The sequence below is a fragment of the Micromonospora sp. NPDC093244 genome (assembly GCF_040683695.1).
GTDB lineage: Bacteria > Actinomycetota > Actinomycetes > Mycobacteriales > Micromonosporaceae > Micromonospora.
In genome coordinates, this window is the sequence record NZ_JBFBEO010000010.1 from 52,986 (window position 1) to 93,558 (window position 40,573).

General features: G+C 72.1%; 34 protein-coding genes, 1 pseudogene and 2 riboswitches (1 of these 37 running past the window's edge). Of the genes and pseudogenes, 18 read left to right on the forward strand and 17 right to left on the reverse strand.

All coding sequences use genetic code 11. The features are described from left to right. The 3 genes in view from AB0N27_RS28975 to AB0N27_RS28985 are tightly spaced (at most 14 nt apart) and all read left to right on the forward strand, a layout consistent with a single transcriptional unit that may run on beyond the window. A protein-coding gene (locus AB0N27_RS28975) for an STAS domain-containing protein (protein ID WP_364376616.1) crosses the window boundary here: on the forward strand, window positions 1–335 show its 3' portion. 103 nt of this gene lie to the left of the window's left edge; 335 of the gene's 438 nt are visible here — the last part of the coding sequence; its start codon lies beyond the left edge, outside the window; it ends in the stop codon at window positions 333–335. Continuing rightward, on the forward strand, window positions 332–622 hold the full coding sequence (locus AB0N27_RS28980) for a GlsB/YeaQ/YmgE family stress response membrane protein (protein WP_364376619.1): 291 nt from the start codon (window positions 332–334) through the stop codon (window positions 620–622). Before AB0N27_RS28975 ends, AB0N27_RS28980 begins: the two co-directional genes overlap by 4 nt. A 14-nt stretch (window positions 623–636) precedes the next feature. Then, window positions 637–1,230: an STAS domain-containing protein gene (locus tag AB0N27_RS28985; protein ID WP_364376622.1), complete on the forward strand. Its 594-nt coding sequence runs from the start codon at window positions 637–639 to the stop codon at window positions 1,228–1,230. Window positions 1,231–1,238: 8 nt separating this feature from the next. On the opposite strand, the pseudogene AB0N27_RS28990 reads toward AB0N27_RS28985, so the two are convergent. From AB0N27_RS28990 to AB0N27_RS29020, 7 genes and pseudogenes are all read right to left on the reverse strand, one after another. Then, window positions 1,239–2,009, reverse strand: a pseudogene (locus AB0N27_RS28990) (sulfite exporter TauE/SafE family protein); the annotation flags it as partial. Further along, window positions 2,006–2,602: a rhodanese-like domain-containing protein gene (locus AB0N27_RS28995; protein ID WP_364376625.1), complete on the reverse strand. Its 597-nt coding sequence runs from the start codon at window positions 2,600–2,602 to the stop codon at window positions 2,006–2,008. The pseudogene AB0N27_RS28990 and the gene AB0N27_RS28995, both read right to left, overlap by 4 nt. 15 nt (window positions 2,603–2,617) lie before the next feature. Further along, window positions 2,618–4,018, reverse strand: a complete 1,401-nt coding sequence (locus tag AB0N27_RS29000) for an MBL fold metallo-hydrolase (RefSeq protein ID WP_364376628.1) — start codon at window positions 4,016–4,018, stop codon at window positions 2,618–2,620. A 146-nt stretch (window positions 4,019–4,164) separates the two neighbouring features. Beyond that, a complete protein-coding gene (locus AB0N27_RS29005; protein WP_354819092.1) occupies window positions 4,165–4,434 on the reverse strand; it encodes a metal-sensitive transcriptional regulator in 270 nt (89 codons plus the stop codon). A gap of 83 nt (window positions 4,435–4,517) precedes the next feature. Then, window positions 4,518–5,978 (reverse strand): hypothetical protein, encoded by a 1,461-nt coding sequence (locus AB0N27_RS29010; RefSeq protein ID WP_364376632.1) that lies wholly within the window; start codon window positions 5,976–5,978, stop codon window positions 4,518–4,520. Then, window positions 5,975–7,825, reverse strand: a complete 1,851-nt coding sequence (locus AB0N27_RS29015; RefSeq protein ID WP_364376635.1) for a dynamin family protein — start codon at window positions 7,823–7,825, stop codon at window positions 5,975–5,977. Before AB0N27_RS29015 ends, AB0N27_RS29010 begins: the two co-directional genes overlap by 4 nt. Window positions 7,826–7,940: 115 nt before the next feature. Beyond that, window positions 7,941–8,837 (reverse strand): IniB N-terminal domain-containing protein, encoded by an 897-nt coding sequence (locus tag AB0N27_RS29020; protein WP_364376638.1) that lies wholly within the window; start codon window positions 8,835–8,837, stop codon window positions 7,941–7,943. Window positions 8,838–9,126: 289 nt separating this feature from the next. Here AB0N27_RS29020 and AB0N27_RS29025 point away from each other — a divergent pair, with 289 nt between their 5' ends. From AB0N27_RS29025 to AB0N27_RS29050, 6 genes are read left to right on the forward strand one after another with little or no spacing between them, the layout of a single operon-like run. Further along, the gene (locus tag AB0N27_RS29025) at window positions 9,127–10,395 is read left to right on the forward strand and encodes an Hsp70 family protein (RefSeq protein WP_364376641.1); all 1,269 of its coding nucleotides are present in this window, start codon (window positions 9,127–9,129) and stop codon (window positions 10,393–10,395) included. Window positions 10,396–10,400: 5 nt separating this feature from the next. Next, window positions 10,401–12,977, forward strand: a complete 2,577-nt coding sequence (locus AB0N27_RS29030; RefSeq protein WP_364376644.1) for a LuxR C-terminal-related transcriptional regulator — start codon at window positions 10,401–10,403, stop codon at window positions 12,975–12,977. Then, entirely contained in the window at window positions 12,974–14,887 is a 1,914-nt protein-coding gene (locus tag AB0N27_RS29035) for a nitrate- and nitrite sensing domain-containing protein (RefSeq protein WP_364376647.1), read from the forward strand. Before AB0N27_RS29030 ends, AB0N27_RS29035 begins: the two co-directional genes overlap by 4 nt. Continuing rightward, window positions 14,884–15,333, forward strand: a complete 450-nt coding sequence (locus AB0N27_RS29040; RefSeq protein WP_364376650.1) for a roadblock/LC7 domain-containing protein — start codon at window positions 14,884–14,886, stop codon at window positions 15,331–15,333. The genes AB0N27_RS29035 and AB0N27_RS29040 overlap by 4 nt, the downstream gene beginning before the upstream one ends. Continuing rightward, complete coding sequence (locus AB0N27_RS29045) at window positions 15,311–15,691, forward strand: DUF742 domain-containing protein (protein ID WP_364376653.1); 381 nt, start codon at window positions 15,311–15,313, stop codon at window positions 15,689–15,691. Before AB0N27_RS29040 ends, AB0N27_RS29045 begins: the two co-directional genes overlap by 23 nt. Window positions 15,692–15,748: 57 nt before the next feature. Then, window positions 15,749–16,480 carry a cellulose binding domain-containing protein gene (locus tag AB0N27_RS29050; RefSeq protein WP_364376656.1) on the forward strand — a complete coding sequence of 244 codons (732 nt, stop codon included), beginning with the start codon at window positions 15,749–15,751 and terminating at the stop codon, window positions 16,478–16,480. A gap of 59 nt (window positions 16,481–16,539) precedes the next feature. Here AB0N27_RS29050 and AB0N27_RS29055 read toward each other — a convergent pair whose 3' ends face one another. Then, window positions 16,540–17,010, reverse strand: a complete 471-nt coding sequence (locus AB0N27_RS29055; protein WP_364376659.1) for a nuclear transport factor 2 family protein — start codon at window positions 17,008–17,010, stop codon at window positions 16,540–16,542. A 126-nt stretch (window positions 17,011–17,136) separates the two neighbouring features. Here AB0N27_RS29055 and AB0N27_RS29060 point away from each other — a divergent pair, with 126 nt between their 5' ends. Together AB0N27_RS29060 and AB0N27_RS29065 are read left to right on the forward strand one after the other, a co-directional pair. Then, window positions 17,137–17,763, forward strand: coding sequence for a TetR/AcrR family transcriptional regulator (locus tag AB0N27_RS29060; RefSeq protein WP_364376662.1), 627 nt, complete (start codon window positions 17,137–17,139; stop codon window positions 17,761–17,763). A gap of 54 nt (window positions 17,764–17,817) precedes the next feature. Further along, the gene (locus AB0N27_RS29065) at window positions 17,818–18,039 is read left to right on the forward strand and encodes a hypothetical protein (protein WP_364376665.1); all 222 of its coding nucleotides are present in this window, start codon (window positions 17,818–17,820) and stop codon (window positions 18,037–18,039) included. Window positions 18,040–18,112: 73 nt separating this feature from the next. Here AB0N27_RS29065 and AB0N27_RS29070 read toward each other — a convergent pair whose 3' ends face one another. The 3 genes from AB0N27_RS29070 to AB0N27_RS29080 form a co-directional block, all read right to left on the reverse strand. Continuing rightward, window positions 18,113–19,108 carry a ribonucleotide-diphosphate reductase subunit beta gene (locus AB0N27_RS29070; RefSeq protein ID WP_364376716.1) on the reverse strand — a complete coding sequence of 332 codons (996 nt, stop codon included), beginning with the start codon at window positions 19,106–19,108 and terminating at the stop codon, window positions 18,113–18,115. Between the two features lie 53 nt (window positions 19,109–19,161). Beyond that, window positions 19,162–21,507 (reverse strand): ribonucleoside-diphosphate reductase subunit alpha, encoded by a 2,346-nt coding sequence (locus tag AB0N27_RS29075; RefSeq protein WP_364376718.1) that lies wholly within the window; start codon window positions 21,505–21,507, stop codon window positions 19,162–19,164. 190 nt (window positions 21,508–21,697) lie between these two features. Next, window positions 21,698–21,914: riboswitch (cobalamin riboswitch) on the reverse strand. Between the two features lie 75 nt (window positions 21,915–21,989). Then, the gene (locus AB0N27_RS29080) at window positions 21,990–23,216 is read right to left on the reverse strand and encodes an MFS transporter (RefSeq protein WP_364376668.1); all 1,227 of its coding nucleotides are present in this window, start codon (window positions 23,214–23,216) and stop codon (window positions 21,990–21,992) included. A 41-nt stretch (window positions 23,217–23,257) separates the two neighbouring features. Here AB0N27_RS29080 and AB0N27_RS29085 point away from each other — a divergent pair, with 41 nt between their 5' ends. From AB0N27_RS29085 to AB0N27_RS29095, 3 genes are all read left to right on the forward strand, one after another. After that, window positions 23,258–24,358, forward strand: coding sequence for an ROK family protein (locus tag AB0N27_RS29085; protein ID WP_364376671.1), 1,101 nt, complete (start codon window positions 23,258–23,260; stop codon window positions 24,356–24,358). A 147-nt stretch (window positions 24,359–24,505) separates the two neighbouring features. Then, on the forward strand, window positions 24,506–25,900 hold the full coding sequence (locus AB0N27_RS29090; RefSeq protein ID WP_364376674.1) for an enolase C-terminal domain-like protein: 1,395 nt from the start codon (window positions 24,506–24,508) through the stop codon (window positions 25,898–25,900). Between the two features lie 13 nt (window positions 25,901–25,913). Next, window positions 25,914–26,636: a FadR/GntR family transcriptional regulator gene (locus tag AB0N27_RS29095; RefSeq protein ID WP_364376677.1), complete on the forward strand. Its 723-nt coding sequence runs from the start codon at window positions 25,914–25,916 to the stop codon at window positions 26,634–26,636. 10 nt (window positions 26,637–26,646) lie between these two features. On the opposite strand, the gene AB0N27_RS29100 is transcribed toward AB0N27_RS29095, so the two are convergent. The 5 genes from AB0N27_RS29100 to AB0N27_RS29120 form a co-directional block, all read right to left on the reverse strand. Next, on the reverse strand, window positions 26,647–27,609 hold the full coding sequence (locus AB0N27_RS29100; protein ID WP_364376680.1) for an aldo/keto reductase: 963 nt from the start codon (window positions 27,607–27,609) through the stop codon (window positions 26,647–26,649). A 34-nt stretch (window positions 27,610–27,643) separates the two neighbouring features. Continuing rightward, window positions 27,644–28,456 (reverse strand): ATP-binding cassette domain-containing protein, encoded by an 813-nt coding sequence (locus AB0N27_RS29105; protein ID WP_364376683.1) that lies wholly within the window; start codon window positions 28,454–28,456, stop codon window positions 27,644–27,646. Beyond that, a complete protein-coding gene (locus AB0N27_RS29110; protein ID WP_364376686.1) occupies window positions 28,456–29,508 on the reverse strand; it encodes an ABC transporter substrate-binding protein in 1,053 nt (350 codons plus the stop codon). The genes AB0N27_RS29105 and AB0N27_RS29110 overlap by 1 nt, the downstream gene beginning before the upstream one ends. Window positions 29,509–29,548: 40 nt before the next feature. Then, window positions 29,549–30,556 carry an ABC transporter permease gene (locus AB0N27_RS29115; protein WP_364376689.1) on the reverse strand — a complete coding sequence of 336 codons (1,008 nt, stop codon included), beginning with the start codon at window positions 30,554–30,556 and terminating at the stop codon, window positions 29,549–29,551. 419 nt (window positions 30,557–30,975) lie between these two features. Next, entirely contained in the window at window positions 30,976–31,854 is an 879-nt protein-coding gene (locus AB0N27_RS29120; RefSeq protein ID WP_364376692.1) for an amidohydrolase family protein, read from the reverse strand. A gap of 230 nt (window positions 31,855–32,084) precedes the next feature. Then, window positions 32,085–32,239: riboswitch (cobalamin riboswitch) on the forward strand. Window positions 32,240–32,273: 34 nt separating this feature from the next. On the opposite strand from AB0N27_RS29120, the gene AB0N27_RS29125 reads away from it, so the two are divergent. Genes AB0N27_RS29125 through AB0N27_RS29135 form a run of 3 tightly spaced genes read left to right on the forward strand, consistent with a single transcriptional unit; the run spans window position 32,274 to window position 33,819 of the window. After that, on the forward strand, window positions 32,274–32,477 hold the full coding sequence (locus AB0N27_RS29125; protein WP_364376695.1) for a CbtB-domain containing protein: 204 nt from the start codon (window positions 32,274–32,276) through the stop codon (window positions 32,475–32,477). Further along, on the forward strand, window positions 32,468–33,235 hold the full coding sequence (locus AB0N27_RS29130) for a CbtA family protein (protein WP_364376698.1): 768 nt from the start codon (window positions 32,468–32,470) through the stop codon (window positions 33,233–33,235). Before AB0N27_RS29125 ends, AB0N27_RS29130 begins: the two co-directional genes overlap by 10 nt. Further along, complete coding sequence (locus AB0N27_RS29135; RefSeq protein WP_364376701.1) at window positions 33,232–33,819, forward strand: histidine phosphatase family protein; 588 nt, start codon at window positions 33,232–33,234, stop codon at window positions 33,817–33,819. The genes AB0N27_RS29130 and AB0N27_RS29135 overlap by 4 nt, the downstream gene beginning before the upstream one ends. Before the next feature lie 140 nt (window positions 33,820–33,959). Here the strand turns inward: AB0N27_RS29135 and AB0N27_RS29140 are convergent, their stop codons facing one another. Next, on the reverse strand, window positions 33,960–39,566 hold the full coding sequence (locus AB0N27_RS29140) for a GH92 family glycosyl hydrolase (protein WP_364376704.1): 5,607 nt from the start codon (window positions 39,564–39,566) through the stop codon (window positions 33,960–33,962). A gap of 251 nt (window positions 39,567–39,817) precedes the next feature. Between AB0N27_RS29140 and AB0N27_RS29145 the strand changes: the two genes are divergently transcribed. Beyond that, on the forward strand, window positions 39,818–40,414 hold the full coding sequence (locus tag AB0N27_RS29145) for a hypothetical protein (protein WP_364376707.1): 597 nt from the start codon (window positions 39,818–39,820) through the stop codon (window positions 40,412–40,414). The last annotated feature ends 159 nt before the right edge of the window (window positions 40,415–40,573 follow it).

A 40,573-nucleotide genomic window follows, 5' to 3' on the forward strand; every position in this document is an offset into this window, starting at 1 on the left:
ACAGGCTGCTGGCCCTGCGCCCCGGGCAGGTCGTGGTCGACCTGTCCGCGTGCCGGCACATCGACGCCGCCGCCGTCGGGCTGCTCCTCGACCTGCACCGGCGGTTGAGCCGCGTCGACGCCGTCCTCACCCTCGCCAACCCCAACCCGCGCATCCGGCGCATCCTGCAGATCACCCACCTGGACCGGGTCCTGTCGATCGTCACCGACCGCCCGCAGCCCCGGCCGGCGGCGCGCGCGTCGACCCGGGCCCGGCCGAGAGGCGCGTACGGCCGGGCGACCGTGACCGTCCGCGCGCGCCCTCCGGCGGACACCGTCGACCGGGGCGAGCCGTGACCGTCGGCGCTCTGCTCAGCGCGCTGGCCGTCGGCCTCGCCGTGGGTGCGCTCGGCCGGCTGGTGATTCCGGACCGGCAACCCGTTCCGCGATGGGTCACCGCCGCCGTCGGCGTCGTGGCCGCGCTGCTCGGCAGCCTCACCGTCCGGCTCGCGGGTGACGCCGGCCGTCTCAGCTTCGGCGAGGCGCTCGTCCAGGTCTGCGCCGCCGGCGTCGCAGTGGTGCTCGTCGTGGTGACGTCGGGCCGGCACCGATCCACCACACCGCCCGTCCGGACCCGAAGGTAGGAAGGACCAGCAGGATGACAGTCGTCCCGGACGACCACCTGATGACACTGATCTGCGACACGTGCGGCGACAGCGTCACCGCCACCGCGTGTGTGCTGCCGGACGCCGAGGTCGTCTGGACGCTCGTGTCGGAGCAGGGCTGGAGTGGCTCGGCGTTCGCCACCGGACCGCACCGGTGCCCCCACTGCAGCCTGCTCCCGCCGGCCGGTGGCGGGTACGCGCCCTGCGACGATCACGGCCCGGGTGGGATCCTCGGCATCGACCACCTCGACGACGTCACTGTCGTCGCCGCCACCGGGGATCTCGACCTGGACACCTGTGACACCCTCCGTGCCGCCCTACGGCACGCGGCGGAGATGGGCGGGCACGTGGTCGTCGATCTGAGTCAGGTCCACGTCATCGACTCGACGGGTCTCGGTCTGCTCGTCCGCGCCCACCGCGACGCCCGCGACCGTGGTGTAACGCTCTGCCTCGCCGCGCCGTCCCGCTTCATCCGGACCGTCCTGCACACCATGCGCCTGGACGGCCTGTTTCCGGTCTTCGACAGCCGCGACGACGCCGTCGCCCACGTCAACCGCCGGGAGACCGGCGCGCTCGCGCGATCCTGAGCGTCCTACGCCGCCAGGGCGGTCACCTGCTGGCCCAGGACGAGAACGCCCACCGCCAGGACGAACCAGCCGAAAGCCGGACGCAGGCGACGCTCCGGGACGCGGCGGGAGAGCCGGCTCCCCACCAGGCTGCCGGCGACCGCGGCGGCGGTGATTGCGGCGGTGAGCGTCCAGTCGACCGCCACGGCGGCGAGGTGACCGGCGAACCCGGCCAGGCTCTGCATCGCGATGACCGCCAGGGAGGTGCCGACCGCCACGGCCATCGGCAGACCGCCGAGCAGAGTCAGCGCGGGCACGACGAGGAACCCGCCGCCCGCGCCGACGAGACCGGCGACGACCCCGACCGCCGCGCCGACGGCAACTGCCCGCGACGGCGCCAGCCCTCGTCCGGCGCCGTCGCCGGGCTCGCCGTCACCGGCGGGGCGACCACGGATCATGCCGACGGCGGTGGCGAGCATCATCAGCGCGAACAGGACCACCAGCACCGCGCCCGGAACGACCGCCGCGAGGCGCCCACCACCGTACGCGCCGGCCATCCCCGCCAGGCCGAGGAGCAGGACGGTACGCCAACGGACCCGCCGGGCCCACGCGTACGGCACCAGGGCCACCGCGCTCGTGACGCCGACGACGAACAGCGAGGTGGCGATGGCCTCGTCGACCGGCAGGCCGGTGACGTAGATCAGCAGCGGCACGGCGAGGATGGATCCGCCGCCGCCGAGCAGGCCCAGACTGACGCCGATGACCACTGCCAGCGCGAGGGTCAGGACCAGGGAGGTCACGACCTGCTCGCGGCCGGACTCCGGTCGCGCAGGTGATCGACGACGGTGTCCAGGTCGCAGCGCGCACCCCTGTTGTAGGGCAGCTTGCTCAGCAGCATGCCCATCGCGCAGGTGTTACTGATCGCGGCGAAGGTCAGGCCGGCGCCGACGAACGCGGCCACCCACTTGGCGCCCGGCAGCACCACCGAGGCGAGGACGCTGAGCAGCACGATGGAGCCGGCGACGAGGCGTACCTGACGTTCCAGGTCCCAGCGGGCCCGACCCAGGTTGACGGGCGCGTTCGTGGCCTGCCAGGCGAGGATGCCGCCGGTGAGGACCTTCAGGTTCGGCAGACCGGCCTGGGCGAGCGCCTGTCCGGCCTGAGCGGCCCGGGCCCCGGAGCGGCAGACCAGCACCACGTCCTCGTCGAGGTGCCGGCGCAGCTCGTCACGGTGCTCCCGGAGCAGGTCGAGGGGGACGTTGTAGGAGCCGGGGATGTGCGCGGACTCGAACTCCGCAGGCGTACGCACGTCAAGCACCCGGGGCGCATCGCCCGAGTCGAGAAGGTCGCGCAGGGCGGTCGCGTCAAGGCTGTTCGGGTGGGACGGGTTCATGTCTCCTCGTTCGGTTCAGGAATTCGTGGTCATGGCGACGCCGGCCTGCTCGGCCCGGCCGAACATGTCGTCGATCAGGACGACGTCGCGTCCGGCGTTGGCCAGCAGGGACGCGGCGGCCGCGGCCCGGTATCCGGAGCCGCAGTGCACCCAGACCGTCCCGGCGGGCACCTCGGCCAGGCGTCCGGGCAGGTCGGGCAGCGGGATGTGGACGGCGTCGGCCACATGGCCCGCCCTCCACTCGTTCGTCATCCGCACGTCGAGGACGACCTGCGGGTCGGGCAGCCCGGCCGGGGTGTTCCCGGTCTGGGCGGCGGCCAGCGCGTCGAAGTCGGCGACTGTCAGCTCACGCAGGTCGTCCCGGCTGGTGGCCCACTCGTCCGGTGCGCCTGTGGCGCGTGCGGCGGGCCTGTCGATGCCGATCCGGACGAGCTCGCGCTGGGCGTCGGCGACCTGCTCGGGTGTCTCGGCGAGCAGGGTGACCGGGACTCCCCAGTCGATCAGCCAGCCGAGCCAGGTCGACATCGGTCCGTCGAGGCCCAGGCTGACGGTTCCGGCGAGGTGCGACGCGGCGTACGCCCTGCGGTGCCGCAGGTCGACCACCCACTCCCCCGCGTCGATCCGCTGCCGCAGCTCGGCGGCGTCGGCGCGCGCCACGGGGCTGAGGTCGACAGGTGCCGGGCCGGCCGCGTTGGCGACGCCCATGTGGGCGTAGTACGCCGGGTAGGCGTCGAGCCCGGCGAGGGTGTCGGTGACGAATTCGTCGGCGGCAAGCCGCAGCACCGGGTTGGCCTGCTTCTCCCGACCGATGGTCGACTCGGGGGCATCGGCCTGGCTGGCGGAGCAGAAGCTTCCGAAGCCGTGGGTGGGCCAGACCTGCGCGCCGTCGGGCAGCAGGTCGGCCAGGCGCCGGGCGGATGCGTACTGGTGGTGGGCGAGGGTGTGGGCGTGCTGCTGGCCCAGCAGGTCGGTGCGGCCGGTGGTGCCGAACAGCAGCGACCCTCCGGTGAACACGCCGACCGGTGACCACCCGCCGCCGGTGGCGTCGTCGAGGACGTACGACAGGTGGTGGAAGGTGTGTCCGGGTGTGGAGGCGACGCGGATCCGCAGCGTCTTGGACACGGTGACGACGTCCCCGTCGGCCACCGGCCGGCGGTCGAAGGCCACCTCGTCGTCGGCGCACACCAGGTACTCGGCGCCGGTGAGCCGGGCGAGGTCCAGCCCGCCGGAGACGTAGTCGTTGTGCAGGTGCGTCTCGAGCACGTGCGTGACGCGTACCCCGAGCCTGCCGGCCAGCGCCAGCACCCGGTCGACGTCGCGCTGCGGGTCGACGACCACTGCCCGCTGGCCGTCGGTGGCCAGGTAGCTGCGGTCACCGAGTGACGAGGTCGCGATGACGGACACCTGGACTGTCATGTGCGTACTCCTTCTTCAGGCTCGAATACCCCCGGGGGTATAGGGAAGGCAGACGTCTCCGGGTGCACGACGCCTACCCGCCCACACCGGGATCACGCGGCGCGGGCAGGCGGTCACCCGCCAGAGGGCTCCTCGGACCCGGCCTCTCAGGCCAGGGCGAGGAACAGCTTCTCCAGCTCCTCTTCGGTCATCTCGGGCTGATCGCCCCGATCGCGCGCGTTGGCGCAGTGCCGCATCCCCGAAGCGATGATCTTGTAGCCGGCCCTGTCGATGGCCTTCGACACGGCGGCGAGCTGGGTCAGCGCCTCCCGGCAGTCCTGACCCTCCTCCATCATCTCGATCACCGCGTTCAGCTGCCCACGGGCCCGCTTGAGCCGGGTCAGCGCCTCGCCTGTCATCTCGGGTCGAAGCTTCACGCTCGCCACCTCCTGCGCCGAACGATACCCCAGGGGGTATAAAGGAGGCCACCCGCAGTGACGGGTTCCACCGTCAGCGCACCTCAGCGCCCACCGGCGGCCAGCTCCGCGAGCATCCCCTCGCAGCTACGCACGACCACCTCCGCACCACGGCGCTGGGCCAGCGGCAGCGCCGGGTCCTCCGCCCGGTCCCGCCACCGCCACTGCGCGTCGGCGGCCACCTCCCAGAGCCGCTGCACGGTCGCCTCGTGCTCGACACCGAGACGGGCGGCGAGCCCCACCCCGTCGCCACCGATCAGCCGCTGCGCCTCCGCGGCCAACTCGGCGTCGAACCCGAGCCGGGTGTGCCGCAGCGCCACCAGCAGGCGCAACTCCCGGAACTCGTGGGCGCCGGCGAGGATCTGCTCGATCGTGGCGACCAGCTCGGCGGAGCCCCGGACCGGCTCGGCCCGGAGCAGGGCCTCCACGGCGGCCAGTGCCGACCGCGCCTTGAGCGTGTCGCGGCGGTCGATGAAGCAGCGGGTCACCGCCTCGCGCAGCTCGGTGAGGCCGCTGCGGCGGATGAGTTCGGCGGAGAGCTTCACCCGCGTGTCGAACCCGGAACGGACCAGGGTGGTCGCCAACCGGATCCCGAAGAGACCGAAACGGTCCAGCAGGGCCGTCCGCAGGTCCGGGTCCACGCGTACCGGCAGGTCGCCACGGAGAAAGCGGTCGGCGGAGAGCAGGTGGGTGTCCAACTCCGCGCGGGGGACCCCGGCCAGCGTCGCGAGGGCCGCGAAGTCCGACTCGCCGAGCATCCGGCCGGCCAGTCCGATCGACCCGCTGCACGCCACCACGTTCACGGCCAGCGCGCCCACCCGGGGATCGCGGTAGTGCCGTCGCGCCAACTGGCGGGCGGTGAGCAGCCCGTCGATCCGGCCACCGCCGGTCTCGTCCGCCCGGGACAACACCATGATCACGTTCACCGGGGCGGCCTGGCCGACGGCGCTCTCCCGGCCGGACTCCAGCACCCGCAGATCACTGTCGCGACCGTCGCGGGTCAGGAACAGCACCGCGTCCGCGTCGCGCAGCACCCGGTCCATCACCGACACGTGGCCCCGCTCACCGGCGCCGCTCAGGGCCGGGGTGTCGATCAACGTGATCTGCCGCAGCGCCCGCGTCGGCCACCGCACCACGACGTCACGCACCTCCCCCGCGCCCCAGCCCAGATCCACACGCATCCCGGTCGCCGACTTGACCACTGTCAACTCCTGCGGGGGCTGACCGGCCGGGTACGCGGTGGCGCGCGGCGCGGGGGCGTCCTCGTACCAGGTGAAGGCGCCGTCGGCTCCCTCGACAGGCGCGACCTCCTCACCCATCAGCGCGTTCAGCACCGTCGACTTGCCCGAACGCCAGGGGCCGGCGACCGCGATCCGCAGCGGCTCCTCCAGCCGGGCCACCTGGTGCCGCAACTGCCCGACGGCCCGCGGATTGGCCCGGTAGAGGTCGAGCGCCTGGTGCAGCAACCCCCACGCCGCCTCGTCCAGGCGTACGCCGACGGTCACGCCCGAGGCTCCAACAGCCCCGGGGTGGCACGGGCGCCGCTGAGCTGCTGGGCCTGCTCGTAGACGGCTGCCAACCGGGTCATCCTCAACCGGATCTCGCGCTGGCGCTGCTCACGCTGGGCCGCGTCGGTGTCGGCCTCCTGCTTGGCGCTGCGGAACGACTGCACGATTGCCTCCTGAAGCTCCTCGGTGAGCCCCGTGAAGTGATCCCGCAGCATCCGCTGCACCTGGCGTACGGCGTCGCGGCAGTCCCTGATGACGCGGACGAAGACGTCGTCCACGTGCCGCTGGATGGCCGTCTTCACCGTCGCCTGCCGACGACGCAGCAACTGCTTGCTCTCGTCGCGGATGCTCTTGCCGCCGAACAGCGCGCCGATCCCCACCGAGACCGGGTTGATCATCGGCATTCCGGCAAGCGTCGTCGCCAGACCGAACATCAGCATCCCGCCGTACGAGCCCTTCATACCGGTGAACAGTTTCTGCCCCGTGGTGAACCGGTCGATCTTGGGCCGCTCCAGCTCCGGCAGCCGCTCGCCGATGTCGTCGGGCATCGTCATCGACCACGGCGGCAGCACGTCGTAGCCGTACCTGGCGAAGTTGGCGGCCACCCGACGGGCGATCCAGTCGCAGCGCTGGATCAGCCACTCGTGGTTCGCCTCCGCCGCCTCCACCAGGCTGCGCTCCAGCCAGTCCTGGAAGGTGTCCCAGGCGACCAGCGGATCGGCCGTGTCGAACGCGTCGTCCACCCCGCGCAGGATCTGCCGGGTCCGGTCGCGCAGGTCGTACTCGATGTCGGACAGCAGGTCCGCGACCTCGTCGTTCAGGGTGTTCTGCCAGCGGGTGGAGCAGCGGCGCAGCTCGTCGACCTCACGCTGCGCCGCGTGCAGGCGGGAGATCGGCCCGGACTGCTCCTCGGCCTCCCGGGTCGCCAGCTCGGCGCGCAGCGGCGCCGCCAACTGCTCCACCACCGTCCGGGCCACCGCCTGCACCGCGCCACGGGCCAACTGGTCGGCCTTGCCGGACATGTCCCGGCGCAGCCGCGCGATGAGCATGGGGAAGCCGGACTCGGCGTTGAGATCCCGGTCGTCGGCGGTGGCCGCGCGCAGCCGCAGCGTCGCCGAGACCGGGATCACCGGCGCGGGGATGCCGGCGTCGGCCAGGTGCTGGCGGTTGCGCTCGGCCACCGCTCGCCAGTCCGCGACAAGATCCGTCTTGCTCTGCACCACCACCACGTTCGGGTGCGAGCGCATGACGTGCAGCAGCATGTCCAGTTCGGTGACCGATAGCTCCCGGGTCGAGTCGGAGACCAGCAGCACCGTGTCCGCGCGACCGGGCGAGGCGACCGGGCCCGCTCCGCCTACGGCGGCGACCTCGTCGGCGCCCGGAGTGTCCACGAGCACCAGTCCCGCGCCGAGCAGCGCGCGGGGCACCCCGATCTCGACGTACGCCGGACCGCCTCCGGACCGGCGCCCGACGGTGCCTGCCACACCCGCCGCGACCTGGTCGAGCGCCACCGGGGTCCGCTCGACGGCGATGACGGCGGCGCCACCGGCGCCTCGACCCGGGGGTGGCCCCTGGGCCACCGCGGCGTACGCGGCCTCGGCGTGCTGCACGACTGTCGGCAGGACTGTGGTACGCCCGTCGCCGACCGGGCAGGCGGGCGCGTTGATGATCGCGTTGATCAGCTGGCTCTTGCCCTGGTTGGGCTCGCCGATGACCAGGACGCGCAGTTTCGGGTCCAGCAGTTGGGCACGCTTCTGCCGCACCGTTTCGAGCAGGTCGTCTCGCCCGTGCGCGCTGCACGTACGGGCGATCTCGTCCAGAACGTCCAACCAGATCCCCGCCATCACCGCACCAAGTGTGCGGATTTCGGCTCAATTATCAAGAGGGACCGGTTGGGGAACTGGAGAAGGCCGGACCGCCCGAGACGGTCCGGCCTCCCGCTCCAGGTGGAACACCCCGTCAGAGCAGGCCCCCGGTGATGCCCAGCAGACCGTGGTCCGACGAGGCGGGCCCCCCGTCGTGCGTGTCGCCGAGCACACCGTCGGTGACACCGCCGGTCACGTCACCGACAGTGCCGGTGACGCCGGGGAGCAGACCCTCCACCTGGTGCGTCACACCGCCCACAGTGGACGGAACATCAAGGGGCGGGAGAACGCCGCCGACGGCGCCGCCGCCGTCGCCCAGGCCCAGCCCGCCGAGGGTGTCGCCGACACCCAGCGAGCCGACCACACCACCGAGGTGACCCTGGGTGCCGGACAGAACGCCGCCGGTCAGGTCGCCGCCGAGCAGGCCGTGGTCGCCGGTGTCCAGCAGACCGCCGGTGTTGCCGACGGTGCCCGTGACATCGCCGAGGACCGGGTCGACGATGCCGTCGACCGGCTGCACCACGTCGGCGTCGAGGGTGTGCGCCACGTCGTTCACGCCGGTCAGGTCGGTGTCCAGACCGCTCGGGCCGACGCCCAGGCCGATCCCCGGCAGCACCGTGACCCCGGCCGCGACGGTGCTCGGGTCGACAGCGATGGCGCCCAGCACGCCCGCCTTGACGTCCAGGCCGCTGGGCGAGCTGGTGATGCTGATCTGCTGCGCCACGCTCTGCAACTGACCGACCACGTCGGTGGTGTCGGTCACCAGCGGGTCCAGGCCGAGCTGACCGGTGACCGGAGCGAGCGGCGCGAGGCCCTGACCCGGCGCGTAGTCGACCACGAGTGGGACGACGTCCTGCACGTCGGCGGCGGTGATGTCGCTGAGCCCCGCGGCGTGCAGCGCGCCCTCCGGGTCGAGGTCGAACGCCGACCGCGCGTCGGGGTTGGTCAGCAGGTCGAGCACGAAGTCGTGGAGGGTCTGTTGCGAGTCCATGTGCCGGTTCTCCTCGGATGTGGCGTCAGCGACCGTCTTGCGTCGACAGGAACGCTACGACCGGGGGCACCTCCGGACATCGGGGCTCGGCCCGCATCCGATCCCCCTGAACTAGGGGCTCCACCGCTTCGTACGTTAGGGGGACAGGGGGAAACCGTCCCGGCCAGATTAGGGTCCCGACCAGGGAGCGATCTCTGGTACGAACGTAGGAGCCCACGGGGGTTCGCCGGGGGTGGTCGTCGGCGCGAGCGCCCACCGACCGGCCACCTCACGGGGAGAGAAGAGACGGATGCGGTACGTCCTGGGGATCGACATCGGAAGCACCAACACGGCCGCCGCCGTCGCACGGCGTAACGGCACGACCTGGACGCGCCCGGAACCCGTCGGGCTCGGCGCCGACTCGCCTCTCGTACCGTCGGTGCTGTACCTGTCGGAGGACGGCTCGCTGCGCGTCGGGGAACCGCCGACCGACGACGGCAGCCGCACCACCAGGGACTTCGTCCGCCGGATCGGCGACGACGTGCCCCTGCTGCTCGGCGGCGAGGCGTGCGCGCCGCAGACGCTCACCGCGGAGCTGGCCGGGTGGGTGGTGGATCGGGTCCACGCCCTGGAGGGGGCACCGGCCGAGGCGATCGTTCTCAGTCACCCGGCCGGTTGGCGCCCGTACCGGCGGGATCTGCTGCACCGAGCGTTGTCCGACCTGGGCCTGCGTCACGTCACGCTGCTGCCCCGCACGGTGACGGTGGCGGAGAGCCACGCGGCCCGCGGTTTCGGAGGTACGACGGCAGCGGTCTACGCGCTGGGCGGCAACAGCTTCGAGGCGGCGCTGGTGCGGCGTACCCCGCGCGGCACGTACGAGGGTTTCGGCACCCCGCAGGGTCTCGACCCGATCGGCGGCGCCGACTTCGACGAGGCACTTGCCACGCACGTGCGTACGGTGCTGGCCCGGGAGTTGGCGGCCGGCGCGCGCCGGGGCACCCAGGCCGCCCTGCGCGGCCTGCGGGCGGAGTGCGCGCGGGTCAAGCGCGAGCTGACCGTCGACCTGACGGCCGACGTGGTGGTGAGCCTGCCGGGCGGCCCGGCACGGATTCCGGTGACCCGGGCGCAGTTCGAGGAGATGATCCGCCCGACGGTGCAGGCCACCGTCGACCTCCTGCTGCGGACGGTGCACGGCGCCGACCGGACGCCCGCGCAGCTCGACGCCGTCCTGCTGGCCGGCGGCTCCGCCCGCATCCCGCTCGTCGCCGAGCTGGTCGGGGCGGCTCTCGCGGTGCCCGTGGAGGTGCAGCCCGATTCGCAGTTGACCGCCGCGACCGGCGCGGCGATGGCCGCCTGCCAGGTCGTGTCGCCGCGCCGGCCCGCACCGGCCGGCGGACCGGCTCCGGTACGCGAGCAGGCGGGCCCGGCCCGGGCCACCCTCCCGGTGCCGCGCCGCCCGCACCACGACACTCCCGTCCCGGCCGACCCACCTCCCCGTCCGCCGGTCCGGATCCTCCCACTGGACCTGCCGAAGGCGTCCCGTCTGGCGTTGACCCTCAGCCGGGGACGCGAAGGATGACCACAATGATCATGAATGACGTCGCCGAGTCCCGACTGCTGCTGGGCAGGGGGGCGGATTCCCTTCTGGACCTGGTCGGGCGAGACCCCCGGGGTCCGCTCGTCGTCGGGGTGAGCGGGCCGGGCGGGCACGGCAAGACCGCCCTGCTCGCCCAGGTGGCCCGCACGCGGCGGCAGGCCGGGTTCGCTGTCCGCACCGGCGCCCCCGAACCGGGCGAGACCGTCGACCCGGACGCGCTGGTGCTCGTCGACGACGCGCACCTGCTCGACGACGCGCGCCTGGGCGCGCTGCTGCGCCTGGTGGCCGGCCGCCGCCACCGGCTCGTGGTGGCGTACCGCCCGTGGCCCCGGTCGACGGCTCTCACCGACCTGGCGGACGTCCTTCGACGGGACGGGCAGGCGGTGCTGCTCGGCCCGTTCACCCGGGAGCTGACCGCGGCCTACCTCGCCGCCGTGCCCGAGCTGGGTGGACGCGGCGACCTGGCCGACTTCGTGCACACGCAGACCGCCGGGGTGCCCCGGGACGTGGAGCGGATGGCCCGTGGTCTGGCCGGCGCGGACGCCTCGGCCGCCACCCCGGTGGAGGCACCCCGGTCGATCCTGCTGGAGTTCGGGCCGGATCTGGAGGCGCAGCCCACCGCCGTGCGGCGTCTGCTGCTCGCGGTCGCGGCGGGCGTTCCGCTGCCGGTGAGCATGCTCGGCGCGCTGCTCGACAAGGAACCGGAGGCCGTGGACGAGCTGATCGCCGCGACCCGGGCGGCGGGGTTGATCGGCGCCGACGGCCGGCTCGCGCCGATCGTCCGGCGGGTCGTCACGGCGCTCAGCCCGGCCACCGACCGCACCGCCGTGTGGCGCCGGCTCACCGAGTTGCAACTGGCCCGTGGAGGCGCGGTCCTGCCGCTGGTCCGTTCCCTGCGGGCGGTGGGCGCGCTCGCCGACTGCCCGGCCACGACCCTGACGGCCGCCGCCACGGAGGCGCTCGCCGACGAGCCGGCGTTCGCCGCCGACCTGTTCGCGGCGGCCACGGCCGCCGGCGCGCCGGCGAGCGCCAGGCAGGCGCTCGCCACGGCCCTCGCCGGCGACCTCGACGACGCGCTGCGACTGGCGGACCGGCTGCTGGCCACCGCCCCGCCGGCCGAACGCGCCGAGGCGGCAGTGGTGGCCGCGACCGCCCTGGCGCACCGGGGGCACGTCGGTCGCAGCGTGGAGCTGTACCGGTGGTCGGGCAGCGCCTCGTCGGTCGCGTTCGCCACCGTCGGCGGGCTGGCCGGCGGTGACCTGGCCGCCGCCCGCGAGGCGCCGGCGGGCGACCCGGCCGGCGAGCCGCCCACATTGCGGGCCAGCGCGGCCCGGCTGATGGCCGACGGGGTACGCGAGAGCGTCACCGGCCCGCCGACCGCCGCCCTCTCCGCCTTCGTGCAGGCCGCGGCCCTGCTGGAGCCGGACGGCCGGGCGGCGCTCCTGCCGGACAGCCCGGCGGCGCTGGCCGCCCTGACCGCCGTGCACTGCGGTGAGCTGGAGATCGCCGAACGGGTGCTGCACCGGGCGCTGGCGGCCGGTGTGGGCGGCCCGTTGATGACCCGCCGGCACCGCCTGTTGCAGGCCTGGATCCTGATGGTTCGGGGTCAGACGGCCGCCGCCGCGGACCGTCTCGCCGCCACCACGGCCGACGGGCACCCGCTGGAGTCCCGCGATCTGCTCTTCGCCGCCGCGCTGCGGATGGGCATCGCCAGGCGCAACAGCGACCTCGGAGCGCTCAAGGGCGGCTGGGGGCAGGCCCTGGAGGCGGTGGTGCGGCACCCCGTGGACCTGTTCACGTTGCTGCCCCTGGGTGAACTCGCCATCGCGGGCGCCCGCCTCGGCGACCTGGCCCGCCTGGAGCCGTACCTGCGCGAGGGCCGATCCCTGCTCAACAGGCTGGGCGATCCACCACTGTGGAGCGTCCCGCTGCACTGGAGCGGCCTGCACGCGGCGATCCTGGCCGACGAGCCGGCGGTCGCCGACGACCGGGTCGCCGCGCTGCTCGCCGCCGCCGGCCACAGCCGGTACGCCGCGGTCGTCGCCGCGGCGGCGGAGAGCTGGGTGGAGGTGCTGCGGGGCGCGGTCGACCCGGTGCGGGTGGAGGCCGCCGCCCGCGGGCTGCACGACACAGGCCTGTGGTGGGACGGCGCCCGGCTGGCCGGGCAGGCCGCGATCCGTACCGCCGACCGCAGGGCCATGACCACGCTGCTCGAATGCGCGCGGGCGTTGCAGGCCCGCCCGGCCGGCGTCGACGGCGGGCAGCGGCCGGCTACCGGCGAGGACGCCGCGCAGGTCGCCGACGCCATCGCAGGCCCCACCCAGCCGGGGCTCAGCGACCGCGAGTACGAGGTGGCCGAGCTGGTCCTGGCCGGGCTGACCTACCGGGAGATCGGCGACCGGCTCTTCATCTCGGCCAAGACCGTCGAGCACCACGTGGCCCGGATGCGCAGCAGGCTCAACTGCGCCAACCGCGCCGAACTGCTCGCGCTGCTGCGGACCGTCGTCGCCGACCGGGCCAGCACCACCGCCGGACAGCCGTGGCCACGGCGGTCGACCCGATGACCCGACCAGGGATCCGGGCCAGACTCGTCGCGCTGGCGGCCGTGCTGCTCACGCTGTGGTCGTACGCGGCCTACCTGACCGGTCAGGACGCGGTCGACCTGCTGCGGGTCCGGGCACTCGCCGAGACGCTGGGCCAGCCCATCGACCGGCTGGTCCTGGGTCTGCAGACCGAGCGCCGGTTGACCGTCGAGACGATCGCCGCGCCCGGGTCTGCGGATCCCGCGCTGGCGGCGGCACGTGGGGGGACCGACCGGGCGGCGGCCGAGGTTCGCGCCTTCGCCGAGGGCAACGACCTTCGACTGCTCACCGCAGGCGCCGTACGGGATCGGGCCGACCAGCTCATCCGGCGACTGACCAGCCTGGGCACCATGCGTTCCCAGGTGGACGCCGGCCGGCTCGACCGCTCCGGGGCCGTCGACGGGTACGACCAGCTCGTCGACGCCGCATTCGCCGTGTACGGCCCGGAGTGGGGCGCGTACGAGAGCGACCTGGCCGCCGACACCCGTACGGTGATCGCGCTGGCGCGGGCCCGTGAACTGCTCGCCCGCGAGGACACGCTTGTCAGCGCCGCGTTGGCCGGCGCCCGGTTCGACCGCGACGAGCGACGTGGACTTGTCGCGCTTGTGAACAACCAGCGGTACGCGCTCGGCGAGGCGGTCGCTGCTCTGCCGGCGCAGCAGCAGCGGCTGGCGGTCGGGCCGCCCTTCACCGACCTGCTAGCCCTGGAGGAGGGGCTGTCGCGGACGGACACCGCCACCGTCGTGGACGGGATCACCAGGGCGGGCTGGCGGGAGACGGCCGACGGCGTCCTCGTCGCCCTGCACGAGCTGGTGACCGCGTCGGCCCGGGGCAGTGTGGAGCGGGCCACGCCTGGTGCGGCGGTGCTCGTCGCCCGTACCGGCGCGGTGCTGGGCCTCGGGCTCATCGCGGTACTCGCGATCCTGCTGAGCTGGGCCGGCCTGCTGCGGCGACTGACCGAAGGGCTGGCCCGCTCCCCCGCCGACGCGGCGGCGCCACCTCCGGCGCCGATCGACCACGCGCCGGCCCCCGAGGCGCCGGCCCGCGACGGTGCGGCTGCCCGGGAACTGGTGCTGCGGTTGACCCGCCGCAACCAGGCGCTGCTGCGTGACCAGCTCAACCTGCTGGACACCCTGCAGCGGCGGGAACGGTCCGCCGAGGAGACCGACGAACTGTTCCAGCTCGACCATCTCACCACCCGGGTCCGCCGCAACGTGGAGACGGTGATCGCCCTGGCCGGCGCGACGCCGGCCCGTCGCTGGCGGCGGCCGGTGCCGCTGCTCGACGTCGCGCGGGGCGCGGTCGCCGAGGTGGCCGACTACCACCGGGTCCTCATCGCGCCGCACTGGCCGTGGTCCCTCTCCGGCCCGGCCGTCACCGACGTCGTGCACCTGCTCGCCGAACTGGTCGAGAACGCCCTGTCCCAGTCGCCGCAGGACACCACGGTCCGGGTCGCCGGTGAGCAGTGGCCGCAGGGCTGCGCCGTCCTGGTGGTCGACGACGGGCCAGGCCTCGACGCGGACGCGCTGGCCGGCGCGAACCACCTGCTCGGCAACCCGCCGTCGGGCGACCCACCCACCGGTCCGGCGGGCCTGTACACGGCCGCCGTGCTGGCCGCCCGCTGCGGCGCGCACGTGTCGCTGCGGCGCAGCCAGCGCGGCGGTACGGCAGCGGTGGTCCTCCTGCCCAACGGTCTGGTCACGGTCAGCGCCACCGACGACGGGCCGGTGCCGCGGCATCCCGGCGCCGGGCACCCGCGCGGCGGGTTGGACATGGACGGGGACCTGCCGATGCGGATCCGTCAACCCGGGCCGATCGGGCCCAACCCCGGCAGCGCCGGCCCCGACACCGTCGAGTTGCCGGTCGCGAGAGCAACAAGGAGACATCGATGACGCACGCAGTGGCGACCGGGGACAGCCTGACCGGTGCCCTGGACCGGCTGGTCGACCGGGTCCACGGCGCGGAGTTCGCCGTGGTGCTCTCCCCGGACGGTCTACCCCTGGGCGGTTCCCGCCACGTGGGCGCGAAGCTGGCCGAGCAGATCTCCGGCGTCGTCGCCGGCCTGCTGGCGCTGGGACTGGCCGCCACCCGCACCTGCGACGCGGGTGGGCTGCGTCAGATCGTGGTGCAGATGTCGCGGGCGTTCCTGTTCGTCGCCACCATCCGCAACGGGACCATCCTGACGGTGCGGATCGCCGGGGACGACGCCGAGGTCGGCGACATGGCGTACGAGGTGGCGCTCTTCGTCGGGCAGGCCGAACGGCACCTGCCGGTCAGCCTGGAACCGGCCTCCTCGGTACGGAGCGGGGACGCTGGTGTTCACCAACGACTCCGCTGACGAGGCGTGGTACGACGACGACGCCGGGCCGGTGGCGCGGCCTTACACCATGACCGGTGGGCGTACGGCGCCCGAGCGCGGCCAGTTCGACCTCATCTCGCTTGTCGTCGCCAGGCGGGCGGCCACCCCGCGGACACCGCTCTTCCCCGAACAGGCGAGGATCGTGGAGTTGTGTCACCATCCAGTGTCGGTTGCCGAGGTCGGCGCCGAACTGGACCTGCCGTTGGGCACCGTCCGGGTGCTCCTCGGTGACCTGCTCGCGGCCGGCCTGATCGAGACGCACGAACCGCCGACGCTGTCGGAGCTGCCGTCCGCGGAGCTGCTCGAGTCGATACTCGTCGGGCTCCGCGCTCTGTGAGCGACCGGACGGACCGCGGGCCGCGCGCCCGGTGACGATGTGAGGGGGAGAAAGGCAGTGCCGGCACCACCGCCGCAGCCACGTCGTACCGTGGCGATCGTTCTGCTGGACCGGGTCGTGGCGGTCGCCTCGGCCACACGGCGGGTGCTCACCGGTCGGAGCGACGTCTCGCGGGCCACCTGGGTCGCGTTGGTCTCGGCGATCGGGGTGCTGGTCGCGACGACGGTGTCCGTTGTCGTGGTGCTGCGTACGCCGGAGAAGCTGGCGCCGGTGACCCTCAACCCGCCGCCGTCGGTCGACCAGGTCGGGACGCCCTCGGCAGGTACGCCCCGGGCGCACGCCATCCCGGCGGCCACCACCGCGCCCGCGTCGCCGTCGGGCAGCCCGGCCGCGCCGCCCTCCGCAGGCCCGCCCACCGGCGGGCCGACGCCGTCGGCCGGAACGACGGCGCCGACGCCCGCCGCCCTGGGCGCGGAGTTCGCCATCGCGGACACCGCGCTGCTCAGTTACGGCGCCAGCGTGACGATCAGCAATCCCGGCCGGGTGCCGGTGCCGCAGTGGACGCTCGCCGTCACCCTGCCCCGCGAGTCACTGCGGGTCAGTCAGGTCGAGGGCGCGCGGGCCGTGCAGGACGGTGCGGTGTGGACGTTCGTGCCCGACGGCAGCGCCGGGCAGGTCCCCGCCGGCGCGTCGGTGCGTGTGACGTTCCGGGTGAACGGCGCCACGGTCGGCGCCTCCCCCACGGCCTGCACCATCGACGGGACGGCGTGCGCCGGCATGCCGGACTGAGCGCGTTCGCCACCTGACGTTCTCTACCGGCAGCTCGGCTTGCGGCATCCGCCGAGCAGCTACGCCCCTGTGGCGGCTGCCTTGGCGGCCTCGACCGCCGATGTGAAGTCGGGGCCGGCACCGATTTGGGCGAGCATCACGTTCGTCGCGTTGTAACAGTTGAACCTCTCGATTTTTCCATCCCGGAGATACCAGAGGTCCGCCGCCGGCATGTCGATACGGTTACCGGTCGGACGGATGTCGCCGACCGGAGTCGGGAACGCACCGAGATGTGTTGCCTGAATTCGTAGTTCGACCGCGACAACATCACCGAGCGCACGCATCTCGATCAGCTCCCGGTGGATGTCGGGGAAAATGCTGGCGAAGCCCGTGAGTGCCTGCGGAATCTCGTCCCCGCGGAACGTCAGCGAATTGGGCACGTCGTTGAACGTTCCGTCCTCGGTGAACAGGGCGCGAAAGCCAGGTCCGTCGAGGACGCTTCCCTCCGCCAGCCGGTACGCCTCGCGAACAACCTCTTCGTTGGTCTGCACTGCCACTCTCCTCGGTGCTCGGTGCTCGGTGTTGCTACAGGAAACTCCGACGCGGTCCCACTGATGCGCGCTCGCCACACGCTAACAAGTTTTTGACCGTATGGTCAATAATGTAAGCTCGCCCACGTGCCTCGTCCCCGCAAGTTCCGCGAGAGTGATGTCGTCAGCAGCGCCAGTGAGGTGTTCGCCGTGCACGGCCTCGCCGCTGCGACACTTGATGACCTGGTGCGGGCAACCGGCCTGGGGAAGCAGAGCTTGTACAACGCGTTCGGCGGGAAGCGGGAATTGTTTCTCCGGGCACTCTCGGAGGACCGGGAGGAGGCGACGCGCGCCGTCTCGGAGGCACTCGGCCACGACGACGCCTCGCCACTGGAACGAATCAGGGGTCACCTGCTCCGGATGGCGATCGAGTTCAGTAGCAGTGATCGGCGGGTCTCGCTCACCACCCGTGCGCTTGTCGAATCGACAGGTGCGGAGGACCCGCTCTCGACGGCCACGAAGGCCGGTATCGAACAGCTCGCCGGGGTCTATGCCCAGTGCCTGGACCATGCGCGGGAGTACGGGGACATTCCGCAGGACGCGAATGTGCAATCGTTGGCCGTCTACTTCGTGGCAGTCACGCGAGGGATGGAGTTGCTGGGCCGCGCCGGTGTCGGCCGCGGCGTACTCACCGCCGTGGCACTCGACTCGCTTCGCGTGCTCCAGGCCCAGCGGGCGGAAGAGCCAGGTGCCCGCCCGCCCGTGCGGGAATGACCGCCGGCTGAGCCCGATCGCGGCACCAGGTCCGTCCGGTTGACCGGAACCCTAGTGGGCGACCTCGTCGCGGACCTGTCGCACGTGCCGGAAGGCGACAAGCAGAGCGGCGACGAGACCGACCGCCAGCAAATTCTGACCACCGTGAACACCACGGTGTCGCCCGTGGAGTGGGGCGGGAAGGCGTTCCTGACGAGCCAGCCGACGCCGATGCCGAGCCCCAGACACGCGTGCACGCGGCCCGCAGGCGCGGGGAGGGCTGCGGACGCCCGATGATCGACGTCCACGGATCCCGTGCGGCCAGACGTTATCGCACCGCCACAACCGCTCCCCGCCCCTGCGCCGCCCCTCAGAAGTCGTCGTCGAAGGCCACCGCGCCGGTCACCCCCACCTGGTACGCGGACACCCGCCGCTCGAAGAAGTTCGACAGTTCCTGAACGTCCTGCAACTCCATGAAGGCGAACGGGTTGGCCGAGCCGTAGTGCGCGTCGATGCCGAGCTGGGCGAGGCGGCGGTCGGCGACGTGCTGGAGGTACTCCCGCATGTCGGTGAGCGTCAGGCCGGGTACGCCCTGGCCGACCAGGTCCTCGGCGAACTGGACCTCGCACTCGACGGCCTCGGTGAGCATCTCGCGGACCTGGTCGGCGAGGTCGTCGTCGAACAGGTCGGGTTCCTCGGCGCGTACGGTGTCGACGACGTCGAACGCGAAGGCCATGTGCATGGACTCGTCGCGGAACACCCAGTTGGTGCCCGAGGCCAGCCCGTGCAGCAGGCCCCGGGAGCGCAGGAAGTAGACGTACGCGAACGCGCCGTAGAAGAACAGCCCCTCGATGCAGGCGGCGAAGCAGATCAGGTTGAGCAGGAACGTCCGCCGGTCCGCACGGGTCCGCAGCTCGCGCAGATCGTGCAGGGAGTCGATCCACCGGAAGCAGAACTCGGCCTTGCGGCGGATGGAGGGGATGTTCTCGATGGCCGAGAAGGCCGCGAACCGCTCGGTCTCGTCGGGCACGTACGTGTCGAGCAGGTTCAGGTAGAACTGGACGTGCACCGCCTCCTCGAACAGTTGCCGGGACAGGTAGAGCCGACCCTCGGGGCTGTTGACGTGCTGATAGAGGTTGAGCACCAGGTTGTTGGCGACGATCGTGTCGCCGGTGGCGAAGAACGCCACCAGACGGCTCACCAGGTGCCGCTCGGCAGGTGAGAGCCTGTCCAGGTCGGCGAGGTCGGCGTGCAGGTCGACCTCCTCGACGGTCCAGGTGTTGCGGATGGCGTCGCGGAACCTGTCGAAGAAGTGCGGGTAGCGCATCGGGCGCAGGGTGAGATCCATCCCGGGGTCGAGCAGCATGTGCGTGGTCCTCGTGTCGGTGGTGCCGGGGTCGGTGGTGGCGTCGGCGGCGGTCACTGGCAGGCCTCGCACGACTCGGGGTTCTCCAGCGAGCAGGCCAGCGCCTCGGCGTCGACAGGGCCGACAGAGCCGACAGCCACGGACGCGGCGGGCGCGACGACGGCCACTGTCGCCTGCTGGATCCTCGTGGCCGGGCGCGATCGCAGGTAGTACGTGGTCTTCAGGCCGGCCTTCCAGGCGTACAGGTACATCGAGGAGAGCTTGCCGATGGTCGGCGAGGCCAGGAACAGGTTCAGCGACTGCGACTGGTCGATGAACGGGGCCCGGGCGGCGGCCAGGTCGATCAAGGCCCGCTGCGGCAGCTCCCAGGCGGTGCGGAACAGCTCCCGGACGCCGGCCGGCAGCTCCGCGATGTCCTGCACCGAGCCCTCGGCGCGCTTGATCGCCGAGCGGATCGGTTCGGTCCACAGGCCACGGGCCTTCAGCTCGCGGACCAGGGCGGTGTTGACCTGGAGGAACTCGCCCGACAGGGTTTCGCGCTTGAACAGGTTGGACACCTGCGGCTCGATGCACTCGTAGCAGCCGGCGATCGACGCGATGGTCGCCGTCGGGGCGACCGCCACCAGCAGCGAGTTGCGCAGCCCGTACGCCTCGACCCGCTCGCGCAGCGCGGCCCAGCGCGCGGTCTGCGTACCCTCGACGCCCCACAGGTCGGGCTGCAACTGGCCGCGCGCGGCGCGGGTCTGGGCGTACGCCGGGTGCGCGCCGAAGCGGCGGGCCAGGTCGGCGGAGGTTTCCAGCGCGGTCAGGTACAGCTCCTCGCTGATCCGGGTGGACAGTTCCCGGGCGGCCGCGGAGTCGAACGGCAGCCGCAGGGCGAAGAACACGTCCTGAAGACCCATCAGTCCGAGCCCGACGGGGCGCCAGCGCGGGTTGCTCGCCGCCGCCTGCGCTGTCGGGTAGTAGTTGATGTCGATGACCCGGTCGAGGAAGGTCACGGCGGTGCGTACCGTGGCGCGCAGCCGCTCCCAGTCGAGGTCACCGTCGGCGAGGTGGGCGGCGAGGTTGACCGAGCCGAGGTTGCACACGGCGGTCTCGGCGTCGCTGGACACCTCGATGATCTCGGTGCACAGGTTGGACAGGTGCACCACGTTGCCGTCGTCGGCGGTCTGGTTGCACAGCCGGTTCGCGGCGTCCTTGAAGGTCATCCACCCGTTGCCGGTCTGGGCGAGGGTACGCATCATCGTCGCGTACAGCTCCCGCGCCGGCACCTGCCGCACGTAGCGGCCCTGCGCCTCGGCGGCCCGGTACGCGACGTCGAACCGCTCCCCCCACAGGTCGGGCAGCTCGGGCACCTCGTGCGGGTCGAACAGCGACCACATCCCGTCGGCCTCGACCCGGCGCATGAACTCGTCCGGGATCCAGTTGGCCAGGTTCAGGTTGTGGGTGCGCCTGGCGTCCTCGCCTGTGTTGTCCCGCAGGTGCAGGAACTCCTCGATGTCCGGGTGCCACGGCTCCAGGTAGACGCAGGCCGCGCCCTTGCGCCGGCCACCCTGGTTGACAGCGGCGACGCTCGCGTCGAGGGTGCGCAGCCACGGCACGATCCCGTTGGACTGCCCGTTGGTGCCGCGGATCAACGCGCCCCGGGACCGGACCCGGGAGTACGCGATGCCGATGCCGCCGGCGAACTTGGACAGGTTGGCGACCTGGGCGTACCGCTGGTAGATCGAGTCCAGCTCGTCGCGCGGGGAGTCGACCAGGTAGCAGGAGGACATCTGGGTGTGCCGGGTGCCGGAGTTGAACAGCGTCGGCGAGCTGGGCAGGTAGGCCAGGCTGGACATCAGCCGGTAGAAGCCGACCGCCTCGTCGGGGGTGGTGGACAGGCCGCAGGCCACCCGCAGCAGCCAGTACTGCGGGGTCTCCAGCACCAGCCGGGTGCTCGGGTGGCGCAGCAGGTACCTGTCGTACACCGTGCGCAGGCCGAAGTACTCGAAGCGGCGGTCGCCGTCCGGGTCGACGGCGTCGTCGAGCGTCGCGGCGTGCGCGGCCACGAACGCGGCGGTGTCGTCGCCGATCAGGCCCTCGGCGTGACAGGTGCGGATGGCCGCGCTGAACGAGATGACTCCCTGCCGGCGGACCTCCTTGTCGACGTACCCGGCCAGCAGTCGGGCGGCCAGGCGCGAGTACTGCGGCTCCTCGCCGATCATCTCGGCGGCGGTCTGGATGGAGAGCCGGTCCAGTTCGGCTGTCGTCGCGCCGTCGTACAGGCCGCTGATCGTGCGGGTCGCGACCCGCAGCGGGTCGACGTCGGTGAGGTCGTCGGACCACCGCTCGACGGCCCGGACGATCCTGTTGACGTCCACCGGTTCGGTGTTGCCATCGCGCTTGCGGACCCGCATCTGCGTGCGGCGCGGCGCCGTGTCGCTGGCGGTCGGGACTACCTCGGTGACTGTCACCACTCGCTCCTCGGAGTTCGAGACCTGATGGTCCGGACACGAGGAGACAGACACCGGCGGACGCCACGCCGGCACGGCGCGGGTCCTGTGGCGTCGGCCGTCCCACGCGGCCTCGGACCGCCGTTCGCCCGGGTGGGGCGTACGGCGCGCTGGCAGGTCTTCGGACTCGCGGGCACGACCGGTCTCGCCGGTCTCCTACCGGCCGTCGCTTCCCAGGCGTTTGGTGGCCCAGTGCTGATGACGGCTGTCGTTCCCACTCACCGCTGCGGGACAGTCCCGGATTCCCACCGGGTTCCCTCTTGCCTCGACCACTCTGGATGAGCGGCCGAACCAGCTGCGCTCGACACCATATATAGGGACGCCGTGGTTGTCACACCCCACATCTCGGTGTCGGGCGTGTCGGTGACTGCCGTCACGGCAGGCGTTCAGCTGGCGACGGCGATCGGCTCGGGGGTACGCGAGCGGCGCTCGACGGTGACGCTGACACCGGCCAGGCCCAACCCGAGCACGGCCAGGAGCACGCCGACCCAGGCCGGTGCGAGGTAGCCGAACCCGGCGGCGATGGCGACACTGCCCAGGGCCGCGCCGAGACTGTTCGCGATGTTCATCGCCGACTGGTTCATGGCCGCGCCCATGAGCTGGGCTCCCGGGGCGACGGTGATGAGGCGCGCCTGCAGGACCGGCCCGAGGTAGAGGCTCGTCGCGCCGACCAGGAACGCCCCCACGAACAGGCCGACGGGGTTCGACGCGACGAGGCCGAAGACGGTGATGCTCACGATCATCGAGACGAAGCCGACGATCATGCTGCGGCGCAGGTCCCGGTCCGCGAGCCAGCCGCCCAGCGCGTTGCCGACGGTCATGCCCAGGCCCACCGCGACGAGCGCCCACGGCACCGTCGCGGCGGCGAGGCCGGCGACGTCGGTGGTGACCGGGGCGATGTACGTGTTGACCGCGAAGAAGCCGGCGAACCCGACAGCCCCGGTGGCCGCGACGAGCCACACCTGCCGGGTCCGCAGGGCCCGCAGCTCGGCGGCCGGCGAGCTGTCCACCGCCGCGGCGACCTCCGGGACGACCGCCAGGACCGCCAGCAGCGTGAGCACGAACACCCCCGCGATGACCAGGTACGCGGTACGCCAGCCGGCCTCCTGCCCGAGCCGGGTGATCAGGGGTACGCCCACCACGTTGCTCACTGTCAACCCGCTGAGCACGGCGGCGAAGCCACGGGCCTCGTTGCCCGGGCCCAGCAGGGCCGCCGCGAGCAGACCTGCCGCCCCGAAGTACGCGCCGTGCGGCAGCGCCGCGACGAACCGCGCGACAAGCACCAGGTCGAACGTCGGGGCGGTCGCCGACGCGACGGTCCCGACGGCGAAGAGGACGAGCAGCCCGAGCACCAGCTTCTTGCGGGGCAGGCGCGCGCTCAGCGCGGCGATCAGCGGAGCGCCCACGACCACGCCGAGCGCGTACGCGGTGATCATCCAGCCGGCCCGGGCCACCGCGTCGGACGGCGACTGGGCGTACCGCTGCGGGAGAAGTCCCCGCGCGATGTCGGGCAGCAGGCCCATCGCCACGAACTCGGTCAGGCCTACCGCCACGCCACCGAGGGCCAGGGCGGCCACCGCCGCGAGGCGCCGATTTCTGCTCAGTCCATCCACCGGGAAAATTTAGCAACAGCGTTGCGTAATAGGGTGGTGGGATGACGCGCACCACAGCCGACGTGACGTTCCTGCGCGGCTACAACCAGGCGCTGGTCATGGCGGTGGGGCGTACCGTGCCGACGTTCGAGCGGTCGACAGTCGTCACCGCCACCGGCCTGACCCCGCAGGCGGTTTCCAAGGTCATCGCCCGCCTGACCGCCGACGGGCTGATCCGGTCCGCTGGCGTGCGCCGTCCGGGCATCGGCAAGCCCGCAGTCGTCTACGAACTGGTCCCCGACAGCCGGTACGCCATCGGCGCCCACGTCGCCCGGCGCACGCTGCGGCTGGTGCTCGTCGACCTGGCCGGCAGGGTGCACCACTCGGCGGTCAGCCCGCTCCCCCGCGACTTCACCCCCGAACACCTGCTGCACGCCCTGCGCGCCGGCATCGACGCGATCACCACGGACTGGGAGCCGCGAGGCCGGCTCACAGGCGTCGGCATCGGCATGATCGGCCCACTGGACCACGAGAACGGCCTGGTCCGCGACGCCCACGGCCTGCGGCACTGGCACGACGTACCGCTGCGCAAGCTCGCGCAGGCGCACCTGGGCCTGCCGGTCCACCTGGACAAGGACGTCACCGCGGGGGTCACGGCCGAGGCGTGGCGGCGTGGCGGGACCTTCGGCGACGCGGTCCTCATCATGGTCGAGTCCGGCATCGGCGGCGGCTTCTGGCTGGGCGGCACCGCCCACCGGGGAGCGCACACCAACGCCGGGGAGTTCGGCCACACGGTCGTCGACCTCGACGGACCGCGCTGCGTGTGCGGACGCCACGGGTGCCTGGAGGTCGTGCACAACCGGGCCGCCGAGGCCGGCGACATCGCGCGGGCCGCCCGCGTCCTGGCCGTCGGCGTGGTCAACCTGCTCCAGACCCTCGACCTCGCCCACGTGGTGCTGGCGGGCGCCGACCTCCTGCGGCACCAGGGCGCCTACCTCGCGGCGGTCGAGGAGGCCGTGCACACCCAGGTGCCCCGCGCGGACTGGCTGGTCACCGACGTCGCCCTGTCCAGCCTGGGCGCGGACGTGATCGCGGCGGGCGCGGCCATGCAGGTCCTCGACCGGCAGTACGGCGTACCGGGCCTCATCCCGCGCCAGGGCTGACCGGGGAGCCCTCCCACCGACTGGAAGGGAGCCCGGAAACATCGGATGTCTGGGCCCAGGCGTTGATCGACATCGTTGACGGCCCTGATCGGGCGTCCGTACACTCCCAGGCATCATCCGATCTTTCGTTAGCCGGGCGAGGAGCGCATGCCGCAGATCACTGCCGTCACCGTCGAAGACGTCCGCTTCCCCACCTCCCTGACCGCTGACGGCTCCGACGCCATGAACAAGGACGGTGACTACTCGGCGGCGTACGTCGTCCTGCACACCGACGGTCTGGACAGCACGGGTGCGCCGCTCGCCGGTCACGGGCTGACCTTCACCATCGGGCGCGGCAACGACATCGTCGCCGCCGCGGCGGTCCACCAGGCCCAGCGCCTGGTCGGCCTGGACGTGACGACGATGGCGGCGGACATGGGGGCCGTCTACCGCCTGCTCACCTCCGACTCGCAGCTGCGCTGGCTCGGCCCGGAGAAGGGCGTCGTGCACCTGTCCCTCGCCGCCGTGTTGAACGCCTCCTGGGATCTGGTGGCCCGGCTCGCCGCCAAACCGCTGTGGCGCCTGCTCGTCGACATGTCCCCCGAGCAGCTCGTCGACATCGCGGACCTGCGCTACCTGTCCGACGCGCTGACCCGGGACGAGGCGCTCGCCATCCTGCGCGCCAAGGAGAGCACCAAGGCCGACCGCCTCGCCGAGCTGCACCGCACCGGCTACCCCGCCTACACCACCTCGGCCGGCTGGCTCGGCTACGGCGACGACAAGCTGCGCCGGCTGTGCCAGGAGGCGGTGGACACCGGCTACGGGTACGTCAAGCTCAAGGTGGGCGCCAACCTCGACGACGACATCCGCCGGTGCACCATCGCCCGGGAGATCCTCGGCCCGGACCGCCACCTCATGATCGACGCCAACCAGGTGTGGGACGTCGGTCAGGCCATCGACTGGGTGACGGCTCTCGCCCGGTTCAAACCACTGTGGATCGAGGAACCCACCAGCCCCGACGACATCCTCGGCCACGCGGCCGTCCGCCGTGCCGTCGCGCCCATCGGCGTCGCCACCGGCGAGCACTGCCACAACCGGGTGATGTTCAAGCAGCTGTTCCAGGCCGGCGCCATCGACTTCTGCCAGCTGGACACCGGCCGGCTGGCCAGCGTCAACGAGATCGTCGCCGTGCTGCTCCTCGCCGCGAAGTTCGGCGTCCCCGTGTGCCCGCACGCGGGAGGCGTCGGCCTGTGCGAGATGGTCCAGCACGTCTCGGTGCTCGACTACGTCGCGGTCTCCGGGGATCTCACCGGCCGGGTCACCGAGTTCGTCGACCACCTGCACGAGCACTTCACCGACCCGTGCGTCGTACGGGACACCGGTTCGGGCAGCGGTTACGTCCTGCCCAAGCAGCCCGGCTACTCCACCCGGATGCGTCAGGAGTCGATCGCGCTGTACCGGTTCCCCGACGGCCACTACTGGGCGGCGGCGGACCCGGCTACCGTGTCATCTCCGGAGCCGTACGTCATCGCGGGTGGGACGGCCACCCCCGCCGGCCGTTAGGGGGTGTCGCGTCGTGTCCCGTACCGACGAGGTGGTGAACGGCATCAAGCGGATGATCCTCGAAGGGACGTTCAAGCCCGGGGATCGGCTGCCCGTCGAGAAGGACCTCGCCGAGTCGCTGGGCGTCTCACGGGGCTCGTTGCGCGAGGGGATGTCGGCCCTGTCGATCCTCGGCATCGTCAACATCCGGCAGGGCGACGGCACCTACATCACCAACCTGGACGCGCCGCAGCTGCTGGCGCCGATGGGCTTCGTCGTGGACTTCCAGGGTCAGGGCGACCCGCGGCACATCCACACCGTCCGGCGCCTGCTGGAGTGCGAGGCCGCAGGGTTGGCGGCGACCAGGATCACCGACGAGGCCCTCGCCCAGGCGGGAGAACTGCTCGACGAGGCGGCCCGGATCGCCGGCCGGTTGCCGCAGGACCACGAACGCATAATGGAAATCGACATCGCCTTCCACCGGATCATCGCGGTGCACGCCGACAATCCGGTGCTCGTCGGCCTGATCGAGGCGTTCGCCGGGCGCACCCTGCGCGGGCGGCTCTGGCGCAGCCTGCACGAGGAGGGCGCGGACCGGCGTACCCACGACGAGCACGTGGCGATCCTGAAGGCCCTCGTGGCACGCGACCCCGAACGCGCCCGCACCCGGATGGCCAACCACCTGATCGGTGTGGAGGAGTCGTTGCAGGAGCTGCCCGACGACGCCGACACCAACGGCGAGGCCGCCGGCCCGTGACCGCCCGCCCTCACGCCCGCACGTCGAGCAGCCCTTCGTCGTACAACGCCGTCCAGAGCTGATCGGGCACCTCGGCGGCCGTGCGGCGCAGGGTCTCGGTCACCTGCGCCTCATCGCGCATGCCGACCACTGTCGAGACCACTGCCGGATGCCGGCGGACGAACGCCAACGCCGCCTCGGGCAGGGTGACGCCGTACGACTGGCACACCCGCGCTGTCCGGCGGGCCTGCTCGATCACCTCCGGCGGGGCCTGCTGGTAGTTGTAGACCGCGTCGGACGGCGGGGTGTCCCGGGCCAGCAGCCCGGAGTTGTAGACCCCGGCGATCACCACGCCGACCCGGCGGGCCCGCGCGGCGGGGAGCAGGTCGACAAGCGCGCCCTGCTCCAGCAGGGTGAACCGGCCGGCGCACATCACCACGTCGACATCGGTCTCCGTCACGAACCGGGCGAGCATGGCGGACTGGTTCATCCCGGCGCCGATCGCGCCGATCACCCCCTGTTCCCGCAGCTCCACCAGCGCCGGCACCGCCTCGTACGCGGCCTGCTCCCAGTGCTCGTCCGGGTCGTGCAGGTACACGATGTCGATCCGGTCCAGGCCGGTACGCCGAAGGCTCGCCTCCAACGACCGCCGTACGCCGTCGCGGCTGAAGTCCCAGACCCGCCGGTGGTCGGCCGGGACCGCGAAGCCCTCCGGATCCGCCAGGTGGGCGGTCTCGGGCGACGGCACCAGCAGCCGGCCGACCTTCGTCGACACCACGTACTCGTCGCGTGGTCGGGAGCGCAGAGCCTCCCCGAGGCGTCGCTCGGACAGACCGAGCCCGTAGTGCGGCGCCGTGTCGAAGTACCGGATGCCGCCGTTCCACGCGGTGTCCACCGCCGCGGCGAAGTCCTCGTCGGACGTCGCCCGGTAGAGGTTGCCACCCTGCGCGGCGCCGAAGCCCAGCGCGGTGAGGTGCGGCGTGCGACAGGTCATTGGCCCCTCCCGCCGCGGTCGGCCCCGACCGCCGTCACCGGTCCTCCCGTTCCGCGCTCCCGGTCATCGCCGCCACCAGGTCGTCGGTGGTGACCTCGTCGGCGCGCAGCCGGGCGGCTCGCCGGCCCAGTCGCAGCACCTCGACCCGGTCGGCGATCTCCAGCACCTGGGGCATGTTGTGGCTCACCAGTACCACCGACATGCCGGCGTCCCGCGCCCGCCGGACGACATCGAGCACCCGTCCGGTCTGGACGACCCCGAGTGCCGCGGTGGGCTCGTCGAGGATGACCACGTTCGTCGCCCAGATGATCGCCCGGGCCACCGCCACACACTGCCGCTGCCCACCGGACAGCATGGCGATCGGGGTGGTGACCCGGGGGATCCGTACGCCCAACTCGTCCAGGGCCGCCGCGGCGCCCTGCCGCATGGCCCGCTTGTCGAGCAGGCCGAGCCGCCCGAGCGGGCCGGAGCGCACGATCTCCCGTCCCAGGTACAGGTTGGCCGCCACGCTGAGGTCGTCGGCGACGGCGAGATCCTGGTAGACCGTCTCCACCCCCGCGCGACGCGCGTCGACAGGGGTCGAGAACCGCACCTGACGGCCACCCACCCGGATCTCGCCCTCGTCGGGCGGGTGCACACCGGACAGGGTCTTGATCAGTGTGCTCTTGCCGGCGCCGTTGTCACCGATCAGCGCGACGACCTCGCCCCGGTGGACCGTGAAGTCGGCGCCGCGCAGCGCCTCGACGTGCCCGAAACGCTTGACGATGCCCCGGGCCTCCAGGACCGGCGGTTCCCCGGCCGGCGAGCGTTCGTCGGCCTCGACGGCGGCCGTCGTAGTCGTGGCCATCACTGCACCGGAGGGTTCGCGCAGCTGGGTTCGAGCACCGCCTTGGTCTCCGGCGAGTCGATGTTCTCCTTGGTGACGAACGTGACGCCGGTGTCGGCCGACGCCAGCGGCGCCTTGTCCCGCAGGTGCTTGACCATCTTGTCGACGCCGAAGTAGCCCATCTTGAAGGGGTTCTGCACGACAAGCGCCGAGATCTGGCCGTTGCGCAGGCCCGCGACCTCGTCGGGGGCGGCATCCCAGCCGATGATGACCACCTTGCCGGACTTGCCGGCGGCCTGGACGGCCTGCGCGGCGCCGAGCACGCTCGGCTCGTTGGCCGCGAAGATGCCAGCGAGGTTGGGGTTGGCGGTGAGGATGTTCTCGGTGACCCGCCGCGCCTCGTTGACGTCGCTGCGGCTGGGCTGCTGGCCGACCAGCTTGAGGTTGGGGAACTGGGCGAGGCCTGCCTTGAAACCCTCGACCCGCTCGGTGTTGGTCTGCGACCCGGGCTGGAACTCGACAAGCGCCACGTCGTGGTTGCCGGGGCCGAGTTCGCTGGCGAGCAACTTCGCGGCCTCGACGGCCGACGCCTTGTTGTCGGTGGCGAAGAGCGGCACCTCCGACGGCTGCGGGCTGGTGCCGGAGTCGATCATCGCGACCGGGATGTCGGCGCCGAGCGCCTGGTCGGTCGCCGGCGCCAACGCCTGCGAGTCGGTGGCCGCGTAGACGATCCCGTCGACCTTCTTGGTGACGAAGTTCTGGATCAGGTTGACCTGCCCCTCGACGTCGGTCTCGGTGGTCACCCCGTCCCACTGGACTGTGACGTTGCCGGCGCGCTGGGCGGCGCACTCGGCGCCCGCCTTGACCGTGTTCCAGTAGTCGGCGCCGACGGCCTTGGGCACCACGGCGAGCTTCAGTGGCCCGGCCGCGTCCCTGGTCGCGCCGTCGCCCCCGTCGCGGACCTCGACCCCGCCGCAGGCGCTGAGCAGCGCGGTCGCCGCGACGGCGACCAGCACGGCCCGGGTACGCGGAAGTCGGCCTCGGACCCGCCGGCTGGTGGTGGTGTGTGCCATGGTGTGTGTCCTTCCTCGTTCGGACTTCCGAAATGGCATGTCAACCCCGTGATTCCAGCCGCCGGCGGCGGAACTGGTCGAAGTAGACGGCGGCCCAGATGATCAGGCCGACGATCACCTGCTGGTAGTGGATGCTGATGTCGAGCAGCACGGCGCCGTTGCGCACCAGGGCGATGAGGAACGCGCCGATGATTGTCCCGACGATCCGGCCCTGCCCGCCGAACAGGCTGGCGCCGCCGATGACGGCGGCGGCGATGACGTCGAGTTCCAGCGAGACGCCGTAGTTGGGTTGACCGGAGTTGACTCGGGAGGCGGCGATCATGCCGCCGAGCCCGACCAGAACGCCCGCCAGCACGTACACCCCGGTGAGGTACCGACCCACCCGGATGCCCGAGCGGCGGGCCGCCTCCAGGTTGGAGCCCATCGCGTACGTGTACTGGCCGAAGCGGGTCTGGGAGAGCAGGAAGGCGACCCCGACCGCCACGAGCGCGGTGACCACCACGGCGAACGGGATGCCGATGATCTCGCCGTTGCCCAGCAGTTGGAAGGACCGGGGCAGCCCGTACACGCCTACCGCGCCGGTGATGATGAAGACCAGGCCACGACCGACCGACATCGTTCCCAGTGTCGCGATGAACGGCGGAATCCGGGCCACGGTGATCAGCAGCCCGTTCACCAGCCCGGCCAGGGCGCCGACGCCGATCGCGACAGCCGTCGCGGCCCAGAGCGGGAAGCCGAGGTCACGTACGACCATCGCGCCGACGACTCCGGCGAGCGCGGCGACCGACCCCACCGACAGGTCGATGCCCTTGGTGATGATGACCATCGTCTGCGCGGCGGCGATGATGGCGATCACCGCCGTCTGCGCGCCGATGTTGAAGAGGTTGTCCGCCGTCAGGAAGTAGGGACTGGCGACGCTCAGCGCGATGAACAGGACGACGAGCGCGGTGGCGGCGGTGAACTCGGAGACGGCGTGGGAGATCCGTTCCCGGAACCAGTCGCTGATCTCGCCGCGCTGCCTGCCGGCGGTTGCCTCGACGGTACTCATCGTCGGATCCGACCTCCCCAACCGTGGCGCCGGCACCCGACGGATCACCGCCGGTGAGCGGGGCGCTTGTCAGAAACCGAGCCACCCCGCAGGGGGAGCACGAGCGGCAGCCCGGATCACCCATCGAGATAGGTCGGATGTTTCCATCGATCAGGCGTTACCATGCCACGTATTCACGTATGTTGCCAAGGTCTTACCGCCAGGTTTTGGCTCCGTTATTCGACAGACGAGCCGCATACGTCTGATCAACCGGCACACGACAGCACGGCCACGGTCCACAGCGAACCGCCGCCCAGCAGGGACATGCTATCGACCAGGCACGATGCCTTGGCAGGACGTCGAGGACCGGAGTCGCCGGGGCGTACTCCCACGACGCGGTGGACGAGCGGCGGATCTCGCGGCCCGCGAGATCCGCCGTGTCACGACGTGGGCAGCCGGTACGCGCGACGAGCGGTCCGTCGCCAGATCGCCGCACGCTCGTCGTCGCCGAGCGGCTCCAGCAGGTCGGTGAGGGCCTCGATCCAGCGGAGGTACGAGGAGGCGAGCAGGCACACCGGCCAGTCCGAACCGAACATCAACCGGTCCGGCCCGAACACGTCGAGCGCGTGCTCGACGGCGGGTCGCAGATCGTCAGTCGTCCAGGATGGCCCGTCCACCTCGGTCACCAGGCCGGAGAGCTTCGCCGTCGTGTTGGGCTCGGCGGCGAGCGCGCCGAGGCCCCGAGGCCAGTCGCCGAGATCGCCGCGCCCCAGCGCGGGCTTGCCGAGATGGTCCAGGACGAACCGCGTGTCGGGCAGGTCCCGCACCAGCCGGACGGCGGCGGGCAACTGGTGGTCGCGTACCAGCAGGTCGAAGGCGAGGCCTGCGGCGCCCACGGCCGCGATGCCCCGCCGGACGTCCGGACGGTCGAGGTACGCCGGATCGGGTTCGGACTGCACGAGGTGGCGGATGCCGACCAGGCGTTCCCCGCCACGGCCCGTCCGGAGCCGGTCGAGACGGTCGGCGACGTCGGCGGCGGTGAGGTCGACCCAGCCGACGACCCCGGTGATGAGGGGATCGGCGGCGGCGATGCCCAACAGCTCCGGCGTCTCGGTGCGGGTCGCGACGGACTGCACGACGACGGTCTGGGTGACTCCGGCGGCGTGCGCGACAGGGGCGAGGTCCACCGGGGTGAAGTCGGCATCGATCGCGGCCATGGTGTCCGGGTCGATCCAGGGCTGCGGGTGTCGCGCCCGGACCCAGAGGTGATGGTGCGCGTCGACGACGTCCGGTCGCTCGACCGGCTCGCCGGGAGTCATCGGCCCCACCCTGACACGCTCACGTTCAACCCAGACCCCGCTCGTTCGGTTGGTCCATGTTAGCGGTAACAGTTTCCCGTCAAGCATCATATCTTTCTGCCCCTTCAGGGGGCCGGCGGTCCAATGGGAACGGTGCTGACGGGCCTTTTTGATAGGACGAATGTCGACCGATCATCCACCTCGACGAGCGCCGGCCCGGTCGGCGCGGCCGGGCTCACGGAGCCGGGTTGACCGTCCGGGGCGGCACCGATACCGTCGACCCACTATCTGCGGCGACGCGAGGGAAGCCGGTGTGAATCCGGCGCGGTCGCGCCACTGTGAGCGGTTCTCCAGCATTACCGGAGCCCGCGAGCCAGGACGCTCGGTCGTCCGCAGCCTTGCGATGGGGACGCGTCATCCCCGGGGAGGTTCGTGTATTCATGTCCAGTTCCACGTCCAGCCAGCCGTTGGTTCATCCCGCTGGCACCGTGCGTCTGTTGTGGACGGTCCTGGCGACGGTCGCCGCGCTCGCCCTGCTGGCCTACCTCGTCGCCTTCGACCAGGGTGCCGTCTCACGCAGTGGCATGTTCCTGCACGAGCTCATGCACGACGGCCGGCACCTGCTGGGCGTTCCGTGCCACTGACCACCACCACCGCTCCCCCGTTCGTCACCGTCCTCGCCCGTGGCCTGCTCGCCGGGCTGGTGGCCGGCCTGCTCGCGGGGATCTTCGCGTACGTCGCGGGTGAACCGCACGTCGAGGCGGCCATCGCGATCGAGGAGGCGGCAGCGGCGCACGCCGAACCGGCTGCCGGCGGGCACGATCACGAGGACACCCTGGTCGGCCGGAACGGTCAGCGCGGAGGTCTCTTCCTGGCCACCGGCCTGTTCGGCGCCGCGATGGGTGGTCTGCTGGCCACCGCGTACGTCCTGCTGGCCCGCCGTCGGCGCGTCCACGACGACGGCCGCTCGGGGCTGCCACTGGCCGGCGCCGCGCTGCTCGGCGCGGTCATCGTGCCGTTCCTCAAATATCCGGCGAACCCACCGGCGGTCGGTGACCCGGCGACAATCAACCAGCGCACTGTCACCTACCTGCTGATGGTGGTGCTCGGCCTGGTGGCGGTCTGGGCGGGCTCGTTGGGCTACCGGGCGGTCGGCACCGACGCGCCGGGGCTGCGCGCCGCGGCGGCAGTCGGTGGATTCCTGCTGGTCACCGTCGTGTCCTATGTGGTGATGCCGTCCTTCCAGGAGGTCCCGGCCGATTTCCCCGCGACCCTGCTGTGGGACTTCCGGCTGGCCTCGCTCGGCACCCAGGTGGTGCTCTGGACCGGGATCGGCCTGCTGTTCGCGGCCCTGATGCGGCACGGCCACCGTCGGGCCGCGGGCGCGGCACCGACCGGGTGACCACGACCAGCCTGCGGCTGGTCGCACACGCCCACACCGCCGCCCAACGGCGGGCCCGCTTCGGCGGCGCGGACGACGCCCTGGACGAGGGCGGCCTACGGGCCGCTCTCGCCCTGGCCGCCGCCGGGACCGGTCGCCGGGGGCACCTGGGCGTCGCCGACGTCTGTGTGTCCAGTCCGGCGGTCGCGGCCATCCAGACCGCGGGCGCGCTCGGCCTCGCGCCCACCGTCGAGGTCGCGTTGAGCGACTGCGACCACGGGGACTGGACCGGCAGGTCCCTCGACGAGGTCGCCGCCGACCAGCCCCGGGCGCTACGCGAGTGGCTGTCGGCACCGGAGGCGGCACCCCACGGTGGCGAGTCGGTAGTCGCGCTGCGGGAACGGGTCGGCCGCTGGTTGGACGGGCAACGCGGGAGCGGGCAGCGGATCATCGCGGTCACCCACCCGCTCGTCATCCGGGTCGCCGTCGTGCACGCCCTGGGGTTGCCGGTGGCGACGTACCGGCAGGTGGACGTCGAGCCGCTGGCGATCGTCCAGCTCACCGACCACGGCTCGCGGTGGCACCTGCGACTGGCCGCCCGCTGACCCCGACCGGCCCGCCGCGCGACTGGTCGACGCGCCGCTTCCCCGGGCCGACCACTGCCAGCCGGCACGATCTCTCCGCCGCGCCCGCGTCGGGCGGACCGTGGTCACGGCCCGCCCGACGCGGCTGCGCTACCTGCGGCTCACCTCGCGGCGGTGACGGTGAACGGCCGGGACACCGTCGTCGCCGACGTGGCGCCGGTGAGCGTGACGCTTGTCGCGCCCGCCTTCGCCGTACCCGGAACGCTTACCGTCGCACCGGCGAGCACACCGTCACCGTTCGCGCGTACGGTGCTGACCGCAGGGCCGTCGCCGACTGTGACGGTGACCGCCTCGTTCGGGGCGAACCCGGAACCGTCGAGCGTGATCGACGCCCCGCGCGGACCGGACGTGCTCAGCAACGCCACCCGCGGTCGGTAGGTCGGCGCCTGTGCCTCACCGGTGACCTGGACGGTCGCCGTCGCCGGTGTCCGCGAGGACGCGCCGGTGGCCGTCACGGCGTAGCGACCCGGCTGCGCGTCACCTGACGTCGGCACCGAGATCCGCACCGTCCCCGTCGCGGAGGCCGCGACGGTCGTGCGCCGCGCCGGGTCCGTCCCGACGCTGACGGTCACCTGCTCGCCGGCGGCGAACCCGCTGCCGTCGACGGTGATCGCGTCCCCGGTGCCGACAGTCGCGGACGCGGCAAGCGCGATCGCCGGCCGCGCCCCGCCACGTGCCACGGTCACGGTGAAGCTCGCGGTGCCGCTCGAGCGGGTGTCCCACGCCGTGACCCGCACCGTGTAGGTGCCCTCGCGCGCGTAGGTGTGCTGACCGGTCATCGCACCCGACGCGTCGACAGTCACGTCGTCCGGAACAGTGCCGTCACCCCACTGGACCCGGGCCCGGTAGCCGGTGGCGCCGGGAACACCGCCGGTCACCGAACCGAGTTTCGCCGCGAACGTCTGCCCGGCGGTGGCCGTCTGGGCGTTCGGCGCGACGGTCGTCAGGGCGGCGGCCGGCGTGCCGTCGTCGGCGACGGCGAACACGTGGATCCGGCCCGCCGAGCGCGGGTCGCCGGTCTGCGTCGGCAGGGTCACCGAGACCAGCGTCCTGCCCTGCGGGATCTGGTACGGCGCGGTGGCGAACAGGAACGGCTGGGCGCCGTCCCGGCTCGTGCCACTGAGCCGGTACGCCGACCTGGCGACGACGATGTTGTCGTACGACGGGGTGCCGTTGGGGTTGCCGCCCAACGTCCAGTCACTCATCTGGATGGGGATGCTGGCGGTGCTGCCGTCGCTGAACGTCGCCGTGCCCGTGGTGCTCTGGTTGCCCTGCGTACCGGCGCCGATGAACGAGATGGTCCGCGCGTCGGCCGGCAGGTCGAGGTCGATGGTCGCGCCGTTGCCCGTGGCGTTGTCCGGCTGCCCCGGCGGGATCACCGGCAACGTGAACCGCAGTTCGGTGCCCGGCACCTGCTGCCGCACGCCCTGGGTCACGCCGGCCGCCGCCAGGGCGGCCCGCGAGTACGCCCACGACTTGGCGTCGCAGTCCGCCGCGAGGACCCCCTCGTCGCCGACGCAGACGCTGTCGAACGCGCCGGTCAGGCCGGATTTCGGGACGTACGCCACGTCGACGCCTACCGTCGCGGAACTCTGGCTGGCGCCGTCGGTCACCGTGACGCTCGCCTGGTGGTAGCCCGGCGTGGCGTAGGTGTGCGAACCGCCGATCCGGTAGACGGCCCGCGAGCTGGGCGTCACGGTGCCCTCGGTGACAGGCGTGCCGTCACCCCAGTCGATGGTGGCCCGGTACCCGCTTGCGGTGCCACCGGTGACGGTGGCCAGCGGCACCGAGACCGGTACGCCTGCCGTCGCCCGCACGCCATCCGCCGCCGTCACCGCGACGTCGCCGCCGGACAGGTCGACGTCTCCCCCGGCGAGCAGCTCGATCTCGGCGAGGTTCGTCTGCGCGCCGCCGACGGTCCTGGTCACGACGAGCCGGAACTGCGCGAACCGTCCCGGCCTGTCGATGGTGTACGGGCGGGTCTGGTTGCGCCACCGGAACACCTGACCGCTGCGGGAGTCGACTGTGCTCCAGGTGATGCCGTCGTTGGAGCCCTGGAGGCGCCAGTCCGCCGGATCACCGGCGCCCGCCCCGGACGTGATGGTGTAGGACGTCGGCTTCTGCCGTCCGCCACGGAACGCCCAGCTGATCTGCGGGGTCGCCGAGGCGAAGGTCAGCTGCGTGGTCGACGAGTCGTCGAACAGCTTCGCCGCGTCCTGCCCGCCGGTAGCGGTCGCGGTGCCGAGGCCGGGGCCTGTGGTGTCCTGCAACGGCTTCGGCGCCTCGTCGCCCCTGGTCAGCGACGGAGGGGCGTCGTTCTTCCCACTGCCCCAGGACGACGGGTTGGGGCCCATCTGGAAGTCGACGGTGCCGCCCCGGGCGAGGGTGGACACGTCCACCGACACGGCGCGCTGCTTCTTGCCGTTGACGCTCACGCCCTGCACGTACACGTTCCTGGTGCTGTTGTTCGGCGCGTTGACCACGATGTCACCGGCCGCGCGGTGGACGGTCATCCTGGTGAACTGTGGCGAGCCGATGGCCCACTGCGACGAGCCCGCCTGCAACGGGTAGATGCCCAGCGAGCTGAGGACGTACCACGCCGACATCTCGCCGTTGTCCTCGTCGCCGAGGTAGCCCTGGCCGATCTCGCTGCCCACGTAGAGCCGGCGCAGCAGCTCCCGCACGATCGACTGCGTCTTCGCCGGGGCGCCCGCGACGTCGTACATGTACGGGATGTGGTGCGACGGCTGGTTGCTCATGCCGAGCTGACCCATCCGCACGGCCCGCGCCTCGAGCATCTCGTGGATGATCCCGCCGTACCCGCCGGGGCGGTCGGCGTTCTCCGGGGTGGCGAAGAACGTGTCGAGCTTGTCCCGCAGCGCCTTCTGACCGCCGTACAGGTTGGCCAGGCCCCGAGGGTCCTGCTGGGCGGTGAAGGCGAAGTTCCACCCGTTGGTCTCGGTGTAGACGCCACCCCAGGCCAGCGGGTCACCGGCGAGGAACGTGCCGGCGGCGTCGCGCCCCTGGAAGAGCTTCGTCTTCGGGTCGAACAGGTGCACGTAGTTACGGGCCCGCTCCAGGAAGTACCGCGACTCCTCGGTGAGCCGCTGGCGTTCCGACTTCGGCGTGGCGGGGTCCTTGGCCAGCGCGGCGGCCATGTTGCCGATGCCGTAGTCGTTGATGTAGCCCTCCAGCGCCCACGACACCGACTCTCCGGTGGAGGTCGGCGTGTAGCCGAGGAACAGCGAGGTCTCGATGCCCTTGCGGCCGACCGCGCCGCGTCCGGACGCGACAGTCGCGTCCTTCACCGCCGCGTCGTACGCCGCGAGCGGGTCGGGCAGCTTGACCCCTGTGAGGTACGCCTGGGCGAGAGCCACGTTGGCGCTGGTGCCTGTCATCAGGTCGGCGTAGCCGGGCGACGACCACCTGGCGATCCAGCCGCCGTCGCGGTAGTGCTGGACGAACCCGTCGGCGATCCGGGCCGCCACATCCGGATAGAGCAGCGAGTAGGCGGGCCACACGGTCCGGTAGGTGTCCCAGAAACCGTTGTTGACGTAGATCTGCCCGTCGACGATCTTCGCGCCGGTCCGGGTGGCGGTGGACGTGCCGGTCGGCGCCGACACCGGGCTCGCGTACTGCCAGCGCGGCGCGGCGGCGGTGCCGGTGTTCTCCGACTGCGAGTTCGGGTACAGGTTCAGCCGGTACAGGTTGGAGTACATCGTCACCAGCTGCGTCTCGGTCGCGCCGCGTACCTCGACCCGGCCGAGCCGGTCCTTCCACGCCGCCGTGGCGGCGGCCTGGATCTGCTCGAAGGCGCGGCCGGTGACCTCCAGGTCACGGTTGCGCTGCGCCTGGTCGACGGAGAGGAACGACGTGGCGATCCGCATGGTCACCTGACGCTCGGCGGTCACGTCGAAGGTCGCGGACGTCGCGGACGTCGCCGTCGGCGCCCTGTCGAACGCGCCGGACACGAACATGCGGCTGCGGCCGGCCGACAGGCCACTGCCGTTGTCGACCCAGCCGGTGAACGTGCCGTCCGCGCCGATGGTGAACGTCCCGTTGTAAAACACGAGGCTGCCGGTCGGCTGCCCCGCCGGGAACGTGAACCGCATGATGCCTGCGTGGTCGGTGGGGACCATCTCGGCGGTCAGGCCGTTGCGCAGCGCGACCCGGTACAGGTCCGGCCGCGCCGTCTCGTCGTCGTGGCTGAAGGCCAGCGCCCGGCTGGACGGCGCACCGGTGAGCGGGCGGTCGCCGGCGACGGGCATCACCGACATCTGGTTCCGGTCACCCATCCACGGGCTCGGCTCGTGGGAGATCGCGAGGCCCTGCAACATGGGCAGGTTCTCCGCGTTGTTGACCCGGTGGTACTCGTACTCCCACGAGTCGGACGTCGCGTCGGTGACCGGGGTGAAGAAGTTGAAGCCGTTGGGCACGGCGGTGATCGGCAGGTTGTTGCCCCGCGAGAACCCGCCTGTGGAGTTGGTGCCACGCCGGGTGTCGACGTAGTTGGTCAGCCGCGAGCCGTCGATCGGCGCTGGCGAGGCGGTCACCGTGAGGTCGTCGAGCCACCCCTGGAAGCGGGTGACGCCGGAGGCCTGCGGGTTGTCGTACGCGAGCAGGATGCGGTCGATCGTCCTGCCCCGCGCGACCGCGCCCAGGTCGGCCTGCACCGCGTTCCACTGGTCGGCGTAGAGCACCTTCGAGGCGCCCTGCCCGGTGGCGGTGAGCGGGTAGCCGTGCTGGTCGACCGCCGCGAGCCGGCTCAGGTAGCTGCCGTCGGTGAAGCGCAGGTCGACTGCGGCGTAGGTGGACGGGTACCTGGCGTCGCCGTTTGTGAACTCGGGGAAGATCTTGTAGGACAGCCGGGTCCGCGGGCCGACCGGGATGTCCACGTCGAACAGCAGGTTGGTGGCGTACGAGCGGCCGTCGCCCTCCGCGCCACCGGAGTAGCGCAGCGCGCCCAGCCCGGTGAACCCGACGCCCGGCTTCGTGGTGTAGCCGCCCTCCGGGCCGGCGCCGACCTCGGTGACCATCGGGGTGGCCGGCGGCCGGACGTCGGAGCCGTCGCTGATGTTCCAGTCGGCGAGCTGCACGAGCGTGTCACCGGAGTTCGCGGTGACGTTCAGGCGGTAGTAGCCGTACGCGGTGGTGTTGGTGAAGCTGTAGACCTTGGTGGCGAAGCGTCCGCCGAACGTCTGGCCGGTCCGCCGGTCCAGGTCGGTCCACGTGCTGCCGTCGGTCGAGCCCTGCACGACGAAGTCCCGGGGGTCCCGGCCGGGGGCGTCGTTCGCGGAGGTCAGCGAGTACCGCAGGACCGTCGCCGGCTTCGCCAGCCGGTAGGTCACCCAGCCGGTCTCGTCGAAGACCAGCCACTTGGTCGCCGAGTCGTCGTCGCTGAGGTTGGCGGCGACCTCGTTCGGCGCGTTCTCACCGCTCGCGGTCACCGCGCTGACCTGGTCGAGCAGGCTGCCGGGCAGGGTGGTGGGGTTGCCGCTCAGGTTTCCCTGGACGGGTTTCCCGTTCGCGCCGACCTCCACTGTGCTCGCCGCGGGGCGGGGGTCGGTCGACTCGAACGAGGAGCTGAAGGCGCCAGGTGGCGGAGGCGCGGCGCTGGCCAGGGGGGCGGCGACGAGTACTCCCACGGGCAGCAGGAGTGCGGTCGTCGCGGCGACCAGTCGGGGAGACAGGGGACGCGCAGGGGGCATGCGCTCTCCTTTGGAGTCGGCCTGACATCGTTGTCATGGAACTCGTGACGATGAGGGCGAGGACTGTGGACTGCCGCTGATGGTTCCGGGCGGAGCACGGCGGTGTCAACGGGTTGATCGCAGCGAAACAGGCCGACGGCGTACCGGGGGGCCGAAGGTCCCGTCAACTGCGGTACGGCGGCACTGCTCGACGACCCCGGCGAACTGTGGAATGAGGACGACATCGACGAACGAGAAAGGACGTGGACGCCATGACCGCCACACAGCTCCCCCGGACCGCGCAGCGCCACACCACGACGGGGCGCAACGGCACCCCGCTTGCCGCTCCCGCGAGCGTCCTCGCCACCACCGAGACCCCGGCCCGCAAGGCCACCCGGTACACCCTCGCCGGCCTGCGCATCGCCCTCGGCTGGATCTTCCTCTGGGCGTTCATCGACAAGGTCTTCGGGCTCGGCTTCGCCACCAAGGCCGGGAACGGCTGGATCGACGGCGGCAGCCCCACCAAGGGGTTCCTCGGCAACGCCGTCGCCGGCCCCTTCGCCGACATCTACCGGAACCTCGCCGGCGCCGCCTGGGCGGACTGGCTCTTCATGACAGGTCTCGCCGCGATCGGCACGGCCCTGATCCTGGGCATCGGCATGCGGATCGCCGCGGTCGCCGGCGGGCTGCTGCTGGTCCTCATGTTCACCGCGGTGCTCCCTCCGGAGAACAACCCGGTCATGGACGACCACCTGATCTACGCCGCCGTCCTCGCCGTCCTCGCCCTGACCGGCGCAGGCGACACCCTCGGCCTCGGCACGGTGTGGGCCCGGCTGCCCATCGTGCGGCGCCTGCCCTGGCTCAGGTGACCGACCCGGGCCGTCCATCAACGACAATCCCGAACAGCACTGTGGCGGGGGGGGGGGCGGGCCCCCCCCCCCCCCCCCCCGCAAAAAAAAAAAAAAAAAAAAACGGACAAAATAAGAAAAAAAACGCGGAAGACAAAAAAAAAACAACAGACGACACCA

Excerpts from the sequence above, each read along its gene's own strand:
- AB0N27_RS28985 (WP_364376622.1), top strand. The coding sequence starts at position 637 with ATGACAGTCGTCCCGGACGACCACCTGATGACACTGATCTGCGACACG.
- AB0N27_RS28995 (WP_364376625.1), bottom strand. The coding sequence starts at position 2,602 with ATGAACCCGTCCCACCCGAACAGCCTTGACGCGACCGCCCTGCGCGAC.
- AB0N27_RS29000 (WP_364376628.1), bottom strand. The coding sequence starts at position 4,018 with ATGACAGTCCAGGTGTCCGTCATCGCGACCTCGTCACTCGGTGACCGC.
- AB0N27_RS29015 (WP_364376635.1), bottom strand. The coding sequence starts at position 7,825 with ATGGCGGGGATCTGGTTGGACGTTCTGGACGAGATCGCCCGTACGTGC.
- AB0N27_RS29020 (WP_364376638.1), bottom strand. The coding sequence starts at position 8,837 with ATGGACTCGCAACAGACCCTCCACGACTTCGTGCTCGACCTGCTGACC.
- AB0N27_RS29025 (WP_364376641.1), top strand. The coding sequence starts at position 9,127 with ATGCGGTACGTCCTGGGGATCGACATCGGAAGCACCAACACGGCCGCC.
- AB0N27_RS29030 (WP_364376644.1), top strand. The coding sequence starts at position 10,401 with ATGATCATGAATGACGTCGCCGAGTCCCGACTGCTGCTGGGCAGGGGG.
- AB0N27_RS29035 (WP_364376647.1), top strand. The coding sequence starts at position 12,974 with ATGACCCGACCAGGGATCCGGGCCAGACTCGTCGCGCTGGCGGCCGTG.
- AB0N27_RS29040 (WP_364376650.1), top strand. The coding sequence starts at position 14,884 with ATGACGCACGCAGTGGCGACCGGGGACAGCCTGACCGGTGCCCTGGAC.
- AB0N27_RS29070 (WP_364376716.1), bottom strand. The coding sequence starts at position 19,108 with ATGCTGCTCGACCCCGGGATGGATCTCACCCTGCGCCCGATGCGCTAC.
- AB0N27_RS29075 (WP_364376718.1), bottom strand. The coding sequence starts at position 21,507 with ATGCGGGTCCGCAAGCGCGATGGCAACACCGAACCGGTGGACGTCAAC.
- AB0N27_RS29085 (WP_364376671.1), top strand. The coding sequence starts at position 23,258 with ATGACGCGCACCACAGCCGACGTGACGTTCCTGCGCGGCTACAACCAG.
- AB0N27_RS29090 (WP_364376674.1), top strand. The coding sequence starts at position 24,506 with ATGCCGCAGATCACTGCCGTCACCGTCGAAGACGTCCGCTTCCCCACC.
- AB0N27_RS29100 (WP_364376680.1), bottom strand. The coding sequence starts at position 27,609 with ATGACCTGTCGCACGCCGCACCTCACCGCGCTGGGCTTCGGCGCCGCG.
- AB0N27_RS29105 (WP_364376683.1), bottom strand. The coding sequence starts at position 28,456 with ATGGCCACGACTACGACGGCCGCCGTCGAGGCCGACGAACGCTCGCCG.
- AB0N27_RS29110 (WP_364376686.1), bottom strand. The coding sequence starts at position 29,508 with ATGGCACACACCACCACCAGCCGGCGGGTCCGAGGCCGACTTCCGCGT.
- AB0N27_RS29115 (WP_364376689.1), bottom strand. The coding sequence starts at position 30,556 with ATGAGTACCGTCGAGGCAACCGCCGGCAGGCAGCGCGGCGAGATCAGC.
- AB0N27_RS29120 (WP_364376692.1), bottom strand. The coding sequence starts at position 31,854 with ATGACTCCCGGCGAGCCGGTCGAGCGACCGGACGTCGTCGACGCGCAC.
- AB0N27_RS29125 (WP_364376695.1), top strand. The coding sequence starts at position 32,274 with ATGTCCAGTTCCACGTCCAGCCAGCCGTTGGTTCATCCCGCTGGCACC.
- AB0N27_RS29140 (WP_364376704.1), bottom strand. The coding sequence starts at position 39,566 with ATGCCCCCTGCGCGTCCCCTGTCTCCCCGACTGGTCGCCGCGACGACC.
- AB0N27_RS29145 (WP_364376707.1), top strand. The coding sequence starts at position 39,818 with ATGACCGCCACACAGCTCCCCCGGACCGCGCAGCGCCACACCACGACG.